General features: G+C 60.6%; 54 protein-coding genes and 5 tRNA genes (2 of these 59 cut by a window edge). 44 read left to right on the top strand and 15 right to left on the bottom strand.

What is annotated here, in order from left to right:
* Positions 1–2,312, bottom strand: partial view of a helicase-related protein gene (locus BMX62_RS01330; RefSeq protein WP_090202868.1) — the 5' portion only. 1,279 nt of this gene lie to the left of the window's left edge; 2,312 of the gene's 3,591 nt are visible here — the first part of the coding sequence; the start codon lies at positions 2,310–2,312; its stop codon lies off the left edge, out of view.
* A 329-nt stretch (positions 2,313–2,641) separates the two neighbouring features.
* Here BMX62_RS01330 and BMX62_RS01335 point away from each other — a divergent pair, with 329 nt between their 5' ends.
* Together BMX62_RS01335 and BMX62_RS01340 are read left to right on the top strand one after the other, a co-directional pair.
* Positions 2,642–3,364, top strand: a complete 723-nt coding sequence (locus BMX62_RS01335; protein ID WP_238375797.1) for a lysophospholipid acyltransferase family protein — start codon at positions 2,642–2,644, stop codon at positions 3,362–3,364.
* Between the two features lie 140 nt (positions 3,365–3,504).
* Positions 3,505–3,921 (top strand): CBS domain-containing protein, encoded by a 417-nt coding sequence (locus BMX62_RS01340; protein ID WP_090202871.1) that lies wholly within the window; start codon positions 3,505–3,507, stop codon positions 3,919–3,921.
* Here BMX62_RS01340 and BMX62_RS01345 read toward each other — a convergent pair.
* The 10 genes from BMX62_RS01345 to BMX62_RS01390 all read right to left on the bottom strand — a co-directional run bounded on the left by BMX62_RS01345 (position 3,918) and on the right by BMX62_RS01390 (position 14,093).
* The gene (locus BMX62_RS01345; RefSeq protein WP_090202874.1) at positions 3,918–4,727 is read right to left on the bottom strand and encodes a symmetrical bis(5'-nucleosyl)-tetraphosphatase; all 810 of its coding nucleotides are present in this window, start codon (positions 4,725–4,727) and stop codon (positions 3,918–3,920) included. The two genes, BMX62_RS01340 and BMX62_RS01345, sit on opposite strands and share 4 nt — an antisense overlap.
* Before the next feature lie 9 nt (positions 4,728–4,736).
* Positions 4,737–5,336, bottom strand: coding sequence for a class I SAM-dependent methyltransferase (locus tag BMX62_RS01350; protein ID WP_090202876.1), 600 nt, complete (start codon positions 5,334–5,336; stop codon positions 4,737–4,739).
* A gap of 124 nt (positions 5,337–5,460) precedes the next feature.
* On the bottom strand, positions 5,461–6,459 hold the full coding sequence (gene glk, locus BMX62_RS01355; RefSeq protein WP_090202878.1) for a glucokinase: 999 nt from the start codon (positions 6,457–6,459) through the stop codon (positions 5,461–5,463).
* Positions 6,460–6,468: 9 nt separating this feature from the next.
* The gene (gene tal, locus BMX62_RS01360) at positions 6,469–7,593 is read right to left on the bottom strand and encodes a transaldolase (RefSeq protein ID WP_090202881.1); all 1,125 of its coding nucleotides are present in this window, start codon (positions 7,591–7,593) and stop codon (positions 6,469–6,471) included.
* 55 nt (positions 7,594–7,648) lie between these two features.
* Positions 7,649–8,467 (bottom strand): 16S rRNA (adenine(1518)-N(6)/adenine(1519)-N(6))-dimethyltransferase RsmA, encoded by an 819-nt coding sequence (gene rsmA, locus BMX62_RS01365; RefSeq protein ID WP_090202884.1) that lies wholly within the window; start codon positions 8,465–8,467, stop codon positions 7,649–7,651.
* Positions 8,467–8,796 (bottom strand): DUF4156 domain-containing protein, encoded by a 330-nt coding sequence (locus BMX62_RS01370; RefSeq protein WP_090202888.1) that lies wholly within the window; start codon positions 8,794–8,796, stop codon positions 8,467–8,469. The genes rsmA and BMX62_RS01370 overlap by 1 nt, the downstream gene beginning before the upstream one ends.
* Before the next feature lie 20 nt (positions 8,797–8,816).
* Entirely contained in the window at positions 8,817–9,815 is a 999-nt protein-coding gene (pdxA, locus tag BMX62_RS01375) for a 4-hydroxythreonine-4-phosphate dehydrogenase PdxA (protein ID WP_090202891.1), read from the bottom strand.
* The gene (locus BMX62_RS01380; RefSeq protein WP_090202894.1) at positions 9,812–11,158 is read right to left on the bottom strand and encodes a peptidylprolyl isomerase; all 1,347 of its coding nucleotides are present in this window, start codon (positions 11,156–11,158) and stop codon (positions 9,812–9,814) included. The genes pdxA and BMX62_RS01380 overlap by 4 nt, the downstream gene beginning before the upstream one ends.
* Positions 11,151–13,388 carry an LPS-assembly protein LptD gene (locus tag BMX62_RS01385; RefSeq protein ID WP_238375798.1) on the bottom strand — a complete coding sequence of 746 codons (2,238 nt, stop codon included), beginning with the start codon at positions 13,386–13,388 and terminating at the stop codon, positions 11,151–11,153. Before BMX62_RS01385 ends, BMX62_RS01380 begins: the two co-directional genes overlap by 8 nt.
* A 51-nt stretch (positions 13,389–13,439) precedes the next feature.
* Positions 13,440–14,093, bottom strand: coding sequence for an adenylate kinase (locus BMX62_RS01390; protein ID WP_090202896.1), 654 nt, complete (start codon positions 14,091–14,093; stop codon positions 13,440–13,442).
* Between the two features lie 321 nt (positions 14,094–14,414).
* Between BMX62_RS01390 and ppa the strand changes: the two genes are divergently transcribed.
* The 9 genes from ppa to lipB all read left to right on the top strand — a co-directional run bounded on the left by ppa (position 14,415) and on the right by lipB (position 22,995).
* Positions 14,415–14,948, top strand: coding sequence for an inorganic diphosphatase (gene ppa / locus BMX62_RS01395; RefSeq protein WP_090202899.1), 534 nt, complete (start codon positions 14,415–14,417; stop codon positions 14,946–14,948).
* A gap of 105 nt (positions 14,949–15,053) precedes the next feature.
* A complete protein-coding gene (gene mrdA / locus BMX62_RS01400) occupies positions 15,054–16,922 on the top strand; it encodes a penicillin-binding protein 2 (RefSeq protein ID WP_090202903.1) in 1,869 nt (622 codons plus the stop codon).
* Positions 16,903–18,021 carry a rod shape-determining protein RodA gene (gene rodA, locus BMX62_RS01405; protein ID WP_090202904.1) on the top strand — a complete coding sequence of 373 codons (1,119 nt, stop codon included), beginning with the start codon at positions 16,903–16,905 and terminating at the stop codon, positions 18,019–18,021. Before mrdA ends, rodA begins: the two co-directional genes overlap by 20 nt.
* Positions 18,018–19,073 (top strand): lytic murein transglycosylase B, encoded by a 1,056-nt coding sequence (gene mltB / locus BMX62_RS01410; RefSeq protein WP_090202909.1) that lies wholly within the window; start codon positions 18,018–18,020, stop codon positions 19,071–19,073. Before rodA ends, mltB begins: the two co-directional genes overlap by 4 nt.
* Before the next feature lie 2 nt (positions 19,074–19,075).
* Complete coding sequence (locus BMX62_RS01415; RefSeq protein ID WP_090202910.1) at positions 19,076–19,912, top strand: septal ring lytic transglycosylase RlpA family protein; 837 nt, start codon at positions 19,076–19,078, stop codon at positions 19,910–19,912.
* A 135-nt stretch (positions 19,913–20,047) separates the two neighbouring features.
* Positions 20,048–21,217: a D-alanyl-D-alanine carboxypeptidase family protein gene (locus tag BMX62_RS01420; RefSeq protein WP_090203118.1), complete on the top strand. Its 1,170-nt coding sequence runs from the start codon at positions 20,048–20,050 to the stop codon at positions 21,215–21,217.
* A gap of 20 nt (positions 21,218–21,237) precedes the next feature.
* Complete coding sequence (locus BMX62_RS01425; protein ID WP_090202914.1) at positions 21,238–22,089, top strand: D-amino acid aminotransferase; 852 nt, start codon at positions 21,238–21,240, stop codon at positions 22,087–22,089.
* Positions 22,089–22,358 carry a YbeD family protein gene (locus BMX62_RS01430; RefSeq protein WP_090202917.1) on the top strand — a complete coding sequence of 90 codons (270 nt, stop codon included), beginning with the start codon at positions 22,089–22,091 and terminating at the stop codon, positions 22,356–22,358. The genes BMX62_RS01425 and BMX62_RS01430 overlap by 1 nt, the downstream gene beginning before the upstream one ends.
* Before the next feature lie 10 nt (positions 22,359–22,368).
* Positions 22,369–22,995: a lipoyl(octanoyl) transferase LipB gene (gene lipB, locus BMX62_RS01435; RefSeq protein WP_090202920.1), complete on the top strand. Its 627-nt coding sequence runs from the start codon at positions 22,369–22,371 to the stop codon at positions 22,993–22,995.
* Here the strand turns inward: lipB and prmC are convergent.
* From prmC to hemA, 3 genes are read right to left on the bottom strand one after another with little or no spacing between them, the layout of a single operon-like run.
* Positions 22,982–23,833 (bottom strand): peptide chain release factor N(5)-glutamine methyltransferase, encoded by an 852-nt coding sequence (prmC, locus tag BMX62_RS01440; RefSeq protein WP_090202924.1) that lies wholly within the window; start codon positions 23,831–23,833, stop codon positions 22,982–22,984. The two genes, lipB and prmC, sit on opposite strands and share 14 nt — an antisense overlap.
* A gap of 8 nt (positions 23,834–23,841) precedes the next feature.
* Positions 23,842–24,924, bottom strand: coding sequence for a peptide chain release factor 1 (gene prfA, locus BMX62_RS01445; RefSeq protein ID WP_090202926.1), 1,083 nt, complete (start codon positions 24,922–24,924; stop codon positions 23,842–23,844).
* Positions 24,921–26,195 (bottom strand): glutamyl-tRNA reductase, encoded by a 1,275-nt coding sequence (hemA, locus tag BMX62_RS01450; RefSeq protein WP_090202929.1) that lies wholly within the window; start codon positions 26,193–26,195, stop codon positions 24,921–24,923. The genes prfA and hemA overlap by 4 nt, the downstream gene beginning before the upstream one ends.
* 179 nt (positions 26,196–26,374) lie before the next feature.
* Here hemA and BMX62_RS12565 point away from each other — a divergent pair, with 179 nt between their 5' ends.
* The 9 genes from BMX62_RS12565 (at position 26,375) to ychF (ending at position 33,614) form a co-directional block, all read left to right on the top strand.
* Entirely contained in the window at positions 26,375–26,605 is a 231-nt protein-coding gene (locus tag BMX62_RS12565) for a hypothetical protein (RefSeq protein ID WP_143339636.1), read from the top strand.
* Between the two features lie 79 nt (positions 26,606–26,684).
* Complete coding sequence (locus BMX62_RS01460) at positions 26,685–28,391, top strand: tetratricopeptide repeat protein (protein WP_238375799.1); 1,707 nt, start codon at positions 26,685–26,687, stop codon at positions 28,389–28,391.
* Positions 28,388–28,999 carry a lipoprotein insertase outer membrane protein LolB gene (gene lolB / locus BMX62_RS01465; protein ID WP_090202937.1) on the top strand — a complete coding sequence of 204 codons (612 nt, stop codon included), beginning with the start codon at positions 28,388–28,390 and terminating at the stop codon, positions 28,997–28,999. Before BMX62_RS01460 ends, lolB begins: the two co-directional genes overlap by 4 nt.
* Positions 28,986–29,867 carry a 4-(cytidine 5'-diphospho)-2-C-methyl-D-erythritol kinase gene (gene ispE, locus BMX62_RS01470; RefSeq protein WP_238375800.1) on the top strand — a complete coding sequence of 294 codons (882 nt, stop codon included), beginning with the start codon at positions 28,986–28,988 and terminating at the stop codon, positions 29,865–29,867. The genes lolB and ispE overlap by 14 nt, the downstream gene beginning before the upstream one ends.
* Before the next feature lie 17 nt (positions 29,868–29,884).
* Positions 29,885–29,959: transfer RNA gene (locus tag BMX62_RS01475), tRNA-Gln, on the top strand.
* A 228-nt stretch (positions 29,960–30,187) separates the two neighbouring features.
* Positions 30,188–31,126 carry a ribose-phosphate diphosphokinase gene (locus BMX62_RS01480; protein WP_202906171.1) on the top strand — a complete coding sequence of 313 codons (939 nt, stop codon included), beginning with the start codon at positions 30,188–30,190 and terminating at the stop codon, positions 31,124–31,126.
* A gap of 79 nt (positions 31,127–31,205) precedes the next feature.
* Positions 31,206–31,835: a 50S ribosomal protein L25/general stress protein Ctc gene (locus BMX62_RS01485; RefSeq protein ID WP_090202943.1), complete on the top strand. Its 630-nt coding sequence runs from the start codon at positions 31,206–31,208 to the stop codon at positions 31,833–31,835.
* 44 nt (positions 31,836–31,879) lie between these two features.
* Entirely contained in the window at positions 31,880–32,461 is a 582-nt protein-coding gene (gene pth, locus BMX62_RS01490; RefSeq protein ID WP_090202946.1) for an aminoacyl-tRNA hydrolase, read from the top strand.
* Between the two features lie 61 nt (positions 32,462–32,522).
* Positions 32,523–33,614 (top strand): redox-regulated ATPase YchF, encoded by a 1,092-nt coding sequence (gene ychF / locus BMX62_RS01495; protein WP_090202948.1) that lies wholly within the window; start codon positions 32,523–32,525, stop codon positions 33,612–33,614.
* 47 nt (positions 33,615–33,661) lie between these two features.
* On the opposite strand, the gene BMX62_RS01500 is transcribed toward ychF, so the two are convergent.
* Positions 33,662–34,591 (bottom strand): DHH family phosphoesterase, encoded by a 930-nt coding sequence (locus BMX62_RS01500; protein ID WP_090202950.1) that lies wholly within the window; start codon positions 34,589–34,591, stop codon positions 33,662–33,664.
* Between the two features lie 186 nt (positions 34,592–34,777).
* Here BMX62_RS01500 and BMX62_RS01505 point away from each other — a divergent pair.
* The 24 genes from BMX62_RS01505 to rplV form a co-directional block, all read left to right on the top strand.
* Positions 34,778–34,862: transfer RNA gene (locus BMX62_RS01505), tRNA-Tyr, on the top strand.
* A 165-nt stretch (positions 34,863–35,027) separates the two neighbouring features.
* Positions 35,028–35,101, top strand: a tRNA-Gly gene (locus BMX62_RS01510).
* Positions 35,102–35,123: 22 nt separating this feature from the next.
* Positions 35,124–35,199: transfer RNA gene (locus tag BMX62_RS01515), tRNA-Thr, on the top strand.
* Between the two features lie 48 nt (positions 35,200–35,247).
* Positions 35,248–36,438, top strand: a complete 1,191-nt coding sequence (gene tuf / locus BMX62_RS01520; protein ID WP_090202954.1) for an elongation factor Tu — start codon at positions 35,248–35,250, stop codon at positions 36,436–36,438.
* Between the two features lie 129 nt (positions 36,439–36,567).
* Positions 36,568–36,643, top strand: a tRNA-Trp gene (locus BMX62_RS01525).
* 45 nt (positions 36,644–36,688) lie between these two features.
* A complete protein-coding gene (gene secE / locus BMX62_RS01530) occupies positions 36,689–37,057 on the top strand; it encodes a preprotein translocase subunit SecE (RefSeq protein ID WP_090202958.1) in 369 nt (122 codons plus the stop codon).
* An 18-nt stretch (positions 37,058–37,075) separates the two neighbouring features.
* Positions 37,076–37,609, top strand: coding sequence for a transcription termination/antitermination protein NusG (gene nusG, locus BMX62_RS01535; RefSeq protein ID WP_090202961.1), 534 nt, complete (start codon positions 37,076–37,078; stop codon positions 37,607–37,609).
* A gap of 108 nt (positions 37,610–37,717) precedes the next feature.
* Positions 37,718–38,149, top strand: a complete 432-nt coding sequence (gene rplK / locus BMX62_RS01540; protein WP_090202966.1) for a 50S ribosomal protein L11 — start codon at positions 37,718–37,720, stop codon at positions 38,147–38,149.
* A 1-nt stretch (position 38,150) separates the two neighbouring features.
* Positions 38,151–38,846, top strand: coding sequence for a 50S ribosomal protein L1 (gene rplA, locus BMX62_RS01545; protein WP_090202970.1), 696 nt, complete (start codon positions 38,151–38,153; stop codon positions 38,844–38,846).
* Positions 38,847–39,128: 282 nt separating this feature from the next.
* The gene (gene rplJ, locus BMX62_RS01550) at positions 39,129–39,653 is read left to right on the top strand and encodes a 50S ribosomal protein L10 (RefSeq protein WP_202906176.1); all 525 of its coding nucleotides are present in this window, start codon (positions 39,129–39,131) and stop codon (positions 39,651–39,653) included.
* A gap of 49 nt (positions 39,654–39,702) precedes the next feature.
* The gene (gene rplL / locus BMX62_RS01555) at positions 39,703–40,080 is read left to right on the top strand and encodes a 50S ribosomal protein L7/L12 (RefSeq protein ID WP_090202975.1); all 378 of its coding nucleotides are present in this window, start codon (positions 39,703–39,705) and stop codon (positions 40,078–40,080) included.
* Positions 40,081–40,221: 141 nt separating this feature from the next.
* Positions 40,222–44,304: a DNA-directed RNA polymerase subunit beta gene (rpoB, locus tag BMX62_RS01560; RefSeq protein WP_090202978.1), complete on the top strand. Its 4,083-nt coding sequence runs from the start codon at positions 40,222–40,224 to the stop codon at positions 44,302–44,304.
* Positions 44,305–44,391: 87 nt separating this feature from the next.
* Positions 44,392–48,618, top strand: a complete 4,227-nt coding sequence (rpoC, locus tag BMX62_RS01565) for a DNA-directed RNA polymerase subunit beta' (RefSeq protein ID WP_090202979.1) — start codon at positions 44,392–44,394, stop codon at positions 48,616–48,618.
* Positions 48,619–48,750: 132 nt separating this feature from the next.
* Complete coding sequence (rpsL, locus tag BMX62_RS01570; protein WP_008933192.1) at positions 48,751–49,128, top strand: 30S ribosomal protein S12; 378 nt, start codon at positions 48,751–48,753, stop codon at positions 49,126–49,128.
* A 20-nt stretch (positions 49,129–49,148) separates the two neighbouring features.
* A complete protein-coding gene (rpsG, locus tag BMX62_RS01575) occupies positions 49,149–49,616 on the top strand; it encodes a 30S ribosomal protein S7 (protein WP_090202982.1) in 468 nt (155 codons plus the stop codon).
* 42 nt (positions 49,617–49,658) lie between these two features.
* A complete protein-coding gene (fusA, locus tag BMX62_RS01580; protein WP_090202984.1) occupies positions 49,659–51,758 on the top strand; it encodes an elongation factor G in 2,100 nt (699 codons plus the stop codon).
* Positions 51,759–51,812: 54 nt separating this feature from the next.
* Entirely contained in the window at positions 51,813–53,003 is a 1,191-nt protein-coding gene (gene tuf, locus BMX62_RS01585) for an elongation factor Tu (RefSeq protein WP_090202987.1), read from the top strand.
* 5 nt (positions 53,004–53,008) lie between these two features.
* Positions 53,009–53,323: a 30S ribosomal protein S10 gene (gene rpsJ / locus BMX62_RS01590; RefSeq protein ID WP_008933160.1), complete on the top strand. Its 315-nt coding sequence runs from the start codon at positions 53,009–53,011 to the stop codon at positions 53,321–53,323.
* Between the two features lie 133 nt (positions 53,324–53,456).
* Complete coding sequence (rplC, locus tag BMX62_RS01595) at positions 53,457–54,101, top strand: 50S ribosomal protein L3 (RefSeq protein WP_090202989.1); 645 nt, start codon at positions 53,457–53,459, stop codon at positions 54,099–54,101.
* Between the two features lie 5 nt (positions 54,102–54,106).
* A complete protein-coding gene (gene rplD / locus BMX62_RS01600; protein WP_090202992.1) occupies positions 54,107–54,712 on the top strand; it encodes a 50S ribosomal protein L4 in 606 nt (201 codons plus the stop codon).
* Positions 54,709–55,005, top strand: a complete 297-nt coding sequence (gene rplW, locus BMX62_RS01605; protein WP_090202995.1) for a 50S ribosomal protein L23 — start codon at positions 54,709–54,711, stop codon at positions 55,003–55,005. The genes rplD and rplW overlap by 4 nt, the downstream gene beginning before the upstream one ends.
* A gap of 18 nt (positions 55,006–55,023) precedes the next feature.
* Positions 55,024–55,848 carry a 50S ribosomal protein L2 gene (gene rplB / locus BMX62_RS01610; protein ID WP_090202997.1) on the top strand — a complete coding sequence of 275 codons (825 nt, stop codon included), beginning with the start codon at positions 55,024–55,026 and terminating at the stop codon, positions 55,846–55,848.
* 13 nt (positions 55,849–55,861) lie between these two features.
* Entirely contained in the window at positions 55,862–56,134 is a 273-nt protein-coding gene (rpsS, locus tag BMX62_RS01615; RefSeq protein ID WP_090203000.1) for a 30S ribosomal protein S19, read from the top strand.
* Between the two features lie 3 nt (positions 56,135–56,137).
* Positions 56,138–56,372: the 5' portion of a 50S ribosomal protein L22 gene (rplV, locus tag BMX62_RS01620; protein ID WP_202906177.1), read on the top strand. Its footprint extends 104 nt past the window's final position; only the first 235 of its 339 coding nucleotides appear in the window; its start codon is at positions 56,138–56,140; the stop codon falls past the right edge of the window.

The raw sequence follows: 56,372 nt of genomic DNA on the forward strand, positions 1-56,372 counted from the left end.
ATGGACGCCGGGACGTGGCGGATTTCATGGCGGCCCGCCTCCCGGGGGCGGAGTTCTCCCTGCAGGTGCTCAAAGGCCTGGACGAAAAAGGCCCGGATGAAATAGGGCTGCAGCTTGCGGGCCTCGGCCTTCTCCATCTCTTCCTTGACGGCGTACAACGCCTCCAGGTCCATGTGCTGTTCCACCAGGGCGTGACGGCGGATGATCTCCCGCAGGTGTTCGGTGTCCAGGGCACCTTCGATCACCTGTTCCAGGCGCGCCTTGACCTCGGGGGATTCGCCGTAGCGAATGGCTTCCACCAGCAGTGCCTTGAGGGAGATGTTTTCAAAGGCTTCCCCCAGGATGTCGAACACCTTGCCGCCGAGGGCGGTCTTTTCCACTTCCAGCTTGTCGAACAGTTTCTGGAACACCGCCCCTTCCCGGGTCTCGTTGGCCACCAGGTTCCACAGATGGCAGACCTCGGTCTGACCGATGCGGTGAATGCGCCCAAAGCGCTGTTCCAGCCGGTTCGGGTTCCAGGGCAGGTCGTAGTTGACCATCAGGTTGGCGTTCTGCAGGTTGACGCCTTCACCCGCGGCATCGGTGGCCACCAGAACCAGCACATCGGGGTTGTGGCGGAACTGCTCCTGGGCCTTGCGCCGGTCGTCCCGGTTGGTGCCGCCATGGATGGTGATCACCGATTCCGGGCGGCCCAGCAGGTTGCGGATGCGGTCCAGCAGGTAGTTGAGGGTGTCACGGTGCTCGGTGAAGATGATCAGCTTGCGGCGACTGCCGGTGGCGGTGTACATCTCCGGGCTGTCCTGCAACAGATGGGAGAGTTCTTCCCATTTGCGGTCCTTGCCGGACTGCACCAGTGCCATGGCCTGTTGCTCCAGCGCCCGCAGGCTGAAGATTTCCGCCTCCAGTTCGGCGACGGTCTCGGCGGCCGTGGCTTGATCCACTACCTGATCGGCGTAACGCTCGTATTCCTCGGCGTTCAGTTCCTCGTCCAGTTCGTCCAGGTTGTCCGGCAGTTCGATCTGCCTGGGGACCAGGTAGGTGCCCAGGCCAGAGGCAATGCCATCCTCCCGGACCGCCTGACCACGGGCCATCAGCCGCATCTCCTCAAGCTTGTCTTCCAGCTTGCGGCGGCGGCGTCTGAGGGACTGGTAGATGGCCTCGGGGCTGGAGGCCAGGCGCCGCTGCAACTGGGTGAGGGCAAAGCCCACGGTGCCCTTGCGCTTGCCGGACAGGGCATCGGCCCGGTTCATTTCATGGCGCACATACTCGGTCACATCGGTATAGAGGGCGGCTTCCAGGTCCGACAGGTCATAGTTGGCGGTATAGGCACGCCGCTCGGGAAACAGGGGGGTGCCGTCGAACTTGAGCAGTTCTTCCTTGACCATGCGGCGCATCATGTCGGAGACATCCACCTTGTGGGCGCCTTCGCGGAACTTGCCGTAGAAGCGGTCGCCATCCAGCAATGACAGCCAGATCTGAAAATCCTCTTCCTTGCCGTTGTGGGGGGTGGCCGTCATCAGCAGGAAATGGCGGCTGAGGGAACCCAGCAGTTCCCCCAGCTTGAAACGCTCGGTCTTGTTGACCTTGTTGCCGTAGTAGTTGGCCGACAGCTTGTGGGCCTCATCGACGATGATCAGGTCCCATTCGGTGGTGGCCAGCTTTTCCTGCAGTGCCTTGTTACGGGAGAGCTGATCCAGGCGGCAGATGAGCAGATCCTGCTGGTCGAAGTAGTTGCCGGAGGCGCATTGTTCCTGTTTTTCCCGGCTGAAGATTTCGAACTGCACCCCGAATTTTTCCAGCAGTTCTTCCTGCCATTGTTCCGTCAGGCCACCCGGCGACACGATCAGGATGCGCCGGGCATCGGCCCGCAGCAGCAGTTCCCGGATCAGCAGGCCGGCCATGATGGTTTTCCCGGCACCGGGGTCATCGGCCAGCACGAAGCGCAGCGGCTGCCGGGGCAGCATGGCCTCATAGACGGCGGCAATCTGGTGGGGCAGCGGCTCCACATTGGAGGTGTGCACGGCCATCATGGGATCAAACAGGGCGGCCTGGCTGATGCGGTAGGCTTCCAGGGCCAGCTTGAAGTCCTCGCCGGGGGCATCCAGCGCCCAGGGCCGCCCGGCCTGGGCCAGGGACAGGTTGACCTCGTCGCCGCGAAACAGCATCCGATCGTGCAGTTGTCCCTGACTGTCCCGGTAGATGACGGTGAGGGCATCCGTGCCCACCGGCTCCACGCTGACGATGCGGACGATCTCGTCATGCCGGATGCCGCGCACCTGGGCGTCTTTCCTGACGTCTTCGAGCTTCAGCATGGCAACCTCTCCCACGGGCTGATCCGGTTCGTGGCTGGTCGATCTGGCGGCTGGTTCCAGTGGGGGTAATCGGGGGGGAAACGATCCATGTGCGGCAGGCTCCTTGGGGGAGAGCAAATCGGGAATGGGTCACAGAAGCTTTATGCCATTATTGCAATGTTTCCTCAATCGGGGCGCAAGCCTTGCATTGAGAGTCATCAATAATGTACGCCACAGTCAAGCAGCCATACAGATTGCGGCCTACGCCGTTGCCGTGTTTCAACTCTCAGGTCCGCAGGTTGATGATAATGATGAAAATTTTCAGATGTACCTACAGGCTGATTCCCTTGATGATTCACCTGCTTCTGGCCGTGATCCTGACCCTGCTGCTGGGGCGACCCAACCAGGCCGGGATGCCGGATCAGCGATTCCGGCGGGTGCTTCAGTGGTGGTACCGGATATTCTGTCGGCTTTTCGGTGTGCGTATCCATGTACGCGGTCAACCCTCCGCCGGGCCGGTGCTGTCGGTTTCCAATCATATCTCCTGGCTGGATGTCCCGGTGCTGGGGGCCTATGCCCCGGTGGGTTTCCTGTCCAAGTCGGAGGTGCGCCGCTGGCCGCTGATCGGCTGGCTGTCCGGGCGTAATGGCACCGTGTTCATTCGCCGTGGCGCCACCGGCGCTGCCTCCCAGGTGTCCGATCAGATGGCCGGGCATCTGAGGGATGGCCATTCGGTGCATGTGTTTCCCGAGGGTATGACCACTCCAGGTACGGAGGTGCGCCGGTTTCATCCCCGGCTGTTCCAGGCGGCCCAGAGCGCCGGGTGTCCGGTACAGCCGGTGTCCATCCGCTACCTGCCCCCGGCAGATCATGCCGCCCCCTTTGTGGATAACCAGAATTTTCTTACCCATGCCCTGAGCCTGCTGACCATGCCCAGGGTCGATGTGGTTCTCAGCTTCCTGCCGCCGATCCCTGTGGAGGGCAGGGATCGGCGCAGTGTGTCCAGGGCAACCGAAGAGGTGGTCAGGGAGGCATTCCAGAACAGCCTGCCGCCGCCAACTTCAAAGCCATAAAAAACCGGCCTGTGCATGGCGGCGCTCACGCCCCAAGCGGGGATACATCCCCTTGCAGGGATTTGCATGGCGCCGCTACACTGGCCGCGAAAACGTGCCTGGGCTCGGGCGCGATAACTTGTTTTGTTTCTGGAGATGGCATGCTAGTCAAAGACATCATGCAGACCGAGGTCATTAGCATCTCGCCACTGGCCACGTTGCGGGAAGCCATGGCCAAAATGCGGCTTCATAAGGTGAAGTCGCTGGTGGTGGATCGCCGCGACAATCACGATGCCTATGGCATCCTGACCTATACAACCATTTTGCGCACGATTGTGTCTGAGGAAGGCGACATCGATCTGCTGAATGTTTACGACGTGTGCACCAAGCCAGCCCTGATTGTGCCGCAGATGATGGATGTGAAGTATGTGGCTGCCATGATGATTGCCCAGTCTGCCCATCGGGTGGTGGTCCTGGAGGGCGGCAACCTGGTGGGGCTGGTGACCATGAATGATATCGTCGGCGAAGTGCTGGCGATGACCGAAGACACCCATCTTCCGGACACCAAGGACGGCTAACAGGTCTGCTGGATGATCTCCGGTGTGGGACGGTCCAGACGGGCCAGGGTCATCCGTCCCCCCCAGACACAGCCGGTGTCCAGGGTGAGGACCTGATGTTCGTAACGATGGCCGATGGCGGACCAGTGCCCTACCACCAGTTTGAGGTCTGCGCTGGCTCGGCCCGGTACCTGAAACCAGGGCAGCAGGCCGGGGGGCTGGGTGCCCGGCGGCCCTTTGTGGTCCATGTCCAGGGTGCCGTCATGGGTGCAGTAGCGCAGCCGGGTGAAACAGTTGGTGATAAAGCGCAGGCGGGACCAGCCGGAGAGGGCCGGATCCCAGCGTTTGGGCTGATCGCCGTACATCCGCTGCAGCAGGGTGCGATAGTCGGGGCCTCGTAGCTTCTGGTGCAGTTCCTCGGCGCAGGCCAGGGCCGTGGCCAGATCCCATTGAGGCGGCAGGCCCGCATGGACCAGGGTCCAGCCGGCTGCTGCATCATGGTGCAGGATCGGCTGCTGCCGCAGCCAGTGCATGAGTGGTTCCCGATCCGGGCTGTCGAGGATCGGCTGAATCGTATCCCGGCGCCGGGGTTTGTGTACCCCGGCATGGAGGGCCAGCAGGTGCAGGTCGTGGTTGCCCAGCACCGTTACCGCCGCTGCCCCCAGGGAATGCACGAACCGCAGACAGCCCAGGGAGTCCGGTCCCCGGTTCACCAGATCTCCCACCAGCCACAGCCGGTCCTGGGCCGGGTCGAAGTGTACCCGGTCCAGGAGTCGTTGCAGCGGCTCAAGACAGCCCTGCAGGTCGCCAACGGCATACAGGGCCATGATGCCGGATCAGCCCTTCTTTTCCAGCAGGATATGCCGGAACCAGCCTCGCAGCATGGCCGGGCTGTCCTCCAGCATCTTCAGGTCGGTACGCTTTTTCATCAGGTTCTCGAATACCACATCGGTACGGGTGGCCAAAAACTGGGAGACCAGGCCCAGCAGACGGCGGAAGGGTGCACTTTCGCCAGGTTTGAGGAACTTGTCCAGAATCAGAATCCGGCCACCGGGTTTGAGCACCCGGGTGGCTTCCGTCAGTGCCTTGGCCGAGTTGGGGACCACCGCCAGGACATTGTGCATGACCACCACGTCGAATTGACCGTCTTCATAAGGCAGGGCCAGGGCGTTGCCTTCATGGAGTTCGATATCCAGATTCAGGGATTGGGCACGCTCCGTGGCTTTTTTGAGCATGGCCGGGGTCAGGTCTACGCCGGTGTAATGAGCGCCCTGGGGCAGGAAGGGAAAATCCAGTCCGGTGCCCACCCCCACCAGCAAGACGGATTGACCGTCTACGTTGCCCAGACGTTCCAGGCTGCGTTGTCTGACGCCGGCTGAAGGTTTTTCAATCAGTCGATCATAAATGGGTGCCCAGAGGGTGTAAGCGATGCGCATGAGGTTAGCCCGTGGTTATGGTGATGGATGGAGTGTGCAGGATGATTGATCTGCGCTCACAATTGTAGTCAGTGGTCAAGCCCCTGTCTAAAGTAGGGGCTTACGGGCTTGACCCAGGTCGGATTTATGGCATGCCCAGGGACGCTGCCAGACGGGCGGCGCCCAGCAGGCCCGCCTGGGGGTCGGTGATGACCTGAACCGGCATCTGTGCCAGCAGGTGGCTCATGGGCGGTTTGTGACCAAAGGCGGTGATGAACCCGCCGCCATCCAGCAGGGGCAGGATGCGCGGGGCAATGCCGCCGGCAATATAGATCCCGCCAAAAGGCAGGCAACCCAGGGCCAGATCACCGGTCTGGCCGCCGTAGAGGTCACAGAACAGGGCCAGGGCATCCACCGCCAGGGGATGACTGCCGGTGAGGGCAAGTCGGGTGAGTTCAGGGGCCGGGTCCGGTTGAGCCATGATGTCGCTGATGGTCTTGTCCGGTGTCTGGGGGCTTTCTTCAAGAAGAAAGCGGGCAATCCGGGCGATGCCCCGGCCACTGAGCAGGTGCTCCCGGCTGCAGCGCCCTTCCTGCTGGGTGATGCTGGCCCATAGACGGGACTGGCGGGCATCCCCTGGGGCCAGGGTGCTGTGGCCCGCTTCTGTAGGGATCAGTTGTGGGGGGTGGCCCGGACAGACCATGCACACGCCCAGGCCAGTGCCGGCCCCCACCACCAGACGCACCCCGGCGGGTTCCCGGTTGCCCTGTTGCAGGGTATGCAGACTGTCGGCGGGCAGATCTTCCAGACTGTGGGCAATGCCCTCAAAGTCATTGATCAGGACCACCCGGGCCAGTCCCAGATCCTGAGCCAGTTGCCGGGAGTCCAGATGCCAGGGCAGATTGGTGAGGCGGGCCTGTTGCTGATCTCCCCTTCGGGTGACGGGGCCGGCCAGGGCGAAGGTGGCCGCCACCGGCGTGCCCCCACCGGTCTGGGCCAGAAATGCCTGCACCATGGGGGCCAGGTGGGGATAATCGGCACTGATATAGTGTTGAATGTCCCTCTGGACCAGCTGGCCTTGTATCACTTTGGCCCGCATGAGCAAGGTCTTGGTGCCGCCAATATCGCCTGCCAGTATGTCCATCCAGTGCCCCTAGCCTGTCAGGCGGTTGCGCTTGTCGTTCAAACCTTGCATCAGGTGAGCAAAGGCATCGGCAAAAGCCTGTACCCCTTCGGCTTCCAGTCGGTCGGTGACACTTTCCAGATCGATACCCAGATCCGGCAGTCCCTGAATCAGGGCGCGGGCCTGTTCCTGATCCTGGGTGAGGGTCAGGGTCGGGCTGCCGTGATCCCGGAAGGCATCCAGAGTGGCCGGAGGCAGGGTATTGACTGTGTCCGGGCCAATCAGTCCGTCCACATACATGACATCGCTGTAGTCAGGATTTTTGGTGCCGGTGCTGGCCCATAGCAGCCGCTGGGGCTGGGCGCCCGCCCGGGCCAGCCGCTGCCAGCGTTCGCTGTCGCGGACGTGCTGAAAATGGGCATAGGCCAGTTTGGCATTGGCGATGGCCAGTTGTCCTCGCATATGTTCCACCGGACGGCCTTCACGGATGCGTTCCTCCAGCAGGGCATCCAGAGCGGTGTCGACCCGGCTGATGAAGAAGCTGGCCACCGAGGCAATGGAGGCCACCGGTGCCCCCTGGTTCAGCCGGGTTTCCAGTCCCTTGAGGAAGGCTTCCAGCACAGCCTGGTAGCGGGTGACGGAGAACAGCAACGTGACGTTGACGTTGATTCCGGCGGCAGTGAGTTGTTCGATGGCCGCCAGCCCGGGCAAGGTGCCGGGTACCTTGATCATCAGGTTGGCCCGATCCATCTGGCGGGCCAGGGTCAGGGCCTCCTCCACGGTGCCCTCGGTGTCGAAGGCCAGTTCCGGGGACACTTCCAGGCTGACAAAACCATCCCGGCCACCGCTTTCCCGGTAGGTGTCGGCAAAGGCATCGGCAGCGGCCTGCAGGTCGGCCATGGCCAGTCGGTAGAACAGGGCCTGGGTGGTCAGGTCCGGGGACTGGCTCAGACAATCCCGGATGGCGCTGTCGTACAGGTCACTGCCGGTGATGGCCTTGTCGAAAATGGCCGGATTGGAGGTCAGTCCCCCCAGGCCGTCTTCCCGGATCAGACGCCCCAGTGCCCCGGAGGTCATGAGGTCGCTGCGGATGTAGTCGTACCAGATGCTCTGGCCCAGGTCTTTCAGACGAAGCAGCGGGTTGTGTTCTGCCATGATGTCCTCGCTGATGGCGGATAAAAAAAGTAGGTTGACCCCTTGCGGGGCCGGCTTAGGGGCGGCCTGTGGCCACCTGGTTGGCCAGGCGGACGAACTCTGCCACCGACAGGGTTTCCGGGCGCCGACCGGGGTCGATGTCTGCGGCCATCATGGCCGCCGGATCTGCCAGCCCTTGCAGGGCGTTGCGTAGTGTTTTGCGGCGACGGGTGAATCCCTGGTGAACCAGGGCAGCAAACAGGGTGTCATCCTGGGCGGGCCAGGGTGGGGTTTTCCAGGGCACCAGCCGGACCACGGCGGAATCCACCCGTGGGGGGGGACGAAATGCTCCCGGTCCCACATGGAACAGGGCTTCAGCCTGGCAGTGGTATTGCACCATGATCCCCAGGCGTCCGTATTCGGCGGTGCCGGGAAGGGCGGTCAGCCGGTCCACCACTTCCTTTTGCAGCAAAAAGTGCATGTCCTGGATGCCATCGGCCCATTTGAGCAGGTGAAAGATCAATGGGGTAGAGATGTTATAGGGCAGGTTGCCGATGACCCGCAGCCCCTGGCCGGGGGGGACCGGCACTGTGCCGATGTCAAATTTCAGGGCATCGGCGGCATGAACCACCAGTTCACCGATGTCTGCATATTCGGTGTGCAGCCGGGGGATCAGGCTGCGGTCCAGTTCCACCACATGCAATTGCTGGCAGCGGGCCAGTACGGGCCGGGTGATGGCCCCCAGGCCAGGACCGATTTCCACCAGGGTTTGCCCTGGTTGGGGGTCGATGGCGCCGACGATGCGGCTGATGATGCCGGGATCATGAAGGAAATGCTGGCCAAAGCGTTTTTTGGGGGCATGTTCCACGGGGGATAAGGTCTCCAGAAGGGCCATCAGCGAATGCAGCGGTAGACATCATAGCCCCGCCGACCTTCCCGCAGGGGGCCTTGAGGCACCAGGGTGTCGCCCCCCATCTCGGCGGCTGCATTGCGGGCGGCGTGTTCCACTTCCTGGGTCAGCTTTTCTGGTGGGCGCCTGAAAATACCCACCTGTTCTGCCACCGAGGCGGAGGTGCTGCCGATACGTTCGCAGTTGCCGATTTCGTGGGCCTCCAGAATACGCACCCGCTCACCCCCTGGGGTGAGTTTGATGAATGTACACCCTCCCAGGGTCAGGGTGAGGGCCAGCAGGGCCAGGGTGCCGATGGGCAGGACTCGGGACATGGACGATTCCTCGGTGTGGGTCAGGATGATCCCTGTCGGGCCAGGGTAATGGCCAGCGCCAGGGCGGCGGTCAAACTGCCGGCCTCGGCCCGACCGGTGCCAGCCAGTGTCAGGGCCGTGCCGTGGTCCACGGAGGTGCGGATCATGGGCAGTCCCAGGGTGATATTCACGGCCTGGCCAAAACCGGCATGTTTAAGTACCGGTAGTCCCTGGTCATGGTACATGGCCAATACCGCGTCCGCCTCCCGCAGATGACGGTCAGTAAACAGGGTATCGGCGGGCAGGGGCCCTTGCAGGTCCATGCCTTCTCCCCGAAGCTGCTCCAGTACCGGGGTGATAATCCTGATTTCTTCATCACCCAGGTGTCCATCTTCCCCGGCATGGGGATTGAGACCGCAAACCAGGATCCGTGGTGCCGGTAATCCAAATTGCCGTTGCAGATCCTGATGCAGGATACGCAACACGGTCAGGAGTCGCGCCGGGGTGATGGCGGCAGGTACCCTGGACAGGGGCAGATGGGTGGTGGCCAGCGCCACCCGTAATGCCCCGGCAGCCAGCAGCATCACCGGCATCGGGGCACCACAGCGGGCCGCCAGAAATTCCGTATGGCCGGTAAAGGGTATGCCCGCCTGGTTGATGATGGCCTTGTTGACCGGCCCGGTGACCAGGGCGTCGAAGGTGCCAGCCATACAGCCGTCGGTCGCCCGCTCAAGGGTTTGCAGCACATAGGCACCATTGGCCGGGTCCAGATGTCCGGCCCGAACCGGCGCTGCAGTATGGCAATCCTCGACCACGGTCAGGGTGCCGGCAGCATCGGCCCTGGGGGGGCGTTCCGGGTCAAAGGGGATCAGTGTCAGCGGGTGTTTCAGGGCTTTGGCCCGGGCCTGCAAGACCTTGGGGTCGCCGATCACCACCCGTTGTGCCGGGCTGGGCTGCTGGGCCAGCATCACCACCAGATCCGGGCCGATGCCTGCAGGTTCTCCGGGGGTGATGGCGATACGGGGGACGATGGGGGTCATCGGCCCTCCAGAGGGGCAATGGGGCGGATCGGGCTGTCCAGATTCAGGGCATCCAGCCGCAGTTCCACAAAGGATTCATCCCGCAACCGGCGTAGCCACAGTTCCAGTTCGTCGTCCCGTTTGCGATCCCGAATGATCTCCCTGGCCTGGGTGCGCATCAGCGCCCTGGAACCATCGTGGTCCCGTCGTTCCAGCACTTCCATGATGTGCCAGCCAAAGGGGGTACGGACCGGTTCACTGACCTGACCGGGTGACAGGCGGTTCATCACATCCTCAAACTGGGGTACCAGATCGCCAGGATCGGTCCATCCCAGGTCGCCGCCCTGCAATGCGCTGCCCCGGTCGTCGGAATGGGCGCGGGCCAGTTCGGCAAAATCAGCACCATCCTTGATGCGTCCCCGCAGGCCAGAAAGGCGCTCAAAAGCCTCGTCACTGGTGAGCACTTCGGTGGGGGAGATCAGGATATGGCGTACTCTGGTTTGCCGGACCAGGGCGCGGGTGCCCCCGCGACGTTCTGCCAGTTTGATGATATGAAAACCAGACGGGGAGCGAATGACTTCGCTGACTTCTCCTTCCCGCATCAGGACCACATGGCGGGCAAACAGGGTGGGCACCTGGCTGGCCCGACGCCAGCCCAGATCCCCGCCTTCCAGAGCCTGTCTGCCGGCAGATTCCCGCAGGGCCAGGGCGGTGAAATCGGCGCCGGCAGCGGCTTCCTCGCGGATGTGCCCGGCCTGTTCCCGGGCAGCGCGGATCTGTTCCGGGGTTGCGCCTTCGGGCAGGGCAATGAGCAGATGCAGCAGCCGGTATTCCACATCCCTGTCAATGGCTCCGCTTTCACTGGCAATCAGGTCGTCGATTTCCTGTTCGCTGACCTGAATACGGGCATCCACCTGGCGCCGCCGCAGTTGGGAGATGGCCAGTTCATCCCGGACCTGCTCTCGAAAGGTGGGAAAATCCATGCCTTCGGCCACCAGCCGATCCCGAAACTGGGCCAGGGTCATGCGGTTTTCCCTGGCGATGCTCTCCACCGCGTTGTTGAGGGTGATATCGTCGATGCGGATACCGATGCGGCGGGCTTCCTGTAGTTGCAGGCGTTCAAGAATCAGTCGATCCAGCACCGGACGCACCAGCATTTCCCTGGGCGGGGCCTGGCCATCCCGGCTGGCCAGTTGCTGGCTGACATCGTCCATCCGCTGCAGTAGCTCACTGCGCATGATGACATCTTCTTCCACCACGGCAATGATCCGGTCCAGCAGGCGGTCTTCCGTAGCGGCCACCGGTTGGGCGCCGAGGATGCCAGACCCGGCCAGGAGCAGGAGGATCAACAGCAGTTTAGTCATGAATGTGATAACCCAGTACGCCCTCGCTCAGCAGGTCACCAAGGCCGGTGCCCAGACTGCCGAGTCCCTTGAGGATCAGTTGAAAGTAGATGCCGTCATTGTACTCGTTCGTGGCGCCATCGTTGAGATAACGCCGGGAGACCAACTGAAAGGCCCAGCAGCAGCGTTTGTATTCCAGACCTGCCAGGATTTCCAGATCCCGGTCATCCCGCAGACTGTAGGCCCAGCGTCCAACCATCTCCCACTGGGGGGACAGGGGCCAGGCAAAGGACAGGTCCGTCTGTTCCAGCAGGTCTTCCCGGTAGCGATGCCCCAGGTTGATCACCCGCCGTCCGTCCAGCCGGTATTGCACATGGGTTGAGGCGCGTTCTGTCTGTTCCCGTCGTGGATCCCACTGGATGCTGCCCCGGGCGCTCCAGTGATCTCCCAGGCGCACCCCGGCCTCACCCACCAGGGCAGAACTGCTGGCAGTATGGGCGGTGTCGGTGTCCTGCAAGGTCACCCGCCGATCTTCAAAATAGTGAATTTGCCCCAGACTGGCCCGCAGGCGCTCGGTGCCGGAATGGCCGTCGATCAACCGGGTGGTGAGGGCCGTGGTGAGCTGGTTGGCGTCTGCTACCCGGTCGGGGCCGCTGAACCGGTGATCCCGAAATAGCTGGTCAAAGCTAAAGTCAAACTGGGCCGTATCAAACAGGGGAATGTCGTCCTGTTCCCGGTAGGGCACATAAAGGTAGTACAGCCTGGGTTCCAGGGTCTGGAGGCGGCCCCCTTCCAGAGGGCGGTCCAGGAACAGGCCGGCATCCAGACTGGCAATGGGGACAGTGCGGCTCAGGTGTGAGGCGACGCCGGCGGGCTGCTGGTCCAGGTCGTAATGGGTGAACTGGTATTTCAGGCCGGGGGTGAAAAACCAGGCCGCGCCCTGGAAGGGGCGGCTGATTTCCGGCATCAGGTCCGTGCGCCGGGCAGTGACCGTGTTGTCCCGCTCAAAAGCCACCCATTCGCCCCGCATGCGGTAGGCCCAACTGCCGGGCCGGGGTGCCCATTGCCCCTGATAGAGCACCTGGGGCAGGCGCTTGTAGGGGCGGTTGTTGCCGGAGAGGCTGTCATCCAGGGTCTGAAAGTCCTGCACCCGTCCCAGCAGGGTCCAGCCCTGACCACTGTAGATCAGGTCGGCCCGCCGCTCCAGATGGGTGATTCCGGTGTCGTCCAGGGCATTGCCCAGATCCCGGAAGTAGCGGTCATCGGACACATCGGTGCCGGTGATATGGGCGTGCAATGCCGGTCGGATACGCCAGTGATGATCCCAGGCGGTCAGGGTGCGATCTTCTCCATAACGGGTGTCATTGGGCAGATGATCCAGTTGCAACCGTCCTTCACTGTTGGGGTTTAGATAGCGAAACTCCGATGTCACCATGGCGCCCCGGCTGTCCATGAGTCGCAGGCCCAGGGTGGCATCCCGGTGGGGGGCCAGATTCAGATACAGGGGGATCAGCAGATCGGTTCCGGTGTTGTCCGACGTGCCGAAACGGGGCGGCAGCAGCCCGGTCTTGCGGCGGTCGTCGATGGGAAAGGTGATCCAGGGGGTGTACAGCAGTGGCACACCGTAAAACCGCAGCAGCACCGAGTTGGCCGTGCCTTGACCCGTATCCCGGTTCAGGGTGACCTGTTCTGCAGACAGCAGCCATTCATCCTGTCCAGGGTCGCAGGTGGTGAAGGTGGCACCCTGCAGGGATAGCCGGTCGGGGCCTTGAGGTTCCAGTATCCGGGCCTCGCCCCGGACATGCCGGGGATCATAACGATAACGGGCATCCTTGAAACGGCCCGTTTCGGTATCCAGGTACAAAAATCCCCCAGGGCTGTCAAAGGCGATGCCGCTGGTGGTCTCCAGGCGGACGTTGCCGGTGGTATCTAAAAAACCCCGTTGCTCGTCGTAGTGGATGCGGTCTGCCCACAGGCTGCGATACCGGTCCTGCAAGGTGACATCGCCTTCCAGTCGGGAAACCCCGTCCCGGTCGATAAAGGCATGGTCGGCAGACAGGTGCAGGCGCTGATCCTCCGGGGCCAGCCGGGGGGCGGGTTCGGGACGCGGTGCACATAAGGACCAGGTTTCGCCATGGGCAAGGGGTATGCAGGCGGCCATGACCAGGCAGCAGGACAACAGTGCATGGGGTTTGATCAAAATGCTGCCAGGGCGCGTTGGACTGGCATCCATGGGGATCGGCTCGGGCATTGGATGGGGTGATCCCGAGACACTGGATGTGTCTCGGGATAAAGGGCGTGATTACTGACGGGTGGATGCCAATACGTCGGCAACGGCCTTGTAGATGGTTTCGATTTCCCCTTCACCCTTAACGGTTTTGAGCAGGCTGCGTTCGTTGTAGTACTGAACCAGGGGGCGGGTCTGTTCTTCGTAGACCTTGAGGCGGTTGCGAATGGTGTCTTCGTTGTCGTCGGCCCGATGGGTCAGTTCACCCCCGCAGACATCACAGACGTTCTCTTCCCGGGTGGGGTGGGTGTAGCGGTTGAAGACCGCACCACAGGAGGCGCAGGTCTGACGGCCAGTGAGACGCTGCATCAGGCTTTCAAAGTCCACGTCGATGAGCAGGGCCACGTCCAGCGGTTTGCCCAGATCCTTGAGCAGATCATCCAGCGCACCCGCCTGGGCCAGGTTGCGGGGAAAACCATCAAGGATGTAGCCCTGCTGGGTGTCGGGCATGGCCAGACGCTCGCGGATCATGCCCAGTACGATATCGTCGGTCACCAGCTGACCGGCGTCCATGGCTGCCTTGGCCTGCTGGCCCAGGGGCGTTCCGGCGGCAACGGCGGCGCGCAGCAGATCTCCGGTGGAGATTTGAGGCACCTGGTAACGTTCCATGATCAGCTTGGATTGGGTTCCCTTGCCGGACCCTGGTGCGCCCAGAAGCACGATACGCATGGCATTTCCCCTTTTGAAATAATAGTGTGTATTGCATGGGTTATAGAGACATCAGGCCGAAACTTATACCCGCTCATGTGGCCGGCACGCAAGCATTCTCCCCCTTGGGATGGGTTTTTCCCGGCCCTGTTGTCGTTATAATGCCGTCTCTTGATCTCAACCCCCCTGGGCCATCTCGTCAACTCCCCCTGCCTGACCAGGCGCTTTACCGGGTCGCCCTGGCAGCCCGGTGAGTGGCAGGCCCAATCTGTTTCGGCGGCTGCAATACCGCAGCCCCAATGCCTCCTGTGACTTGAGTCGCGGGTTTCCTTGCGAGGGACTATGAATATTGACAAAATTTCTGCGGGCAAAGACCTGCCCAATGACATCAACGTAATTATCGAAATTCCTGCCCATGCGTCGCCGGTGAAGTACGAGGTGGACAAGGACAGTGGTGCCCTGCTGGTGGATCGGTTCATGGCCACCCCCATGTTCTATCCCTGCAACTATGGGTTTGTGCCCCATACCCTGTCCGATGATGGCGATCCGGTGGATGTACTGGTGATGACGCCCTTCCCGGTGGCCAGCGGCAGCGTGATCCGTTGCCGGCCTGTGGGCATGCTCAAGATGAAGGACGAGGCGGGTGAGGATGCCAAACTGCTGGCAGTGCCCGTATCCAAGCTGTCCCGTGAGTATGACCATATCCAGGAACCTGAAGACGTGCCGGCTTTGCTGCTGGATCAGATCAAGCATTTCTTTGAGCATTACAAGGAACTGGAACCGGGCAAGTGGGTACAGGTCGAAGGCTGGGTCGGTGCCGATGAGGCCAGAGCCGAAATCGACAGCGGCGTAAAACGCTATCAGAGCCAGGCTTGATGATAGGCAAGGGGAGGCAACCCGCCTCCCCCTGCCATCCCCGTTTACTGTATGTATACCGGACGCCAGCCTCTGTTCTGGCCGTGAGCCTTCCGGATCAAGGGCATGTCGCGTCAACCCATTAAAAATCATCATCAGGAACAGCGTCTGTTCCTTGCCAGGGTCATCGTCCTGGGGGTGGTCATTGTGCTGCTGTTTACCCTGGTGGCCATGCGACTGACCCAGTTACAGGTGGTCAACCATTCCCATTTTGCCACCTTGTCCCAGAATAACCGGGTGCGACTGGAGGCCCTGCCGCCGCCTCGGGGGCTGATCTATGACCGCAATGGGGTGGTATTGGCGGAAAACCGTCCGGCTTACCAACTGGAAGTGACCCCGGAGCAGGTGGGTAATCTGCAAGATACCCTGGATCGCCTGTCGGATTTGCTGGAACTGGAACCGGAGGAAATTGACCGTTTTCGCCGTGCCCTGCGGGGGAAACGCCCGTTCCAGGCGGTACCGCTCAAGCTCAATCTGACTGACGAGGAACTGGCCAACTTTGCCGTGAACCGTCATTTGTTTCCCGGTGTGGATGTGCAGGCCAGGGTGGCCCGGCATTACCCCCACGGGGCGTCACTGGCCCATGTTATCGGCTATGTGGGGCGTATTGATGAACGGGAGATGGCCCGTATCGACACCCGCCGCTATGCCGGCACCACCCATATCGGCAAGCTGGGTATCGAGCGTTATTACGAAGACGACCTGCATGGTCAGGTGGGATTTCAGAAAGTGGAGGTGAACGCCCAGGGGCGTACCCTGCGTATCCTGGAGCGAGAGCCGCCGGTGCCGGGGCGTGATCTGGTGCTGAGCCTGGATGTGCGTCTGCAGGCGGTGGCCCAGGAGGCGCTGGAGGGCATGGCCGGGGCCATTGTGGCCATGGATCCCCGCAACGGTGAAGTGCTGGCCATGGTCAGCATGCCTACTTTTGACCCGAACCTGTTTGTCCACGGCATTCCCGCCCGTACTTTCAATGAGTTACGCAATAATCGCCGTCAGCCCCTGTTCAACCGGGCGCTGTCTGGTCAGTATCCGCCCGGCTCCACCTTGAAAATGCTGGTGGGACTGGCGGGGCTTGAGCATGGCGTGATCCGGGCCGACCGCATGATGTTCGCCGCAGGCTACTACACCCTGCCCAACGATACCCGGCGTTATCGGGACTGGCGGCGGCACGGTCATGGCTGGGTGGATCTGGACAAGGCCATTACCCAGTCCTCGGATGTGTATTTTTACGACATGTCCTTCCGCCTGGGGATTGATCGGATGTCGGAATTTCTCGGGCGCTTCGGGGTGGGGGAGGCCACGGGCATCGACAGTACCGGTGAACGTCGGGGATTGTTGCCCAGTCGGGAATGGAAACGGGGTGCCCATGGCATGCCCTGGTTTCCCGGTGAAACCTTGATCACCTCCATCGGTCAGGGCTATATGCTGGCTACACCGGTGCAGTTGGCTTCCATCACCAGCACCCTGGCCATGCGCGGCCAGCGGGTGCGACCCCATTTGCTGCGGGGGGTGCTGGGTGAGGACGGGGAGGAACTTCATGTGGCCGAGCCGGAATTTTTGACCCCGGTTCAGGTGTCCCGGCCCGAGTTCTGGGACCAGGTGCTCACTCCCATGGAGCATGTCATGCATCGACCCAATGGCACTGCCTTTCACTCGGCGGGCCGTGATGCACCCTATCGCATCGCCGGCAAGACCGGCACATCCCAGGTCTTCAGTCTGGGACAGGATGAGGAGTATGACGAAGGTGCCTTGCCCAGGCATCTGTGGGACCACGCCCTGTTCATCGGCTTTGCACCGGCAGAAGATCCTCGTATCGCGGTGGCGGTATTGGTGGAAAATGGCGGTAGCGGAGGGCGAGTGTCGGCGCCGGTGGCCCGTCGGGTCATGGACTATTTCATGCTGGAGATGACCCCTGATGCGCAATGGTACCGCTGACGAGCCTGGTCTGGGTCGTGCCATCCTGCGCGCCTTGCATCTGGACCTGCTGCTGCTGGGTGGGGTGGTGCTGTTGCTGGCCATCGGCTTTGTGGTGCTCTATAGCGCCAGCGGGGAAAATATCGACACCCTGTATCGTCAGGGGGTGCGGGTGGGCGTTGCCTTCATGGTGCTGCTGTTGCTGGCACAGATTCCTGCCCATCACCTGCGCCAATGGTCACCCTGGGTGTATGTGTTCGGGGTGCTGTTGCTGCTGGCGGTGATGTTTTTCGGTGAGGTGGGCAAAGGTGCCCAGCGCTGGCTGGACCTGGGGGTGGTGCGTTTCCAGCCTTCGGAATTCATGAAGATTGCCGTGCCCATGATGGTGGCCTGGTATTTTGCCGACCGCCCCCTGCCCCCCCGGTTTCTTGAGGTGGTGATTGCTGCCTTGCTGGTGCTGGTGCCGGCGGGTCTGATTGCCCGCCAGCCGGACCTGGGTACGGCGCTGCTGGTGGCCGGTTCGGGGCTGGTGATCATTTTTCTGGCTGGGGTACGTTGGCGCATTCTCATGGCTTTGGGGGCTTTGGCCATGCTGGCAGCCCCTGTGCTGTGGCATTTCATGCAGGATTATCAGCGCCGGCGGGTACTCACCCTGTTGAATCCGGAAAGCGATCCCCTGGGGGCGGGTTATCACATTATCCAGTCCAAAATCGCCATTGGTTCGGGGGGACTTTATGGCAAGGGATGGCTCAACGGCACCCAGTCCCAGCTTGAGTTTTTGCCGGAGCGGTCCACCGATTTCATTTTTGCCGTCCATGCCGAAGAATTTGGCCTGATGGGGGTATTGCTGCTGCTGGCCTTGTATCTGTTCGTGATCATCCGTGGGCTGATCATCGCCTTGCGCGCCCAGGACACCTACTCCCGATTGCTGGCGGGCAGCTTGAGCTTTACCTTCTTCATCTATGTCCTGGTCAACACCGGAATGGTGTCGGGATTGTTGCCCGTGGTCGGGGTGCCCTTGCCCCTGTTGAGCTACGGTGGTACATCCATGGTGACCCTGATGGCGGCTTTCGGTATTCTCATGTCCATCCACTCTCACCGTAGACTGCTAGCCCGATGACTTCCCCGACTGCTATGCCCCGGTTTCGTACATTTTCTGCCCTGCTGCTGACCTTGATGCTGTCCAGCATCGTGGCCGTGGCCGGGGCCAATCCCCGCGGCCTGGTGGCCGGTGACCCACCCTATCTGGAGCGGGAGGAGGTACGGGAATTCATTCGCACCCTGGTGCAGGAAGACGGTTTTGATGCCCGTGAGCTGGAGCGCCTGTTTACCCAGGTGCGGCCCCAGCAGCGGGTGCTGGATCTGATTTCCACCCCGGCGGAGGCCCGACCCTGGAAGGATTACCGGCCAATCTTCCTGACCGAACAACGTATCCGGGCCGGAGAGCGTTTCTGGCGGGAGCATGAAGCCACCATTTTGCGCGCCCAGGAAACCTTTCAGGTGAACGCAGAGATTATCGTTGCCATCATTGGTGTGGAGACGTTCTATGGCCGCCATCAGGGGACTTTCCCGGTACTTGATGCCCTGGTGACCCTGGGCTTTGATTATCCGCGCCGGGCTGATTTCTTCCGCTCCGAGTTACGTCACTACCTGCATCTGGTGCAGGAGGAAGGGCTGGATTTGCGGGGGACGCTGGGTTCCTACGCCGGAGCCATGGGTCGAGGACAGTTCATTTCTTCCAGTTATCGGGAATATGCCGTGGATTTCAACGGCGATGGCCGGCGTGATCTGCTCAATTCCTGGCCCGACGCCATCGGCAGTGTGGCCAACTATTTTCGTCGGCACCATTGGACCATGGGGGCGCCCGTAGTGGTTCGGGCCAACGTGGAAGGGGACGCCTACAAGGCATTGCTGGGAGGTGGGTTCCAGGCCCGCTTCGATCTGGATGAACTGGCTCGTCATGGTCTTAGACCCGAGGGACGGGTGGACCCCCAGGCCCGCTTCTCGGTCATCGAGTTGGAGGCAGACGACGGGGTTCAGGTCTGGCTGGGGTATGACAACTTCTATGTGATTACCCGATACAATCGCAGCCCCCTCTATGCCATGGCGGTGTATGAACTGGCCCGGGAAATCCGTCAGGCCCGTGAGCAGTCCCTGGCCCGGGAGCCCTGAAAATGACGCCGGGATGGTGGGGTGGGCGGCTGTCTGTGGTGTTGCTGGTGCTGACGGTGACTGCCTGTAGTGGCCCCCGTGGTTCTGGGGTGCCACCGGCCTCCCCCACATCTCCCGCCTCACCTGCAGAGCAGGACGGTGCGCCCCATCCATCCCGGATACCGGATTTGTCGCGGATTCCTGAACCCATTCCCCGGGCAGAGCCGCCCAGTCGTTACGGTAACCCGGAATCCTACGTGGTATTCGGGCGCCGCTATACCACCCTCAACAGTGCCGCCGGATACCGGGAGCGGGGTATTGCGTCCTGGTATGGCACCAAGTTTCATGGCCGACGCACCTCCAGTGGCGAACCTTACGATATGTTTGCCATGACCGCGGCCCATACATCCCTGCCCCTGCCCACCTATGTTCGGGTCACCAATCTGGACAATGGGCGCAGTGTGGTGGTGCGGGTGAATGATCGGGGGCCATTTGTGGACAATCGCATCATTGACCTTTCCTACGCGGCGGCCCATCGTATTGGCATGCTGGAGCGGGGAACGGCGCCCGTGGAGGTCAAGGCGCTGACTGCCACCACGTTGTCCGACAGACCCGCCATCGGTGGGGCGGGTCCGGTGTTTTTTCAGGTGGGGGCTTTTTCCAGTCGATCCAATGCAGAACAATTGCGCCGCCAACTGAATACCCGTCTGGATCGGGTCTCTCTGGCTGAAACCCGGCGGGCCGATGGTACCATCTATCGGGTTCGGGTAGGCCCCCTGACGGATATCCGCAGCCAGCAGGACACGGCCAGAGTGCTGGAATCCATGGGGTTGGGGGATTTTCGCGTGGTTGCCGATTGAACCGGGGCGCATCGAGGGGGGCACACCGCCATTGCCGTGTGTTGCACTGGACAGACGATCATGGCGATACTTTCTTAACCTAACCACACAAGAGGACGCGAGATTCCAAAGCACGGGGTTTCTCGCACAATGATGATGATGCCAAGATTTCTTGTTAGCGTTTTATTGCTTGCGCTTCTATGGCCCGGTTTGGCGGGGGCCAACCTGCGGGTGTCTCCCCCTTCGGATCTGGTGGCCCGTAACTATGTGGTGCTTGATGCCGCCAGTGGCATGATGCTGGCAGAACGGGAGGCGGGCCAGCGGGTGGAACCCGCCAGCCTGACCAAGATCATGACCGCCTATATCGTCTTCAAGGAATTGCAGGACGGCAAGCTGGCCCTCAACGAGCGGGTTGACGTCAGCGAACGGGCCTGGCGTACCGGAATGCGGGGCGCTTCGCGCATGTTCATCGAAGTGGGCACCCAGGTGACGGTGGAGGAGTTGATCCGTGGCATGATCGTGCAGTCCGGCAATGATGCCTGTGTTGCCCTGGCTGAACGGATTGCCGGGACCGAAGGGGCATTTGTGGACATGATGAATGCCCAGGCTCGGGCCTTGGGCATGTATGACACCCGGTTCCAGAACAGTCACGGTTTGCCCAGTGATACGCCCCAGTACACCACCGCTTACGATATCGCCGTGTTGATGCAGGCGCTGATCCGCAATTTCCCCGAATATTATCCTTACTATTCCGAGCGCAGTTTCAGCTTCAATGGCATTTCCCAGTCCAATCGCAACATCCTGCTGTGGCGGGATGATTCGGTAGACGGTGGCAAAACGGGCTGGACCAGCAGTGCCGGTTACAACCTGGTGTCCTCTGCCCAGCGGGATGGCACCCGTCTGGTGGTTTCTGTCATGGGAATTCAAGCCGCCGACCACGAGCAAGGAGGCCGGTTGCGGGCCAATGAATCCCAGGCGCTGTTTAACTGGGCCTTCAGACAGTTTGAGACTCACAAGCTCTACGATGCCGGGATGGCGCTGACCGAAGCCAGAGTCTACAAGGGCGAGGAAGACCGGGTGCCCTTGGGGTTGGTGCGCGATCTGCATGTGAGCATTCCTCGGGGCAGTTATGACCGTCTGCAGGCCGAGGTGTCCCTGGAAGGCAAGCTGGAGGCCCCCATTGAACATGGTCGGACCTATGGCGAGTTGCGCATCATGCTGGACGGTGAGCCTTTGCAGGTGGTGCCCTTGGTGGCCCTGCGCGGGATTGAGGAAGGTGGTCTGTTCCGACGCCTGATCGACAGTGCCTGGATGTGGATTCGCTGAACCTTTGGGTGTGTCGAGACATGATCATCTATCTCAACGGTGAATTCGTGCCGGAAGCCCAGGCCCAGGTTTCTGTATTTGACCGGGGTTTTCTGTTCGGTGACGGGGTCTATGAGGTGATCCCGGTGTTCGGTGGCCGGCCATTGCAACTGGCGGCGCATCTGGCCCGTCTGGCCCGCAGTCTGGCCGAGGTGCGTATCCACAATCCCCATGACCCGTCGGGCTGGGAATCCCTGCTGGCAACCCTGCTGGAGAAAAATCCGGGCGGGGACCGCAGCCTTTATATTCAGGTGACCCGAGGCGTGGCCCGGCGTGATCACGCCTTTCCCGTCGGCGTCCAGCCCACGGTGTTTGCCATGGTCAATCCCATCGCCCCCCAGAATCCGGCGGTACTGGAGCAGGGGGTGGCGGCAGTGGTGGTGGACGACCATCGCTGGTCCCGTTGCGACATCAAGGCCATCACCCTGTTGCCCAACGTGCTGGCCCGTCAGGAAGCCCTGGATGCCGGGGCCACGGAAGCCATCCTGATCCGTCAGGGGTTGGCCACGGAAGGGGCAGCCAGCAATCTGTTCGTGGTGGGGGATGGGGTCATCATCACCCCGCCCAAGGACCGGTCCCTGTTGCCCGGCATTACCCGGGATCTGGTGATGGAACTGGCCCAGGACGCAGGGTTGCCGTTGATGGAGTCCACCATTCCAGAGCAGTCCCTGCAGATGGCCGAGGAGATCTGGCTCACCAGTTCCACCCGGGAGATCCTGCCGGTGACCCGTCTTGACGGTCGGCCAGTGGGGACGGGCCTGCCCGGCCCGGTGTGGCGGCGTATCCATGGCCTGTACCAGGATTACAAGGCCCGACTGCGGGAGGGCGCCTGATGCAAAAGCCTGAAGAGATGGGATTACAGTTTCCCTGCCAGTTCCCGGTCAAGGTGTTTGGTGCCTCGGTGCCGGAGCTGGGGGAACGGGTGCGGGCCATTGTCGGCAAGCATGTGCCGGATATCCGGGAGTCGGATTTTTCCCAGCGTGCCTCCAAGGGTGGGCGCTACCAGGCCATCACCATCCGTGTCCATGCCCAAAGTCAGGCCCAGATGGATGCCCTGTATCTGGAACTCAATGCCTGCGAGCTGGTGCAGATGACCCTTTGAGTCCGGCCTGATGTCCGCCATTTTCGTTCGCCGACTGGGGTGCCGGGATTATGCCCTGACCTGGCGGCAGATGCAGACCTTTACCGATGTCCGGGATGACGCCACTGCCGATGAACTCTGGCAGGTGGAGCATCCGCCGGTATTCACCCTGGGCCTTAATGGCAAGTCCGAGCATATTCTCGATGCGGGGGACATCCCGGTGATTGCGGTGGACCGGGGTGGGCAGGTGACCTACCACGGACCGGGGCAGGTGGTTATTTATACCCTGCTGGATCTGCGCCGCGCCGGCCTGGGGGTGAGGGCCCTGGTCACCGCGCTGGAGTCGGCGGTGATCGATTATCTGGCCATCCAGGGCATCACCGCCCGGGCCAGGCCGGATGCACCGGGGGTCTATGTGGATGGAGCCAAGATTGCCGCCCTGGGGCTGCGGGTCCGGCGCGGGGGCAGTTATCATGGGCTGGCCTTCAACCTTGACCCGGACCTGTCCGCCTTTGATCGCATCAATCCCTGCGGCCATCGGGGTCTGGTGACCACTTCGCTGGCGGCGCTGGGGGTACGGACGAACTGGGATCAGGCGGCCCAGGGATTGACTCAGGCCCTGTCCCAGCGGTTGCACAGACCGGTTATCGGCCCATGATCCCCAGTGTTACCCGCTCCCTGCCGCCCAGATCCCGCACCGTCTCCACTTCGGTAAACCCCCGCTGCGCCAGCAGTGTCCGCACCGCCTCGCCCTGATCCATCCCATGTTCCAGCAGCAAGGTGCCACCCGGCTCCAGATGTCCGGGGGCCTGCTCGACGATCCGGCGGATGTCCATCAGGCCGTCCGGCCCGGAGGCCAGGGCCGAGGGGGGTTCAAAGCGTAGATCCCCCTGGGTCAGATGGGGGTCTGCGTCGGCGATATAGGGGGGATTGGAGACGATCAGATCAAACCGTTCGCCGGCCAGGGGCTCGAACCAGTTGCCCAGGCGGCAGTGCACCCGCGCCTCCAGCCCCAGCCGCATCACGTTTTCCCGTGCCACCGCCAGCGCCTCGGGGGAGCGGTCCACGGCAATGATATGGCATTGGGGGCGCTCCACAGCCAGGGCCAGGGCGATGGCACCGGTGCCCGTGCCCAGGTCCGCCAGCCGGCCCGAAAAGTCTTCGGCCAGCCGGGACAGGGCGGTTTCCACCAGGGTTTCGGTATCGGGGCGGGGGATCAGCACACCGGGGCGGACCGCAAGGTTCAGGGACCAGAATTCCCGGCTGCCCAGCAGGTAGCTGACCGGTTCCCCCTCGCCGCGGCGCCGCACCAGGGCCTGAAAGATCCCCAGGGCGTTCGGGTCTTCCAGGATGTCATCGCCATGGGCGTAGAGCCAGCCCCGATCCTTGCCCAGAACATGGGCCAGCAACAGTTCGGCGTCCAGACGGGGGGTGTCACCGTGGGCCAGGGCGGATCTCGCCTCCACCAGCAGGGCCTTGAGGGTGATGGCGGGCAAGGCGGTTTTTAGTCCGCCAGAGCGGCCAGTTGCTCCGCCTGATGTTCGTTCACCAGTGGATCGATGACCGGGTCCAGATCGCCGGCCATGATGGCTTCCAGCTTGTAGAGGGTCAGGTTGATGCGATGATCCGTGACCCGTCCCTGGGGAAAGTTGTAGGTGCGGATACGCTCGGAGCGATCCCCGCTGCCCACCAGGCTCTTGCGGGTGGCACTTTGTTCCTGGAAGCGGCGGGTTTCTTCCCGCTCGATCAACCTGGCGGCCAGCAGACTCATGGCCCGGGCCTTGTTCTTGTGCTGGGAGCGCTCGTCCTGACATTCCACCACCAGGCCGGTGGGCAGGTGGGTGAGACGCACGGCGGAATCGGTCCGGTTGACGTGCTGGCCGCCGGCGCCGCTGGCCCGATAGGTGTCAATGCGAAGGTCCGCCGGATTGATCTCGGGGATCTCCATCTCGTCCGGTTCCGGCATCACGGCAACGGTGGCGGCAGAGGTGTGGATGCGGCCCTGGGATTCTGTATCCGGTACCCGCTGTACCCGGTGGGCACCGGATTCAAACTTGAGGCGGGAATAGACCCCGCGCCCAATGATGCGGGCGATGACCTCCCGGTAACCGCCATGCTCGCCCTCGCTTTCGGACAAAAGTTCCACCTGCCAGCCCCGGGTCTCCGCATAGCGGCTGTACATGCGGAACAGATCGCCGGCGAAGATGGCGGCCTCGTCCCCGCCGGTGCCGGCACGGATTTCCAGGAAGGTGTTGTTCTCGTCGTGGGGATCCTTCGGGATCAGGTGCCGCTGCAGGTCCAGTTCCAGGGACGCCAGCCGCTCGGAGACCAGGGGGATTTCCTCCTCGGCCATGGCCCGCAGGTCCGGGTCCGGATCCCGGGCCATCTGGCGGGCCGCCTCCAGCTCATCGGTGGCGGCGGCATAGTCTTTCCAGCTTAGAACCACCGGTTCCAGCTGGCTGTATTCCATGGAATACCGGCGAAAGCGATCCTGATCCTCGATGGTCTGTGGGTCCGCCAGCAGGCCACTGAGTTCCTCGAAACGATCTGCGATCTCTTCAAGTTTGCGACGAATGGAGTCTTTCACGAGTGGGGCTTGTCGGTGGGACTCGGCAATTTGAAGAGGGCATGGGCGGCGTCCACCAACTCCAGGCGTCCTTCACGGGCGGCCTCGTTCATGGTGTGGCAGGGGTCATGCAGCAGCTTGTTGGTGAGGGTATGGGCCAGGAAGGACAGGGCTTCTTCCGGTGACTTGCCGGCGGCCACCATCTGATTGGCCTTTTCCAGCACTTCCAGCTGCACGGTGTGAGCTTTATCACGGAAGGCGCAGATGGTGCTCACCGCGCTCTGGGCCCGCAGCCAGCCCATGAAGGTGCTGACCTGGGAGTCGATGATCTCCTCCGCCTGACGAGCGGCTTCGCGACGGGACTGGAGGTTTTCCTGGATGACTTCTTCCAGGTCGTCCACGGTATAGAGGAAGACGTTGTCCAGGCTGCCCACTTCCGGCTCGATGTCCCGGGGTACGGCGATGTCCACCATGAACATGGGGCGACGCTTGCGGGCTTTCAAGGCCCGTTCCACGGCACCTTTGCCCAGAATCGGCAAGGGGCTGGCAGTGGAGGAAATGAGAATGTCGGCTTCCGCCAGACGGGCGGGGATCTCCGAGAGGGTAATCACCTCGGCATCGAACTCGCTGGCCAGGGTCTTGGCCCGTTCCACCGTGCGGTTGGCGACGATGATGCGGCCAATCTGGTTGCTGTGCAGATGGCGGGCCGCCAGTTCGATGGTCTCACCGGCACCGATCATCAGGGCGGTGAGGGGCTTCATGTCGCCCCAGATCTGCCTGGCCAGGGAAACGGCGGCAAAGGCCACCGAGACCGGGCTGGAGCCGATGGCGGTGGAGGTGCGGACGTTCTTGGCCACCGAGAAGGCATGCTGGAACAGTCGCCCCAGCTGGCGGCCCAGGGTGCCGGCGGCGCCGGCGCTCTGATAGGACCCCTTGAGCTGGCCCAGGATCTGAGGTTCTCCCAGTACCAGGGAATCCAGGCCACAGGCCACCCGAAGCAGGTGCTTGACCGCTTCGGCTTCTGAATGACGGTAAATGTAGGGCTGGATCTCGCCGGGCTTGAGCCGATGGAAGTCGGCCAGCCAGTGCAACACCCGGTCCGTGGGCTGATGGGCCTCGGAACGGAAGTAGATTTCCGTCCGGTTGCAGGTGGACAGGATCGCCGCTTCCTCCACCGGCGTGGAACGGATCAGGCCGGTGAGGGCTTCATCCATGCGGTCCGGGGAGAATACAACCCGTTCGCGAATCCCGACCGGGGCGGATTTATGATTGACTCCGAGAGTAAAAAGCATCGCACGTGAAGACCTGTGTAATAGGGTATTTTGCGCCAGCATTGAAGTCATGACAAGGTGTCCCGGATTTTCAACCCTTTGAGTCCACTTGGAAAACCGATTTTTTAGCGGGAATTGACCCGCTTGGGGGAACTTATCGGTCCCGATGGGGTGCTAAGGAACATGGGGATGGTGTCACCATGTCCGTGCTGCTGCTCAACCGCATTGTAATCCGCGTCAATGTGGTGGATTCCCCGTCGGGCGTCCATGTCCCCCATCAAGAGCTTGCAATTTCCCGCGCCGACGGACTTGACTTGCCGGTCCACCCGGTTGACGTGCCTGTGCTGCGGGAGTGTCCGCTCCAGTTTACACTGTCCTGCGACTTTGACACGCCTTTTCGGGGTCATCATTTTGAACAAATGGGTTTATAGTTCTTCCATGCTGCCCAGATATCCATCGTTTTTCCCCCGTATCTCCCCCGGTTCAGTGGGTCGTCCCTGGATAGTGTTGATGCTGTGCGGGATGTTGGCCGCCTGCTCCGGGATGCCCCGTGACAACAGTGGTGAGGCCCACGAACCCTGGTTGCCCCTGGCGGAAGGCCATCTGCTGCCATTGGAGATTGACGATAACGGCGTTGCCGATCTGTTTTATGAGCTGCTGGTGGGGGAAATTGCCGGACATATGGGCCAACTGCAAGTCTCTGTGGCGCATTACCTGCGTGCGGCTCAGCGGACCCGTAACCCGGAAGTGGCTGAACGGGCCACCCGTATCGCCTTGTTTTCCGGCGATCCAGAAGCTGCCCTGCCGGGGGCCGAGCGTTGGCTGGCACTGGAGCCTGATAACCAGGAAGCCCGGCAGGTGCTGGCGGCGCTTTTGGTGAATGCAGGGCGGCCTGAAGATGCCGCACCCCATTTACTTCAGGTGCTTGAATATCTGGAAGCGATGGAGGGAGAGGGGCTTGGCCCACTGGTCAACATGCTTGCCCGCAGTCAGCAGGGGGATGCCGCGGTAACGGCCCTGACCCTGGTGGCCCAGGCCCGTGAAAATGATCCCCAGGCCTATCTGGCTGTGGCCAGACTGGCCCTGCGCCAGGATTTGCCCCTGACGGCAGTGGCTGCCGCCGAGCAGGCCCTGGTTCTGGATGATCACCTCCTTGAGGCCCATGTCCTGCGGGCCAGGGGGCTGGTGCAGGCCGGCGATCAGGCTGCCGCTTTGCAAGCCATGGATCAGTTGGTGGCCCGTTATCCCGATGATGTGGACCTGCGGGTCACCTATGCCCGCATGTTATTGCAGGCAGACCATTACGACGACGCCCGTCGGCAGTTTGAGCAGGCGGTCCAGTCCCGGCCAGGGGATGCAGATCTGCTGTATACCCTGGGGTTGCTGAACATCGAAGTGGCCCAGTACGAAGACGCCCAGCGTTATCTGGAACGGGTGCTGCAAACCGGACGACGTATTCCCGAAGCCCGGTATTACCTGGGACGGATTGCCGAGGCCACCGGTCAGCCGGAGCAGGCAATCCGGTTTTATGAGCAGGTCAGTCGGGGTGAACATCGCCACGAATCCCGGCTGCGGGCTGCCTTGTTGATGGGGGAAATGGGGCAGGTGACCCACGCCCGGGAGGAACTGTCCGCCCTGCGGCAGCGATTGGACGATCCGATTGAACGGGTCCGGGTGTATCTGGCAGAGGCCAGCCTGCTCCGGAATATCCGGGATTATTGGGCGGGTATGGATTTGCTGGATCAGGGCCTGAGGGAGTATCCAGATAATCTGGAACTGCTCTATGCCCGGGCGCTCATGGCCGAGCGACTGGAGCGGATTGATCAGGTAGAAGCGGATTTGACGCTGATTCTGGATCAGGATCCGGATAATCCGGCTGCCCTCAATGCCCTGGGTTATATCCTCACTGATCGTACTGACCGCCATGAAGAAGCCTACGGCTATATCCGTCGAGCCTATGCGCAACGGCCCAATGATGCAGCCATCATCGACAGCATGGGGTGGGTGCTCTATCGCCTGGGTCGCCTGGAGGAGGCCGAAATCTATCTGCGGCGCGCCTATGACCTGATGGAGGACGGTGAAATAGCCAGTAATCTGGCCGCCCTGCTCTGGGATATGGGGGCGCAGCAGGAGGCTTTGGATATTCTCCATCGCGCCCTGGAGCGTGAACCGGACCATGAGCGCCTGCATCGGCTCAGGGAGCGCTTGGTGCCATGAAAATCAAGGGATGGCTGTTAATGCTGGCCGCCTTGATGCTGGGTGGCTGTGCCGTGCAGCCCCCGTTGCCGGTGGATCATCAGGCTCAGGCCTGGCAGACCCGGATGCAACAGCTTGGGGCGCAGGATGACTGGGTGTTGACTGGCCGGATTGCCCTGTTTCTGGAAAATGAACAGTGGAACGCCCATTTACGCTGGCGTCAACGGGGGGATGACTATGATATTCAATTATTGGGTCCCTTCGGGCGCCATGGCGCCACCCTGGTGGGTCGTGCCTCCGGTGTAACCCTGCGTAACGCCGAAGGAGAGGTGTATCAGGATCAGGACGTGGACCAGCTGGTGTATCAGACCCTGGGCTGGCAGTTGCCGGTCAGTGGCCTGCGCTACTGGGTTCTGGGTATTTTGGCCCCCGGGCCGGTGACAGACCTGACCCTGGACCCGTTGGGTCGGCCCCAGCGATTGCTGCAGTCCGGCTGGGACGTGGGGTATGATCGCTATACCGAGGTGGGCGATACCATGACATTGCCCGACCGCATGAGACTCACTTTTGACACCATCCGCGTCCGCCTGGTGGTGGATGATTGGCAGATAAACCATGACCCGACATGATCCTGGTATGGGCTGGCCCGCGCCTGCCAAGCTGAATCTCTTTTTGCACATCACCGGGCGTCGTCCCGACGGCTATCACGCGTTGCAGTCCGTGTTTCAGTTCCTCGATTATGGGGACCGTCTGGATTTTCGGTTACTCGATGAGGATCGGGTGTACGCCGAGCATGTTCTGGATGGGGTGAACCATGACGATGATCTGACCGTGCGGGCGGCCCTGGCCCTCAAGGCGGCCACCGGCTACCCTGGCGGCGTGGCCATTCGGGTCCATAAATGCTTGCCCATGGGGGGCGGACTGGGGGGCGGCAGTTCTGATGCCGCCACGGTGCTGGTGGCCCTCAATGCCCTTTGGGGCACTGGACTGGACGACGATGCCCTGGCCGACATGGGCCTGCGACTGGGGGCGGATGTTCCCGTGTTCGTGCGTGGCCATGCGGCCTGGGCAGAAGGCGTCGGGGAACAGTTAAAGCCGGTGTCGCCACCAGAGCCCTGGTATCTGGTGGTGCATCCCGGCGTCATGGTGCCCACTGCTGCAATCTTTTCCGATCCTGGATTGACACGGGACTGTTCATCCATCACAATAGCGGACTTTCTTGCAGGGCGAGCGGGGAACGTATGTGAGCCGATCGTCTGCCAGCGCTTTCCAGAGGTGGCCAAAGCCCTGGAATGGCTGCAGGATCAGGGGGTCATGGCCCGTATGACGGGGACCGGCAGTTGCGTGTTTGGTGTCTTTGAGACAGAAGACGCTGCCCGCGCCGCCTGTGAGCATTTGCCGAAGGTGTGGGCAGGATTTGTAGCCCAGGGTTGCAATGCCTCTCCGCTGCACCGGCACCGAAAACAGCTCCGGGTTATCAGTGCCCTGCAGGAATAACGGATAACACGATTTATTGGGCCGTCGCCAAGTGGTAAGGCACCGGGTTTTGATCCCGGCATTCGCAGGTTCGAATCCTGCCGGCCCAGCCATTCTTCAGACGTTGCTTGCCAACGCCAGGCCAGCGCCGCCTCCGGTTGATTGTCACCATGACAGCTGCCGACGGGTGGCGCTTATGCTGTGGTGCGGGCTGATGCGTCCTTTCGCCGGCAGGGTGGCCCGCATCAGCCCGGCTGGTGGGTTCCTGTCATCCGATTCGTTCGCAACCGGACATTGTCGCAATCATGCTGCCCAGGTCCACAGTGGTGGAAAAATCCAAAATGATGGTTTTCGCGGGGAATGCCACGCCCCAACTGGCACAGAGTGTCGTCAATCACCTCAATCTCCCCCTGGGCAAGGCCGTTGTTGGCCGTTTCAGTGATGGTGAGGTGCAGGTGGAAATCCTGGAGAACGTGCGTGGTCGGGACGTGTTCATCGTCCAGTCTACCGGCGCGCCCACCAATGACAATCTGATGGAACTGCTGATCATGGTAGATGCCTTGCGTCGGGCTTCCGCTGGTCGCATCACCACGGTCATTCCCTATTTTGGTTATTCCCGCCAGGATCGTCGGGTGCGATCTGCCCGGGTGCCCATCTCTGCCAAGGTGGTGGCCAACATGCTGGAGGCCGTGGGTGCCGATCGGGTGTTAATGGTGGATGTGCATGCCGATCAGGTTCAGGGCTTTTTTAACGTGCCGGTGGATAACGTCTATGCCTCGCCGGTGTTGCTGGGGCATATCTGGCGTCAGAAAATTCCCAACCTGCTGGTGGTATCTCCTGATGTGGGGGGGGTGGTCCGCGCCCGCGCCCTGGCCAAGCGTCTGGATGATGCAGAACTGGCCATTATCGACAAGCGGCGTCCCAAACCCAACGAGTCCCAGGTGATGCACATCATCGGCGATGTGGAAGACAAGACCTGCATCATCATCGACGACCTGGTGGATACCGCCGGTACCCTGTGCCAGGCTGCCAAGGCCCTCAAGGATCATGGCGCCGCCAAGGTCATGGCCTATGCCACCCACCCGGTACTCTCCGGTCCTGCCATCGAAAACATCAATAACTCCCAGCTCGATGAACTGGTGGTCACGGACACCCTGCCCCTGCGTCCTGAAGCCAAGGCCTGTGGCCGCATCAAGCAGCTCAGCGTGGCCGGCATGCTGGCGGAAACCATCCGCCGTATCAATCGTGAGGAATCGGTCAGCTCCCTGTTCATCGATTGATGAACAGACTAAGGCTGAATCGCCATGGTCTCTCCTGGTCGCGGGAGAGGCATTTTGTAGGTATGACTGGAGAATTTACATGAGTGTCAATTTCGAATTGCAAGGCGAGCTGCGCGCAGACCAGGGCAAGGGTGCGAGCCGCCGCCTGCGTCGCGCCGGCAAGCTGCCTGCCATTGTTTATGGTGCCGGCAAGGACCCCATGGCCATCACTCTGGATCACAACGCTGTGTGGTTGAGTCTGGCCCATGAGGCGTTCTATTCCCACATCCTGACCTTGAAGGTGAACGGTCATTCCGAGCGGGTTATCCTGCGTGACCTGCAGCGTCATCCGGTGAAGCAGATGGTCCTGCACATGGATCTGCAGCGGGTGACCGATGATCAGGCCATCAAGGTCCATGTGCCTTTGCACTTCATCAATGAAGAGGTCTGTGTGGGCGTCAAGACCGGCGGCGGCATGATCAGCCACCAGGCGGTGGAAGTGGAAGTGGAATGTCTGCCCAAAAACCTGCCGGAATTCATCGAGGTGGACGTGGCTGCGCTGAATGTGGGTGAATCTTTGCATCTGTCCCAGATTCAGTTGCCCGAAGGGGTGACTGTTGTGGCCCTGGCTCAGGGTGCAGACCATGATCTGCCGGTGGTCAGTGTGCTCAAGACCCGTGGTGGCAGCAGCACTGAAGAATCCGAAGCCGAGGGCGAAGGTGAGGCATAAGCCGCCTTTTCTTTCTGATTGCAAGATAGGGATGACACCGGCCAGTGGCTGACAAAGACACCGTTCAGGTCATCGCGGGGCTGGGCAATCCCGGTCCCGACTATGCCATGACCCGGCACAATGCCGGGTTCTGGTTTGTGGAGGAACTGGCCCGCCGTCATGGCGGCCAGTTTCGTCTGGAGAACAAGTTTGCCGGCGAAACGGCGCGCATCCGCGTCGAGGGGCAGGAGATCTGGTTGATCAAGCCCCAGACCTACATGAATCACAGTGGTCAACCCATCCGGCTGCTCACCCAGTTTTACAAAATTCCCATCACCTCCGTACTGGTGGCCCACGACGAGATCGATCTGCCGCCGGGCACGGCCCGTCTCAAGCGCGGGGGTGGGCATGGCGGGCACAATGGGCTGCGGGATATCATGGCCCACCAGGGGCAGGACTTCATGCGCCTGCGGCTGGGGGTAGGCCACCCCGGTCATCGTGAGCAGGTGGTCGGATTTGTCCTGAACCGCCCCTCCCGAGAGGAAGCGCCTCTGATCATGGCTGCCATTGATCGTGCCGCTGACCTCATGCCCCTGCTGCTGTCCCAAGGGCTGCAGAAAGCCACAAACCGTCTGCACTCGGCGTGATTGCTCCGGTTTGCCCCCTTTTTCATTTTCTGATTTCACCTGATCTTACCCGGACCCTTCCATGAGCTTGAAATGCGGCATCGTTGGCCTGCCCAATGTGGGCAAATCCACCCTCTTCAACGCCCTGACCAAGGCGGGTATTCAGGCGGAAAACTACCCTTTCTGCACCATCGACCCCAATGTGGGCGTGGTACCGGTGCCTGATCCCCGGCTTAGGGTTCTGGCCGGCATCGTTTCCCCGGAACGGGTGCTGCCCACCACCGTGGAATTTGTGGACATTGCCGGGCTGGTGGCCGGGGCTTCCAAGGGAGAGGGTCTGGGTAATCAGTTTTTGGCCCATATCCGTGAGACCGACGCGGTTGCTCATGTGGTGCGCTGTTTTGAAAATGACGATGTGATTCACGTGGCGGGCCAGGTGGATCCCCTCTCCGACATTGAGGTGATTCATACCGAACTGGCTTTGGCAGACCTGGAAACCGTGGACAAGGCCCTGACCCGCCTGACCCGCAATGCCAAGTCGGGCAACAAGGATGCCATTGCCCGCAAGCAGGTGGCCGAGAAGGTACAGGCCGTGCTGGCTGAGGGTCGTCCTGCCCGCAGTACCCCGCTGGATGATGATGAGCGCCTGCTGCTCAAGGAATTGCAACTCATCACTGCCAAGCCCACCATGTATATTGCCAATGTCAATGAGGATGGCTTCGACAATAACCCGCTGTTGGCGCGGGTGCGGGAACATGCCGCTACAGAACAGGCCCAGGTGGTGCCGGTCTGTGCTGCCATGGAAGCGGAGATTGCCCAGTTGGATGAGGCCGACAAGGCCGAATTTCTGGGGGAAATGGGTCTGGAGGAAGCCGGACTGGATCGAGTGATCCGGGCTGCCTATGAATTATTGGGCCTGCAAACCTTTTTCACTGCCGGGGTCAAGGAAGTCCGGGCCTGGACCGTCAAGCGGGGAGCCACCGCGCCCAGGGCCGCCGGGGCTATTCATACGGATTTTGAAAAAGGCTTCATCCGTGCCGAAGTGATTGCCTACGACGATTTCGTCCACTGCAAGGGTGAGCAGGGCGCCAAGGATGCCGGCAAATGGCGTCTGGAAGGCAAGGAATATACGATGAAGGAAGGGGACGTGGTGCACTTCCGGTTTAATGTTTGAGGGCGTGGAGTCGGTCTCCACACCCTTGACAAACACCCTTTGGTGGGTCAGCCGTCCTGGTTGATGCGGGCGATCAGTTCCTTGAGCACGGTATCAGCCCGGTCGTTATCGATCTGACAGGTGCCGGCTGCCTGATGGCCGCCGCCACCATATTCCAGCATCAGTTCACCGATGTTGGTCCGGGAGCTGCGGTCAAAAATCGATTTGCCCACCGCCATCACGGTATTTTGACGTCTGACCCCCCACATGACGTGGATGGAAATGTTGCACTGGGGGAAGAGGGCGTAAATCATGAAACGGTTACCGGCCCAGATGGTGTCTTCCTGGCGCAGATCCAGTACCACCAGATTGCCATGTACGGTGGCACAGCGCTGGATCTGTTCCTTGAAGCGTGCTTCGTGCTCAAAATACAGGTCCACCCGTTCCTTCACGTCGGGCAGGGACAGGATATCGTCAATGCCGTGGTTTTTGCAGTAATCGATCAGATCCATCATCAGGGCATAGTTGGAAATGCGAAATTCCCGGAATCGGCCCAGCCCGGTGCGGGCATCCATCAGGAAATTCAGCAGTACCCATCCCCTGGCATTAAGCACTTCCTCCAGATCGAATCGGGCGGCATCCCCTTTATCCACCGCCGCCATCATTTCGTCCCAGGCCGGGGGAAAGGCATCGTGCCCACCGTAGTGACGCCACACCACCCGCGCTGCCGATGGGGCATCCGGGTCGATGATGTGATTGTCCCGCTGCTGGTTGCGCAGGGTTTCTGACAGGTGATGGTCAAAAGCCAAGTGTACGCCTTCCACATAGGGAAGGTTTGTCGTGATGTCCTGGGCAGTGATGTCCACCTTGCCGTCCTGCATGTCCTTTGGGTGCACGAAAAGTATGTCTTCAATCAGCCCTAGATGCTTGAGCAAAACCGCGCAGACCAGGCCATCAAAATCGCTACGCGTGACCAGACGAAAAGGCTGTTGAGGCATCAGGTAATCTCCCGCTGGGTGGCTATACAGGTTTGTGCCATGATAACCAGTTGCCCGTCAACGGCCAATGATTGTTGCTGTTTTTTGCAACCGCATCCGGCGAATGGTCGGAAAAAATCACCGATAGTGGAAATTAATGCTTGACACCTGATCCGGGGATGGGAATAATCACCGGCTTTCACCCTTGGAGGGGTTCCCGAGCGGTCAAAGGGGGCAGACTGTAAATCTGCTGGCTCAGCCTTCGAAGGTTCGAATCCTTCCCCCTCCACCAGATTTTTGGTCCCGGCGTTGGTCACTGCACACAGTTGATGGCGCCGGGATTGCTTCCTGAGCGATGGAAGTTAAAGTATTTGACTTTAGTGTGTCGTGTCACGATGTGGCCGGCAAGGCAGATGTCGGCAGAGCGATCATGGCGCCGTCGGCAAAGCGGGGTTCCGCGGGTGTAGTTCAATGGTAGAACCTCAGCCTTCCAAGCTGATGATGTGGGTTCGATTCCCATCACCCGCTCCAACAGCATGGTTATTAAAGTCCGGCCCATATAGCTCAGTCGGTAGAGCACTTCCTTGGTAAGGAAGAGGTCACCGGTTCAAGTCCGGTTATGGGCTCCATCATTTATTTTTTGTGTACAGCAAGAACTTCAACCGGGGTGCTAGACCATGTCGAAGGAAAAATTCGAGCGTAATAAGCCGCACGTGAACGTGGGCACCATTGGTCACGTTGACCATGGCAAGACCACGCTGACGGCGGCGCTGACGGTGGTTCAGGCGAAGAAGTATGGTGGTGAGGTCCGTGGCTACGACCAGATCGACAACGCCCCGGAAGAGCGCGCTCGCGGTATTACCATTGCTACGTCCCATGTGGAGTACGAGTCCGACAACCGTCACTATGCCCACGTGGATTGCCCCGGTCACGCCGACTACGTGAAGAACATGATCACCGGTGCGGCACAGATGGACGGCGCGATTCTGGTGGTGTCTGCCGCGGACGGCCCGATGCCCCAGACCCGTGAGCACATTCTGCTGGCCCGTCAGGTGGGCGTGCCCTACATTGTCGTGTTCCTGAACAAGGCCGACATGGTGGACGATGCCGAGCTGCTGGAGCTGGTGGAAATGGAAGTGCGCGACCTGCTGTCGAGCTATGACTTCCCTGGTGACGACACCCCGATCGTTGTCGGTTCTGCCCTCAAGGCCCTGGAAGGTGACACCTCCGACATCGGCATGCCGGCCATCGACAAGCTGATTGCGGCCCTGGATGATTACATTCCGGAGCCGGAGCGTGCCATCGACGGTGCGTTCCTGATGCCGGTGGAAGACGTGTTTTCCATCTCTGGTCGTGGTACAGTGGTGACTGGCCGTATCGAGCGCGGTATTGTCAAGGTGGGTGACGAAGTCTCCATCGTGGGTATCCGCGACACCATCAAGACCACCGTGACCGGCGTGGAAATGTTCCGCAAGCTGCTGGATCAGGGTCAGGCGGGTGACAACGTGGGCGTGCTGCTGCGTGGCACCAAGCGTGACGAAGTGGAGCGTGGCCAGGTGCTGTGCAAGAGCGGCTCCATTACCCCGCACACCAAGTTCGAAGCGGAAGTGTACGTGCTGTCGAAGGAAGAGGGTGGTCGTCACACCCCGTTCTTCAACGGCTACCGTCCGCAGTTCTACTTCCGTACCACGGACGTGACCGGTTCCTGCGATCTGCCGGAAGGCATCGAGATGGTGATGCCCGGTGACAACGTGAAGATGACCGTTTCCCTGATCGCCCCCATTGCGATGGAAGACGGTCTGCGCTTTGCGATCCGTGAAGGTGGCCGTACCGTCGGCGCCGGCGTGGTCGCCAAGATCATCGAGTAAGCAGTAAGAAGTGCTGGCGGAATCATCCGCCGAGGCGGTACAATAGCCCGGTCCGATGGCACTGAATCCGGCACCTGAAACAGGTGCCGGGTTTGAACCCCAGGGCAAGGCGTTTGTATCGGTTGTTACAGGCCAGTAGCTCAATTGGCAGAGCAGCGGTCTCCAAAACCGCAGGTTGGGGGTTCGAGTCCCTCCTGGCCTGCCATCTCTCGCAGGCAGTTGCGATTGCAACCGGGTCAAGTTCTATCCCATGGCAGGTAAAGCGGAAGTAGAAGGTGCCGGTTTCGACACCGTCAAGCTCCTGGTGGCCGTTGGCCTGCTGGTGGCGGGCGTCATCGGCTTTTATTGGTTTTCGGACGAGTCGACCCTCTTCCGTGTGCTGGGCCTGTTGGCCATCAGCGGCATCGCGGTGGGTATTGTATTTACTACTGCCAAGGGTCGGGCGCTGGCGGGGTTTCTTCAGGATTCCCGTACCGAGGTCCGCAAAATGGTCTGGCCCACCCGGGTCGAGACCCTGCAGACCTCTTTGGTCGTCCTGGCGGTGACCATCCTCGTGGCGATCATGCTGTGGCTGATCGACATGTTTTTAGGGTGGTCGATTCGCGAATTTATCCGCTGAGCAATTTAGGAAGTCAAGATGGCCCTGCGTTGGTATGTCGTCCATGCATATTCCGGTTTTGAAAATCAGGTGAAGCGCTCGCTCAAGGAGCGCGTCGCCCGTTTTGATATGCAGGATAAATTTGGGGACATCCTCGTGCCCACCGAAGAAGTGGTGGAGATGCGGGATGGACAAAAACGCAAGAGCGAACGCAAGTTCTTCCCCGGTTATGTTCTGGTCCACATGGAGATGGACGAAGATACCTGGCATCTTGTCAAGAGTGTCCCCAAGGTGTTGGGCTTTATCGGTGCCAATGCTGACCGTCCTACACCCATCTCCGACAAGGAAGCCGATGTCATCCTGCAGCGTATGCAGGAGGGTGCAGAAAAGCCTCGTCCCAAGGTCTTGTTCGAGCCGGGCGAAGTGGTTCGGGTCACCGACGGCCCCTTCAACGACTTCAATGCTGTCGTGGAAGAAGTCAATTACGACAAAAACCGCCTTTTGGTAGCGGTCCAGATTTTTGGCCGCTCCACGCCCGTGGAGCTGGAGTTTCACCAGGTCGAAAAAGTTTAATTTCGTTGGAATCACCGAATCGCGGCAGGTCCTGGGCAACTCCGGGGCCTGCCGCTTTTCCTCAGGGGAGCCGAAAGGCGCTAGCACCCACATTCAGGAGTTCATGTCATGGCTAAGAAAATTGAAGCTTACATCAAGCTTCAGGTGGCCGCTGGTAAGGCCAATCCCAGTCCCCCCGTCGGCCCTGCTCTGGGTCAGCGTGGCGTCAACATCATGGAATTCTGTAAGGCTTTTAATGCCCAGACCCAAAATCTGGAGCCGGGCCTGCCGATTCCGGTAGTGATCACCGTCTATTCCGACCGTTCCTTCACCTTTATCACCAAGACCCCCCCGGCTTCCGTGCTGCTGCGCAAGGCCGCCGGTGTGCCCAAGGGTTCTGCGACACCCAATACCGCCAAGGTGGGCAAGGTGACCCGTGAGCAGGTGGAAGAAATTGCCCGCACCAAAATGCCCGATCTGACCGCTGCGGATCTGGATGCCGCCGTGCGTTCCATCGCCGGCAGTGCGCGCAGTATGGGTCTTGACGTGGAGGGCATGTGAGATGGCAAAGCTGAGCAAGCGCATGCGGGCGATCCGCGAGAAGGTCGAGCCGGGCAAGCTGTATCCGGTATCCGAAGCCCTGCAACTGCTGAAGGACACGGCTTCTGCCAAGTTCAGTGAGTCCGTGGACGTGGCGGTGAATCTGGGTGTGGACCCGCGTAAGTCCGATCAGGTGGTACGTGGTTCCACCGTGCTGCCCAATGGTACCGGCAAGAGCGTGCGGGTGGCGGTGTTCACTCAGGGCGCCAATGCTGATGCTGCCCGTGAAGCCGGTGCCGACATCGTCGGCATGGATGATCTGGCCGCCGAAGTGAAGGCCGGCAATCTGAACTTTGATGTGGTGATCGCCAGCCCTGACGCCATGCGTGTGGTCGGTCAGCTGGGCCAGATCCTGGGTCCCCGTGGCCTGATGCCCAACCCCAAGGTAGGCACGGTGGCTGCCGATGTGGCCGGCGCGGTGAGAAATGCCAAGGCGGGTCAGGTACGCTATCGCACCGACAAGGGCGGCATCATTCACTGCACCATCGGCAATGTGGGCTTTGAACCCAAGGCGCTGGAAGAAAATCTGATGGCCCTGCTGGGGGATCTGATGAAGGCCAAGCCGGCTGCTGCCAAGGGCGTGTATATGAAGCGGGTGACCGTGTCCACCACCATGGGCCCCGGTCTGCCGGTGGATCAAAGTTCACTGGCGCTGTAATGGCATCCGCCCCTGCCCCTGTTGGGGTGGGGTATTTGAAGGTTTCAAGTTTGGGTGGGGCTGCCGGCGCAAGCCGGCATCCGTCCAAGACCGCAGGCGTCCCGGTTGCCGGGACTTAATGGAAGTTTCAGGTCCGCCTGCGCAGACGGTGTCTCCCGATTCAGGTTCTTCCTGCCAAGGGTACGCCGTAAAGGTAGTTGGGGGGCATTATGCCTTCCGACTTTATCACTCAGCGTCATCGGCGCAAGCCCTTGACGTCAAACAGGAGGTATGTCCGTGGCACTGAATCTCGAAGACAAGAAGGCGATTGTCTCTGAGGTCGCCGCGGTGGCCGCCAGCGCTCATTCAGCCGTTGCGGCTGAATATCGCGGACTTTCCGTGGGTGAGATGACCGAACTGCGCAAAAAAGCGCGTGAGTCCGGCGTCTATCTGCGGGTGGTGAAGAACTCCCTCGCCCGTCGTGCGGTTGAGGGAACCGATTTCCAGTGCATGCAGGAAGGCATGGTCGGACCTCTGGTTCTGGCCTTTTCCCAGGAAGATCCGGGTGCTGCTGCAAGACTGGTCAAGGACTTTGCCAAGAGTCACGCGAAGCTGGAGTGCAAGATGGTGTCCGTGGGTGGACAGCTGCTGGGTCCGGGTGAACTGGATCGTCTGGCCAGCATGCCGACCCACGATCAGGCCATCAGCCTGCTCATGGCTGTGATGAAGGCGCCGCTCGACAAGTTCGCGCGCACCCTCAACGAAGTCCCGGGCAAGTTTGTTCGCACTGTGGCCGCTATTCGCGACCAGAAACAGGCATCTGCCTGAGCTTATTTTTGAACCGAATCGGGTATCACACCCTACTTAGGAGTTAACCATGGCTGTTTCGAAAGAAGAAATCCTGGAAACCATTTCCAACATGACCGTCCTGGAAATCGTTGATCTGATTTCCGCAATGGAAGAAAAGTTTGGTGTGAGCGCTGCTGCTGCCGTGGCTGCCGCCCCCGTTGCTGCCGCCGGTGGCGAAGCTGCTGCTGAAGTCAAGGACGAGTTTGACGTCGTCATGACCAGCTTCGGCGCCAACAAGGTCAACGTGATCAAGGTCATCCGCGGCCTGACCGGTCTGGGTCTGAAGGAAGCCAAGGATATGGTCGAATCCGCGCCCGCCACCGTGAAGGAAGGCGTGAACAAGGAAGAAGCCGAGAAGATCAAGAAGGAACTGGAAGAAGCCGGCGCCAGCGTCGAACTCAAGTAAGGCGTTGGTCTGGTCTTTGTTTCGCGACCTGGTCGCGTGACACCCGGGGGCTGGCGGTGATACACCGCCGGCCTCTTGCTGCTTGCTCCACCTCACCCCGCACACAAGGGTGGCGTGTCGATTCTAGTGTGAGGAATCACAATGGCTTATAGCTACACCGAGAAGAAGCGCATCCGCAAGGATTTCGGCAAACGGCCCCAGATCCTCGATGTCCCCTATCTGCTGGCCACGCAGATTGATTCCTACCGTCAGTTCCTGCAGATGAGCGAGCCCCGTCAGGGCCGCGATGAGGTGGGCCTGCACGCCGCCTTCAAGTCGGTGTTCCCGATCGTGAGTTATTCCGGGTCCGTAGAACTGGAATACGTCAGCTACCGCTTGGGTGATCCCGTATTTGATGTCAAGGAATGTCAGTTGCGTGGCATGACCTATGCCGCTCCGCTGCGTGTACTGCTGCGCCTGGTGATCTACGACAAGGAAGCCCCGGCGGGTTCCCGTGTGGTCAAGGACATCAAGGAGCAGGAAGTGTACATGGGCGAACTGCCCTTGATGACCGAGAATGGTACCTTCGTGATCAACGGTACCGAGCGGGTCATCGTGTCCCAGCTGCATCGCTCTCCTGGCGTGTTCTTTGATCATGACAAGGGCAAGACCCACAGTTCTGGCAAATTGCTGTTCAATGCCCGCGTGATTCCCTACCGTGGGTCCTGGCTGGACTTCGAGTTCGACCAGAAGGACGCCATTTATGTGCGTATCGACCGTCGCCGCAAGCTGCCTGCGACGGTGTTGCTCCGCGCCCTGGGCCTAGAGGAAGAAGACATTCTGGAAACCTTTTTTGAGACCAATACCGTCAATCTTCTCAAGGAAGGTTTCGAGATGGAACTGGTACCGGATCGCCTGCGGGGCGAGACGGCAGCCTTTGACATCTATGTGGGTGACGAGCGCCTGGTGGAGTCTGGCCGCCGCATCACCGCCCGGCATGTGCGTCAGATGGAGCAGGCCGGACTGAAGTCACTGGAGGTGCCCGCTGAATTTTTGGTGGGCAAGATTCTCGCCCATGGCATTGTTGACGAGGACAGCGGCGAAGTGGTGGCCAATGCCAATGACGAGCTCACCGCCGAACTGCTGGAAAAAATTCGTCGTTCCGGGCGCAAAACTTTCCGTACCCTGTACACCAATGACCTGGATCATGGGCCGTACATTTCCAATACCCTGCGCATTGATACCACCCGTTCCCAGTTGGAGGCCCAGGTGGAGATTTACCGGATGATGCGTCCGGGTGAGCCGCCCACCAAGGATGCTGCGGAAAATCTGTTCCAGGGGTTGTTTTTCACCGAGGACCGGTATGACCTGTCTGCTGTGGGGCGGATGAAATTCAATCGCCGTGTGGGCCGCGAGGAAGAAGTGGGTCCTGGGGTTCTGGACAACGATGACATTCTGGATGTGATCAAGGTTTTGATCGACATTCGCAATGGCAATGGCCAGGTGGATGATATCGACCATCTGGGTAACCGTCGCGTGCGTAGCGTGGGCGAGATGGCGGAAAACGTCTTCCGCGTGGGTCTGGTGCGGGTGGAACGGGCTGTCAAGGAACGCCTGAGCGTGGCCGAGAGCGAAGGGCTGATGCCCCAGGAACTCATCAACGCCAAGCCGGTGGCGGCAGCGGTGAAGGAGTTCTTCGGCTCCAGCCAGCTGTCCCAGTTCATGGACCAGAACAACCCCTTGTCCGAGGTCACCCACAAGCGGCGCATCTCCGCCCTGGGGCCTGGCGGTCTGACCCGGGAACGGGCAGGCTTTGAAGTCCGTGACGTGCATCCCACCCACTATGGTCGCGTCTGTCCCATCGAGACCCCGGAAGGTCCGAATATCGGTCTGATCAACTCCCTGGCCGTGTACGCCCGCACCAACCGTTACGGTTTTCTCGAAACCCCCTACCGGCGGGTAGAAGAGGGCAAGGTGACGGATGAGATTTTGTATCTGTCGGCCATCGAGGAAAGCAACTACGTCATCGCCCAGGCGAACGCCACCCTGGACGAGTCCGGCAACCTGATGGACGAACTGGTGTCCTGCCGATTCCAGAACGAGTTCACCATGTCCACCCCGGACAAGATCCAGTGCATGGATATTTCACCCAAGCAGATCGTCTCCGTGGCGGCGGCGCTGATTCCGTTCCTGGAGCATGACGACGCCAACCGCGCCCTCATGGGTTCCAACATGCAGCGTCAGGCGGTGCCCTGTCTGCGTGCCGAGACTCCGGTGGTGGGCACCGGCATTGAGCGTACCGTGGCCATTGACTCCGGTTCTTCCATCGTGGCCCGTCGTGGCGGGGTGGTGGACTCGGTGGATGCGGCCAGGGTGGTGGTGCGTGTCAACGATGACGAGACCGAAGCCGGCGAACCCGGTGTGGACATCTACAACTTCATCAAGTACACCCGCTCCAACCAGAATACCTGCATCAACCAGCGTCCGCTGGTCCGTGTCGGTGATGTCATCGCCCGTGGTGATGTGATTGCCGATGGTTCCTCGACGGATCTGGGGGAACTGGCCCTGGGCCAGAACATGCTGGTGGCCTTCATGCCCTGGAATGGCTATAACTTCGAGGACTCCATCCTCATCTCCGAGCGGGTGGTGCAGGAAGACCGCTTTACCTCGATTCACATCGAGGAACTCACCTGTGTGGCCCGGGATACCAAGCTGGGACCAGAGGAGATCAGTGCCGATATTCCCAACGTGTCCGAGAGCCTGCTGTCCAAGCTGGATGAATCTGGCATCGTTTATGTAGGGGCCGAAGTGAAGCCGGGAGACATCCTGGTGGGCAAGGTGACCCCCAAGGGCGAAACCCAGCTGACCCCGGAAGAAAAGCTGCTGCGCGCCATCTTCGGCGAGAAGGCGTCGGATGTGAAGGACACCAGCCTGCGTGTTTCCTCCGGCATCGAGGGTACCGTGATCGACGTGCGGGTCTTTACCCGCGACGGGGTGGAAAAGGACAAGCGTGCCCTGCAGATCGAGGAAATGGCGCTGGAATCGGTACGCAAGGATCTCAAGGATCAGCTGCGTATCTATGAAAACGACATCTACGATCGGGTGGAAAAATTGCTATGCGGCAAACTGGCAGCCGGTGGTCCCGGTGGCCTCAAGGATGGTGCCAAGGTGAGCCGTACCTACCTGAGCGAATTGGCACGGGAAAAATGGTTCGAAATCCGCATGCGCAGCGAAGAGGTCAATGAGCAGCTGGAACTGATGCAGGACCAGCTCAAATTGCAGCATGATGCGTTTGAAAAGCGCTTCAAGGAGCAAAAGGCCAAGCTCACCGCCGGTGATGATCTGGCCCCGGGCGTGCTCAAGATGGTCAAGGTCTATCTGGCCGTGAAGCGTCGCATGCAGCCTGGTGACAAGATGGCAGGCCGTCATGGTAACAAGGGTGTGGTATCCATGATTGTGCCCATGGAGGACATGCCCTACCTGGAGGACGGTACACCGGTGGATATCGTGCTCAACCCCCTGGGTGTGCCGTCCCGCATGAACGTGGGGCAGGTGCTGGAAACCCATCTGGGATGGGCTGCCAAGGGTCTGGGCCAGAAGATCGGTCGCATGATCGACGCCAAGGCCCAGGTGGACGAATTGCGCCAGTTCCTGGATCAGGTCTATAACCACGATCCGGACAACAGCAAGGAAGATCTGTCTTTGCTCTCCGATGAAGAAGTGATTGAACTGGCCCAGCGTCTGCGCCGTGGTGTGCCCATGGCCACCCCAGTATTTGATGGTGCCGAAGAGCATGAAATCAAGCATATGCTCAAGCTGGCGGGCCTGCCGGAGACCGGTCAGACCAGCCTGTATGATGGCCGTACCGGCGATTCTTTCGATCGTCCGGTCACCGTGGGCTACATGCACATGCTCAAGCTCAATCATCTGGTGGATGACAAGATGCACGCCCGTTCCACGGGGCCGTACAGCCTGGTGACCCAGCAGCCCCTGGGGGGCAAGGCCCAGTTTGGCGGCCAGCGCTTCGGGGAGATGGAAGTCTGGGCCCTGGAGGCCTATGGCGCTGCCTATACATTGCAGGAAATGTTGACCGTGAAGTCGGATGACGTACAGGGCCGCAACAAGATGTACAAGAACATCGTCGACGGCGATCACCGGATGGAAGCGAATATTCCCGAGTCCTTCAATGTACTCATGAAGGAAATCCGTTCGCTGGCCATCAATATCGAACTGGAGCAGGACTGAGCCAGGACCACATGACGGGGGCGGACCTTCCGTCCGCCCCGTCGGGCAATCAGGACGTGTCCGCTCCGACTCAATCGAGGTGAATCGATGAAAGATCTTCTCAATCTACTCAAGCAGCAAGGCCAGGTGGAAGAATTTGATGCCATCCGGATCGCGCTGGCGTCCCCTGAAATGATCCGGTCCTGGTCATTCGGCGAGGTCAAGAAGCCGGAAACCATCAATTACCGTACCTTCAAGCCGGAACGGGATGGCCTGTTCTGCGCCAAGATTTTCGGCCCCATCAAGGACTATGAGTGCCTGTGTGGCAAGTACAAGCGCCTCAAGCACCGCGGTGTGGTGTGCGAAAAATGCGGCGTGGAAGTGACCCAGACCAAGGTGCGCCGCGAGCGCATGGGGCATATCGAGCTGGCCAGCCCGGTGGCCCACATCTGGTTCCTCAAGAGCCTGCCGTCCCGCATCGGCCTGCTGCTGGATATGACCCTGCGGGACATCGAGCGGGTGCTGTATTTTGAAGCCTTCGTGGTGGTGGATCCGGGGATGACCACCCTGGAGCGAGGTCAGTTGTTGAGCGACGAGCAGTACCTGGAGGCCATCGAGGAGCACGGCGACGAGTTCGATGCCCGGATGGGTGCGGAAGCCGTGTTTGAGCTGCTGCGTTCCCTGGACTTGCAGCAGGAGGCCAACCGCCTGCGTACGGAAGTGCGTGAAACCAGTTCCGATACCAAGATCAAGCGTCTGGCCAAGCGCCTGAAACTGATCGAATCCTTCCTGGAGTCCGGCAACAAGCCCGAGTGGATGATCCTCACGGTGCTGCCGGTGCTGCCGCCGGATCTGCGTCCCCTGGTGCCCCTGGATGGTGGTCGCTTTGCCACCTCCGACCTGAACGATCTGTATCGCCGGGTCATCAACCGCAACAACCGTCTCAAGCGCCTGCTGGAGCTCAACGCCCCGGACATCATCGTGCGCAACGAAAAGCGCATGCTGCAGGAGGCGGTGGATGCCCTGCTGGACAACGGCCGTCGTGGCCGGGCCATCACCGGCACCAACAAGCGTCCCCTCAAGTCCCTGGCCGACATGATCAAGGGCAAGCAGGGGCGTTTCCGTCAGAACCTGCTGGGCAAGCGTGTGGACTACTCCGGTCGCTCCGTGATCGTGGTGGGTCCGACCCTGCGCCTGCATCAGTGCGGTCTGCCCAAGAAAATGGCTTTGGAACTGTTCAAGCCCTTCATCTTCGGCAAGTTGCACCGTCGCGGCCTGGCCACCACCATCAAGGCGGCCAAGAAGCTGGTGGAAAGGGAAGGACCGGAGGTGTGGGATATCCTCGAAGAGGTGATCCGCGAACATCCGGTGATGCTCAACCGGGCGCCGACCCTGCACCGTCTGGGCATCCAGGCCTTTGAACCGGTGCTCATCGAAGGCAAGGCCATTCAGCTGCATCCGCTGGTCTGTGCCGCGTTCAACGCGGACTTCGACGGTGACCAGATGGCGGTGCATGTGCCCCTGTCCTTGGAGGCGCAGCTGGAAGCCCGCGCCCTGATGATGTCCACCAACAACATCCTGTCCCCGGCCAACGGCGAGCCCATCATCGTACCGTCCCAGGACATCGTACTGGGTCTGTACTATATGTCCCGGGAGCGCATCAATGCCAAAGGCGAGGGCATGATGTTCACTGATGTGGATGAGGTTCACCGGGCCTACGAAAGTGGTGTGGTGGAACTCCATGCCCGGGTGCAGGTGCGTATCCGCGAAGTGGTGGTGAACGAAGACGGCGAGCATTCGGAAATCCTGACCCGCTACCAGACCACCGTGGGCCGCGCCCTGCTGTCTCGTATCCTGCCCCCTGGCCTGCCGTTTGAAATCGTCAACCGGGATCTGACCAAGAAGGCCATCTCCGGGCTGATCAACCACTGCTATCGTCGGGTGGGGCTGAAGGAAACGGTGATCTTTGCTGACCAGCTGATGTACACCGGCTTTAAGTATTCCACCCGGGGCGGCGTTTCCTTCGGCATCAACGACATGGTGATTCCGGATGAAAAAGCAACGATTCTGACGGCAGCCGAAACCCAGGTGAAAGATATTGAGGAGCAGTATTCCTCCGGTCTGGTCACCAAGGGTGAGCGCTACAACAAGGTGGTGGATATCTGGTCCCATACCAACGACCAGGTGGCCCGGGCCATGATGGAAAAACTGGGCAAGGACGAAGTGCAAGATGCCGAAGGCAATCGGGTCAAGCAGCCGTCCTTCAATTCCATTTTCATGATGGCTGATTCTGGTGCCCGTGGTTCTGCTGCCCAGATCCGTCAGCTGGCGGGGATGCGTGGCCTGATGGCCAAGCCGGACGGCTCCATCATCGAGACCCCCATCACGGCGAACTTCCGTGAAGGTTTGAACGTATTGCAGTACTTCATCTCCACCCACGGCGCCCGTAAGGGGCTGGCGGACACGGCGCTCAAGACCGCCAACTCCGGTTATCTGACCCGGCGTCTGGTGGACGTGGCTCAGGATCTGGTGGTGACCGAGCAGGATTGCGGTACCGATCAGGGCATCGTCATGAAGCCCATCATCGAAGGTGGCGACGTGGTGGAGCCGCTGCGAGAGCGGGTGTTGGGCCGGGTACTGGCCAATGATGTGCTGTCCCTGAGCGGCGATCTGATCATGCCCCGCGGCACCCTGCTGGACGAGGACGCCGTGGATGCCATGGAAGCCGCCGGTGTGGATGAAGTGGTGGTGCGTTCCGCCATCACCTGCCAGACCCGTCACGGCATCTGTGCCAAGTGCTATGGCCGGGATCTGGCCCGTGGTCATCGGGTCAATATCGGCGAGGCGGTGGGGGTCATCGCCGCCCAGTCCATCGGTGAGCCGGGCACCCAGCTGACCATGCGTACCTTCCATATCGGGGGCGCCGCCAGCCGTACCGCAGCCGCCAGCAGTATTTCCGTGAAGGGCAAGGGGTCCATCCGTCTGCACAACATCAAGACGGTGACCAACAAGCACGGCAACCTGGTGGCAGTCTCCCGTTCCGGTGAAATCGGTGTCATCGACGAAGCCGGTCGTGAACGTGAACGCTACAAGCTGCCCTATGGTGCGGTCATTCTGGTGGTCGACGGCGAAGCAGTGGAAGCCGGCAAGGAAGTGGCAACCTGGGATCCCCACACCCATCCGATCATCACCGAGGTGGCCGGTACCATCCGCATGCAGGACTTCCTCGATGGCGTGACGGTGAACAAGCAGGTGGACGATATCACCGGCCTGACTTCCACTGTGGTCATCGATCCCAAGTCCCGTGGCGCCCAGGGCAAGGATCTGCGTCCCATGGTGAAGCTGGTGGGACCCAATGGACAGGATCTATGTCTGGCAGGGACCGAGATTCCCGCCAACTATGTGCTGCAAAGCGGCGCCATCGTCAACCTGGAAGACGGGGCCACGGTGGAGGTGGGGGATGTTATCGCCCGTATTCCCCAGGAATCCTCCAAGACCCGTGATATTACCGGGGGTCTACCTCGGGTGGCCGATCTGTTTGAGGCCAGAAAGCCCAAGGAGCCTGCCATTTTGGCGGAGCGTTCCGGGACTGTCAGCTTCGGCAAGGATACCAAGGGCAAGCAGCGCTTGATCATCACCGACGATAAAAGTGATGAGACCCATGAGGAGCTGATTCCCAAGTGGCGTCAGGTCAATGTGTTCGAGGGTGAGCATGTGGAACGGGGGGAAGTGATTGCCGACGGCGAACCCAATCCCCATGATATCCTGCGCCTGCTGGGCGTCACTGCCCTGGCTGAATACATGGTCAAGGAAATTCAGGACGTTTATCGTCTGCAGGGCGTAAAAATCAATGACAAGCACATCGAGGTGATCATTCGCCAGATGCTGCGCAAGGTGGAAATCACCTATCCGGGTGACAGCCGGTTCCTCACCGGGGAACAGGTGGATCGGGCCCGGGTGGTGGAAGAGATGGATATGCTGGGACCGGACAAGCAGCATCCCCTGTATGATCGGGTGCTGCTGGGCATCACCAAGGCCTCGCTGGTCACGGAATCCTTCATCTCGGCGGCTTCCTTCCAGGAAACCACACGGGTGCTCACCGAATCCGCTGTGCGCGGTGCCCGGGATGACCTGCGGGGTTTGAAGGAAAACGTGATCGTGGGACGCCTGATTCCGGCAGGTTCCGGGCTGGCCTACCACAAGGAGCGGCGGCGTCGTCGCCATGGGCAGGGGTTGACCCTGGCCATGCCGGAAGTGATCCCCACGCCTTCCCAGACACCGGTGACGTCAGAGTCCGGTGGTGATTTGGGTGGTATCGGGACTACGGAAGAATAATGCAGCAGTTTTTTGGGGGTAAGAGGGCACGTCATGTCTTGACACTGACAGGCCCTCTGCCTAACATATCGCACCCTCGACAGGCCGGTAGGTCCGGCCTGTCGTTGTTTTTGGGCTAGGAGAAACGCTTTCATGGCAACAATTAACCAGTTAGTGCGCAAGCCGCGCAAGCGCCCGACGGAAAAGAGCAACGTGCCGGCCCTGGAGGCCTGCCCGCAGAAGCGTGGCGTGTGTACACGTGTCTATACCACCACGCCGAAGAAGCCGAACTCCGCGCTGCGTAAGGTCGCTCGTGTGCGCCTGACGAACGGTTACGAGGTCTCCAGCTACATCGGTGGTGAAGGTCACAACCTTCAGGAACACTCGGTGGTGCTCATTCGTGGTGGTCGTGTCAAGGATTTGCCGGGTGTGCGCTATCACACGGTCCGTGGCAGCCTGGATACCCAGGGTGTACAGAACCGTAAGCAGGCTCGCTCCAAGTACGGCGCCAAGCGTCCCAAGAAGGCCTAAGGGCTCGTTGAGATAAGACCATGTCCAGAAGATCTGAAGCTCCCAAGCGCACCATCCTTCCCGATCCCAAGTACGGAAGCGAGTTGCTCGCCAAATTCATCAATACCGTGATGCGCGACGGCAAAAAGTCCGTTGCGGAGCGCGTGCTGTACGGTGCCCTGACCCAGATTGAGTCCAAGAAGGGCGACGGTATCCAGGTGCTGGAGCAGGCCCTGGAAAATGTGCGTCCCCGGGTCGAGGTGAAATCCCGTCGCGTGGGTGGTGCCACCTATCAGGTGCCGGTGGAAGTGCGCGCCGTGCGTCAGAACGCGCTGGCCATGCGCTGGATCGTGGATGCCTCCCGCAAGCGTGGCGAAAAATCCATGGCCCTGAAGCTGGCAGGCGAACTGATGGACGCTGCTGAAAGCAAGGGTGCCGCCGTGAAAAAGCGTGAAGACACCCATCGCATGGCGGATGCCAACAAGGCCTTCTCGCATTACCGCTGGTAAGGCAACCGGCGGTCGGAAACAAGACTTTTCGAGGTAATTTAAGTGGCACGCAAAACACCCATCGAGCGCTACCGGAACATCGGTATCATGGCGCACATCGACGCCGGCAAGACGACCACGACGGAACGTGTTCTGTTTTATACCGGTGTGTCCCACAAGCTCGGTGAGGTGCATGACGGCGCTGCCACCATGGACTGGATGGAGCAGGAGCAGGAGCGTGGCATCACCATCACTTCTGCTGCGACCACCTGTTTTTGGTCCGGCATGGACAAGCAGTTCCCTGAACACCGCATCAACATCATTGATACCCCCGGGCACGTGGATTTCACCATTGAGGTGGAGCGCTCCCTGCGGGTGCTGGACGGCGCCTGTGCCGTATTTTGTGCCGTAGGTGGCGTGGAACCCCAGTCCGAGACCGTGTGGCGCCAGGCCAACAAGTATCAGGTGCCGCGGATGGCGTTCGTCAACAAGATGGACCGTCCCGGTGCCAACTTCCTGCGGGTTATTGGCCAGATTCGTGATCGCCTGGCGGCCAATCCGGTACCTATCGTGATGCCCATTGGTGCCGAGGACAGCTTCACCGGCGTGGTGGATCTGCTGACCATGAAGGCACTTTACTGGGATGATACTACCCAGGGCATGAGCTATGAGGCCAAGGACGTGCCAGCCGAGATGGCTGAGCTGTGTCAGGAGTGGCGTGACCACATGGTGGAAGCTGCCGCTGAGGGTTCCGAGGAACTGATGGAGAAGTACCTGGAAGGTGGCGAGCTGACCATTGAGGAAATCAAGCAGGGTCTGCGTGCCCGCACCCTGCGCAATGAGGTCATTCCCGCCCTGTGCGGTACCGCGTTCAAGAACAAGGGCGTACAGCGCATGCTGGATGCGGTGATCGAGTTCATGCCAGCCCCCACCGACGTGCTGGCCATCAAGGGTATCCTGGATGACGCGGCCGAAAGCGAAGGTGAGCGTCATGCCACTGACGACGAGCCGTTTTCCGCGCTGGCGTTCAAGATTGCCACCGACCCGTTTGTCGGCACGCTGACCTTCTTCCGCGTTTACTCTGGCGTGGTGCAGTCCGGTGACAGCGTTTACAACCCGGTCAAGGGCAAGAAAGAGCGTATTGGCCGTATCGTGCAGATGCATGCCAATTCCCGCGAGGAGATCAAGGAAGTGCGTGCCGGTGACATCGCCGCTGCGGTGGGTCTGAAGGATGTCACCACCGGTGATACCCTGTGCGACCTGAACAACATCATCACCCTGGAGCGCATGGAGTTCCCCGAGCCGGTGATCTCCGTGGCCGTGGAGCCCAAGACCAAGGGCGACCAGGAAAAGATGGGTGTGGCCCTGTCCAAGCTGGCTCAGGAAGATCCTTCCTTCCAGGTGCGTACCGACGAGGAATCCGGTCAGACCATCATCTCCGGCATGGGTGAGCTGCACCTGGACATCATCGTCGACCGCATGCGTCGTGAGTTCAAGGTGGAAGCCAACGTGGGCAAGCCTCAGGTGGCCTACCGGGAAACCATCCGCAAGACGGTGGAGCAGGAAGGCAAGTTCGTGCGTCAGTCCGGTGGTCGTGGTCAGTACGGTCACGTCTGGCTGCGTATTGAGCCCCTTGAGGCCGGTGCCGGTTATGAGTTCGTCAACGCCATCGTCGGCGGTGTGGTGCCCAAGGAATACATCCCCGCCGTGGACAAGGGCGTGCAGGAACAGATCAAGAACGGTGTCATCGCCGGCTTCCCGGTGGTGGACGTGAAGGTCACCCTGTTCGACGGTTCCTACCACGACGTGGACTCCTCGGAAGCTGCGTTCAAGATCGCCGGCTCCATCGGCTTTAAAGAAGGCGCTGCCAAGGCGGGCGCCGTACTGCTGGAGCCCATCATGAAGGTGGAAGTGGTGACGCCGGAAGAATACATGGGCGACGTGATGGGTGACCTGAACCGTCGTCGTGGTCTGGTGCAGGGTATGGACGATGCCCCGGCGGGCAAGATCGTTCGCGCCGAAGTGCCGCTGGCCGAGATGTTCGGTTACTCCACCGACCTGCGTTCTGCTACCCAGGGTCGCGCTGTGTACTCCATGGAGTTCTCCAAGTACGCAGAAGCGCCGACCAGTGTGGCTGAAGCGGTTATCAAGAAGTCGTCCTGAAGATCGGCTTGATCGGACGTCACCAGATTCGAATATTGAAGGGGTAATACTAAGGTGTCGAAGGAAAAATTTGAGCGTAATAAGCCGCACGTGAACGTGGGCACCATTGGTCACGTTGACCATGGCAAGACCACGCTGACGGCGGCGCTGACGGTGGTTCAGGCGAAGAAGTATGGTGGCGAGGTCCGTGGCTACGACCAGATCGACAACGCCCCGGAAGAGCGCGCTCGCGGTATTACCATTGCTACGTCCCATGTGGAGTACGAGTCCGACAACCGTCACTATGCCCACGTGGATTGCCCCGGTCACGCCGACTACGTGAAGAACATGATCACCGGTGCGGCGCAGATGGACGGCGCGATTCTGGTGGTGTCTGCCGCGGACGGCCCGATGCCCCAGACCCGTGAGCACATTCTGCTGGCCCGTCAGGTGGGCGTGCCCTACATTGTCGTGTTCCTGAACAAGGCCGACATGGTGGACGATGCCGAGCTGCTGGAGCTGGTGGAAATGGAAGTGCGCGACCTGCTGTCGAGCTATGACTTCCCTGGTGACGACACCCCGATCGTTGTCGGTTCTGCCCTCAAGGCCCTGGAAGGTGACACCTCCGACATCGGCATGCCGGCCATCGACAAGCTGATTGCGGCCCTGGATGATTACATTCCGGAGCCGGAGCGTGCCATCGACGGTGCGTTCCTGATGCCGGTGGAAGACGTGTTTTCCATCTCTGGTCGTGGTACAGTGGTGACTGGCCGTATCGAGCGCGGTATTGTCAAGGTGGGTGACGAAGTCTCCATCGTGGGTATCCGCGACACCATCAAGACCACCGTGACCGGCGTGGAAATGTTCCGCAAGCTGCTGGATCAGGGTCAGGCGGGTGACAACGTGGGCGTGCTGCTGCGTGGCACCAAGCGTGACGAAGTGGAGCGTGGCCAGGTGCTGTGCAAGAGCGGCTCCATTACCCCGCACACCAAGTTCGAAGCGGAAGTGTACGTGCTGTCGAAGGAAGAGGGTGGTCGTCACACCCCGTTCTTCAACGGCTACCGTCCGCAGTTCTACTTCCGTACCACGGACGTGACCGGTTCCTGCGATCTGCCGGAAGGCATCGAGATGGTGATGCCCGGTGACAACGTGAAGATGACCGTTTCCCTGATCGCCCCCATTGCGATGGAAGACGGTCTGCGCTTTGCGATCCGTGAAGGTGGCCGTACCGTCGGCGCCGGCGTCGTTTCCAAGATCATTGAGTAACCATCATGGCAGCCAAGCAGAGAATCCGTATTCGCCTCAAGGCCTTCGATCATCGTCTGATTGATCGTTCCGCCAGTGAGATCGTGGAAACCGCCAAGCGGACCGGCGCCCGTGTGAAGGGCCCGATTCCCCTGCCGACCAAGATGGAAAGCTTTACCGTGCTGATTTCTCCGCACGTCAACAAGGATGCCCGTGACCAGTACGAGATCCGTACTCACAAGCGCCTGATGGACATCATGGACCCCACGGACAAGACCGTGGACGCCCTGATGAAGCTGGATCTGGCTGCTGGCGTGGATGTGCAAATAAAGCTTAACTAGCCGCAATAGTTGTGGCATAATTGTTGGCTTTCCATGGCCCGGTGCAGGGTAACTTGTGCCGGGCCGTGATTTTCAGAACGCAGAATAATTTCTTCGGCGCTCCGGTTCAGGGGCGGAAGCAAGAGGTAGTGTCATGGCAATCGGACTGGTCGGTCGCAAGGTGGGCATGACTCGTGTCTTCACTGAAGACGGGGTCTCCCTGCCGGTGTCTGTCATCGAGGTTGAGCCTAACCGGGTGGCGCAGGTGAAGACCAGCGACCGGGATGGTTATCGGGCCGTGCAGGTCGCGGTGGGCAGCCGCCGGGCAAGTCGTGTTTCCAAGCCCCAGGCAGGGCATCTGGCCAAAGCTGGCGTAGAAGCTGGTCGTGGTCTTTGGGAATTCCGTCTTGAGGACGGGGAAGGCGAAGGCATCGAAGCCGGCGCCACCCTCAATGTAGATGTATTTGCCGCGGGTCAGAAGGTGGATGTCACCGGGACCAGCAAGGGCAAAGGTTTTCAGGGTGTGGTCAAGCGTCACAATTTCAGTATGCAGGACGCCACCCACGGTAATTCGCGCTCTCATCGGGCGCCGGGCTCGATCGGTCAGAACCAGACTCCGGGTCGCGTATTCAAGGGTAAGAAGATGGCCGGCCACATGGGCAACGAGCGCTGCACTGTGCAAAACCTGGAAGTGGTCCGGGTGGATGCCGAGCGTAACCTGCTCCTGATTCGTGGTGCGGTACCGGGTTCCACCGGTGGTGACGTACTGGTGCGTCCCGCTGTCAAGGCGAAAGGTTGAATCTCATGAAGCTTCAGGTTCAAGACACCCAGCAGGACGTCGAGGTTTCTGATCGCGCGTTCGGTCGGGATTTTAATGAAACCCTGGTGCACCAGGCCGTAGTCGCCTATATGGCGGGTGGTCGCGCCGGCACCAAGGCGCAGAAAAGCCGTAGCGATGTGCGCGGTGGTGGTGCCAAGCCCTGGCGCCAAAAAGGCAGTGGCCGTGCCCGTGCCGGTACCATCCGCAGTCCTCTGTGGCGTGGGGGCGGTGTGACTTTTGCTGCCCGGCCTCGGGATTATTCCCAGAAATTGAACAGAAAGATGTACCGTGCCGCGATGGCCAGCATCTTTTCTGAACTGGTTCGTCAGGATCGTCTGGTGGTGGTGGATGCATTCACTGTCGATGCACCCAAGACCCGCGACCTCAAATCCAGGCTGGATGGCATGAGCCTCGACGGTGCCCTGATCGTCACCAATGAGGCGGACATCAATCTGTACCTGTCTGCCCGCAACCTGCCCCGTGTGGGCGTGTGCGAGGTAGCTGATCTGAATCCAGTGGCTTTGGTGGGTTTTGATAAAGTGGTCATCACCGTGCCGGCACTGAAGCAAGTTGAAGGGTGGCTGTCATGAATGAGGAAAGACTGCTCAAGGTTCTGGTGGCCCCGCATGTGTCTGAAAAAGGCACCCTGCTGGGAGAACTGAACAACCAGCATGTGTTCAAGGTGGCTGTCGACGCGACTCGCGTGGAAGTAAAAAAAGCGGTTGAATCCCTGTTCGACGTCAAGGTTAACTCCGTGCGCATGTTGAATCAGCAGGGCAAGCGCAAGCGCATGGGTGTCCACGCCGGACGCCGCAAGCATTGGAAAAAGGCCTACGTGACTCTGGAAGCAGGTCACGATATTCAATTGGCCGGCAACGAGTAATCGGAAAGGTAACGCGAGATGGCGATCGTCAAGTCGAAACCCACCTCCGCGGGCCGTCGTTTTGTGGTCCGGGTGGTGACGCCTGATCTACACAAGGGCGAGCCCTTCGGGCCTCTGTTGGAAAAGAAGCACCGGTCGGGTGGTCGCAACAACCAGGGCCGCGTGACTGTGCGGCATGTGGGCGGCGGGCACAAGCAGCACTACCGCATCGTGGACTTCAAGCGGAACAAGGACGATATTCCGGGCAAGGTCGAGCGCCTGGAATATGATCCGAACCGCACCGCGCATCTTGCGCTGGTCCTGTATGCAGATGGTGAGCGGCGGTATATCATTGCCCCCCGCGGCGTCAAGGCGGGCGATCCCATCGTCTCCGGCGTCCATGCGCCGATCAAGCCAGGTAGCGCGCTGCCCCTGCGGAACATTCCCCTGGGCACCGTGGTGCACTGTATCGAGATGCGTCCCGGCAAGGGTGCCCAGATCGCCCGCAGTGCCGGCGCTGGTGTCCAGTTGGTGGCCCGTGAAGGTCAATATGCCACCCTGAGGCTGCGTTCTGGCGAAATGCGCAAGGTCCATGCCGATTGTCGTGCGACCATTGGTGAAGTGGGTAATCAGGAACATAGTCTGCGCAAATTCGGTAAGGCTGGCGCCAAGCGTTGGCTGGGCATCCGTCCTACCGTTCGTGGTACGGCCATGAACCCGGTGGACCACCCCCACGGTGGTGGTGAGGGCCGGAACTTCGGTCTGCATCCGGTCACCCCCTGGGGTGTGCCGACCAAGGGTTACAAAACCCGCAAGAACAAGCGCACGGACAATATGATTGTTCGTCGTCGCAAAGCGAAGTAAGAGGGGATAGGTCGTGCCACGTTCGCTCAAGAAAGGTCCTTTTGTCGATCATCATCTGCTGAAGAAGGTCGAAACCGCCGCTGCCAACAATGACCGGCGTCCGCTCAAGACCTGGTCCCGTCGGTCGATGGTCATTCCGCAAATGGTGGGCTTGACCATCGCTGTGCATAACGGTCGTCAGCACGTACCCGTGCTGATCAGCGAGAACATGGTGGGTCACAAGCTTGGAGAGTTCGCGGCAACGCGTACCTTCAAGGGGCATGTGGCCGACAAGAAGGCTAGGTAGAGGATCATCATGGAAACCATGGCTCAACTGCGATTTGCGCGTATATCGCCGCAGAAATGCCGCCTGGTGGCGGATCAGATTCGTGGACTGCCCGTTGAGCGGGCCCTTCAGGTGCTGAATTTCAGCCCCAAAAAGGGTGCTCATCTGGTGAAAAAAGTGCTCGAATCGGCCATTGCCAACGCAGAACATAATGATGGCGCTGATGTGGACGAGCTCAAGGTATCACGCATTTGCGTGG

Origin of the sequence: Ectothiorhodospira magna, from assembly GCF_900110965.1 — a bacterium.
In the GTDB taxonomy this organism is placed as follows: Bacteria; Pseudomonadota; Gammaproteobacteria; order Ectothiorhodospirales; family Ectothiorhodospiraceae; genus Ectothiorhodospira; species Ectothiorhodospira magna.

What these genes read in the sequence shown, in the direction of transcription:
- lolB (WP_090202937.1), top strand. Translation starts at nt 28,388, where the DNA reads ATGAAAATCAAGGGATGGCTGTTAATGCTGGCCGCCTTGATGCTGGGT.
- BMX62_RS01485 (WP_090202943.1), top strand. Translation starts at nt 31,206, where the DNA reads ATGAGTGTCAATTTCGAATTGCAAGGCGAGCTGCGCGCAGACCAGGGC.
- BMX62_RS01420 (WP_090203118.1), top strand. Translation starts at nt 20,048, where the DNA reads ATGATGCCAAGATTTCTTGTTAGCGTTTTATTGCTTGCGCTTCTATGG.
- BMX62_RS01350 (WP_090202876.1), bottom strand. Translation starts at nt 5,336, where the DNA reads ATGCGCATCGCTTACACCCTCTGGGCACCCATTTATGATCGACTGATT.
- lipB (WP_090202920.1), top strand. Translation starts at nt 22,369, where the DNA reads ATGTCCGCCATTTTCGTTCGCCGACTGGGGTGCCGGGATTATGCCCTG.
- secE (WP_090202958.1), top strand. Translation starts at nt 36,689, where the DNA reads ATGGCAGGTAAAGCGGAAGTAGAAGGTGCCGGTTTCGACACCGTCAAG.
- rplK (WP_090202966.1), top strand. Translation starts at nt 37,718, where the DNA reads ATGGCTAAGAAAATTGAAGCTTACATCAAGCTTCAGGTGGCCGCTGGT.
- tuf (WP_090202954.1), top strand. Translation starts at nt 35,248, where the DNA reads ATGTCGAAGGAAAAATTCGAGCGTAATAAGCCGCACGTGAACGTGGGC.
- rpoC (WP_090202979.1), top strand. Translation starts at nt 44,392, where the DNA reads ATGAAAGATCTTCTCAATCTACTCAAGCAGCAAGGCCAGGTGGAAGAA.
- rpsL (WP_008933192.1), top strand. Translation starts at nt 48,751, where the DNA reads ATGGCAACAATTAACCAGTTAGTGCGCAAGCCGCGCAAGCGCCCGACG.
- rplB (WP_090202997.1), top strand. Translation starts at nt 55,024, where the DNA reads ATGGCGATCGTCAAGTCGAAACCCACCTCCGCGGGCCGTCGTTTTGTG.
- BMX62_RS12565 (WP_143339636.1), top strand. Translation starts at nt 26,375, where the DNA reads ATGTCCGTGCTGCTGCTCAACCGCATTGTAATCCGCGTCAATGTGGTG.
- BMX62_RS01370 (WP_090202888.1), bottom strand. Translation starts at nt 8,796, where the DNA reads ATGTCCCGAGTCCTGCCCATCGGCACCCTGGCCCTGCTGGCCCTCACC.
- hemA (WP_090202929.1), bottom strand. Translation starts at nt 26,195, where the DNA reads ATGCTTTTTACTCTCGGAGTCAATCATAAATCCGCCCCGGTCGGGATT.
- BMX62_RS01380 (WP_090202894.1), bottom strand. Translation starts at nt 11,158, where the DNA reads ATGACTAAACTGCTGTTGATCCTCCTGCTCCTGGCCGGGTCTGGCATC.
- ppa (WP_090202899.1), top strand. Translation starts at nt 14,415, where the DNA reads ATGAATATTGACAAAATTTCTGCGGGCAAAGACCTGCCCAATGACATC.
- mrdA (WP_090202903.1), top strand. Translation starts at nt 15,054, where the DNA reads ATGTCGCGTCAACCCATTAAAAATCATCATCAGGAACAGCGTCTGTTC.
- rplC (WP_090202989.1), top strand. Translation starts at nt 53,457, where the DNA reads ATGGCAATCGGACTGGTCGGTCGCAAGGTGGGCATGACTCGTGTCTTC.
- mltB (WP_090202909.1), top strand. Translation starts at nt 18,018, where the DNA reads ATGACTTCCCCGACTGCTATGCCCCGGTTTCGTACATTTTCTGCCCTG.
- rplL (WP_090202975.1), top strand. Translation starts at nt 39,703, where the DNA reads ATGGCTGTTTCGAAAGAAGAAATCCTGGAAACCATTTCCAACATGACC.
- rpsG (WP_090202982.1), top strand. Translation starts at nt 49,149, where the DNA reads ATGTCCAGAAGATCTGAAGCTCCCAAGCGCACCATCCTTCCCGATCCC.
- BMX62_RS01430 (WP_090202917.1), top strand. Translation starts at nt 22,089, where the DNA reads ATGCAAAAGCCTGAAGAGATGGGATTACAGTTTCCCTGCCAGTTCCCG.
- BMX62_RS01345 (WP_090202874.1), bottom strand. Translation starts at nt 4,727, where the DNA reads ATGGCCCTGTATGCCGTTGGCGACCTGCAGGGCTGTCTTGAGCCGCTG.
- rplW (WP_090202995.1), top strand. Translation starts at nt 54,709, where the DNA reads ATGAATGAGGAAAGACTGCTCAAGGTTCTGGTGGCCCCGCATGTGTCT.
- glk (WP_090202878.1), bottom strand. Translation starts at nt 6,459, where the DNA reads ATGGACATACTGGCAGGCGATATTGGCGGCACCAAGACCTTGCTCATG.
- BMX62_RS01460 (WP_238375799.1), top strand. Translation starts at nt 26,685, where the DNA reads ATGCTGTGCGGGATGTTGGCCGCCTGCTCCGGGATGCCCCGTGACAAC.
- BMX62_RS01335 (WP_238375797.1), top strand. Translation starts at nt 2,642, where the DNA reads ATGATTCACCTGCTTCTGGCCGTGATCCTGACCCTGCTGCTGGGGCGA.
- BMX62_RS01415 (WP_090202910.1), top strand. Translation starts at nt 19,076, where the DNA reads ATGACGCCGGGATGGTGGGGTGGGCGGCTGTCTGTGGTGTTGCTGGTG.
- BMX62_RS01500 (WP_090202950.1), bottom strand. Translation starts at nt 34,591, where the DNA reads ATGCCTCAACAGCCTTTTCGTCTGGTCACGCGTAGCGATTTTGATGGC.
- tal (WP_090202881.1), bottom strand. Translation starts at nt 7,593, where the DNA reads ATGGCAGAACACAACCCGCTGCTTCGTCTGAAAGACCTGGGCCAGAGC.
- rplA (WP_090202970.1), top strand. Translation starts at nt 38,151, where the DNA reads ATGGCAAAGCTGAGCAAGCGCATGCGGGCGATCCGCGAGAAGGTCGAG.
- pdxA (WP_090202891.1), bottom strand. Translation starts at nt 9,815, where the DNA reads ATGACCCCCATCGTCCCCCGTATCGCCATCACCCCCGGAGAACCTGCA.
- ychF (WP_090202948.1), top strand. Translation starts at nt 32,523, where the DNA reads ATGAGCTTGAAATGCGGCATCGTTGGCCTGCCCAATGTGGGCAAATCC.
- rpsJ (WP_008933160.1), top strand. Translation starts at nt 53,009, where the DNA reads ATGGCAGCCAAGCAGAGAATCCGTATTCGCCTCAAGGCCTTCGATCAT.
- ispE (WP_238375800.1), top strand. Translation starts at nt 28,986, where the DNA reads ATGACCCGACATGATCCTGGTATGGGCTGGCCCGCGCCTGCCAAGCTG.
- BMX62_RS01340 (WP_090202871.1), top strand. Translation starts at nt 3,505, where the DNA reads ATGCTAGTCAAAGACATCATGCAGACCGAGGTCATTAGCATCTCGCCA.
- BMX62_RS01480 (WP_202906171.1), top strand. Translation starts at nt 30,188, where the DNA reads ATGATGGTTTTCGCGGGGAATGCCACGCCCCAACTGGCACAGAGTGTC.
- rpoB (WP_090202978.1), top strand. Translation starts at nt 40,222, where the DNA reads ATGGCTTATAGCTACACCGAGAAGAAGCGCATCCGCAAGGATTTCGGC.
- nusG (WP_090202961.1), top strand. Translation starts at nt 37,076, where the DNA reads ATGGCCCTGCGTTGGTATGTCGTCCATGCATATTCCGGTTTTGAAAAT.
- rsmA (WP_090202884.1), bottom strand. Translation starts at nt 8,467, where the DNA reads ATGGCCCTTCTGGAGACCTTATCCCCCGTGGAACATGCCCCCAAAAAA.
- rplD (WP_090202992.1), top strand. Translation starts at nt 54,107, where the DNA reads ATGAAGCTTCAGGTTCAAGACACCCAGCAGGACGTCGAGGTTTCTGAT.
- rodA (WP_090202904.1), top strand. Translation starts at nt 16,903, where the DNA reads ATGCGCAATGGTACCGCTGACGAGCCTGGTCTGGGTCGTGCCATCCTG.
- BMX62_RS01390 (WP_090202896.1), bottom strand. Translation starts at nt 14,093, where the DNA reads ATGCGTATCGTGCTTCTGGGCGCACCAGGGTCCGGCAAGGGAACCCAA.
- BMX62_RS01385 (WP_238375798.1), bottom strand. Translation starts at nt 13,388, where the DNA reads ATGCCCGAGCCGATCCCCATGGATGCCAGTCCAACGCGCCCTGGCAGC.
- BMX62_RS01425 (WP_090202914.1), top strand. Translation starts at nt 21,238, where the DNA reads ATGATCATCTATCTCAACGGTGAATTCGTGCCGGAAGCCCAGGCCCAG.